Below are 55,737 nucleotides of genomic sequence, written 5' to 3' on the forward strand. Positions count from 1 at the left end.
ACCTGACGGCCGTCGTCGGTGCCGACGGCATCGCGGATCGGCTGGTGCCCCGGACGGCAGCCCCTCGGATCGTCATCGCCCGCATCGACAGCCGCGACCGCTCGACGTCGGACGCCCTCGGCGAGGAGCACCTGGTGACGATCGAGGCGCGGGCCGGCGAGGGCGGCCACCGCGTGGTCGAGGCGCTCGCGGCGCGGATCGGCGCGCTTCTGACCGCGACGCCGCTCGTGCTCGACGGCTTTGATCTCGTGCTGATCACGGTGCGGCGCTGCCGGGTCGGGCGCGATCCGCGCGCGAAGGGGCATGTCGCCGAGATGACGGTCCGTGCGCTGACCGAATAGCGCGGGCCGTCCCTTTACGATCGCATCCGGCGTCGCCGAATCGGCCGCGGATGCCACAACCTTGCGGAAGGAACATGGACAGATGGCGGCACAACGGGGCAAGGACCTTCTCCTGAAGATCCTCAACGGCGGCTCTTACCAGAGCGTGGCGGGGCTTCGCACGAAGCGGCTCGCCTTCAACGCCGGCACGGTGGACGTGACAAATGCGGAATCGGCCGGGCGCTGGCGCGAGCTTCTCGCCGGCGCCGGCGTGCAGCGCGCCTCGATCGCCGGCGCCGGCATTTTCCGCGACCAGGGCTCGGACGGGCTGGTGCGCAGCGCCTTCTTCAACGGCTCGATCCTCGACTGGCAGGTGGTGATCCCGGATTTCGGCACGGTCGCCGGCCTCTTCCAGGTGACGGCGCTCGAATATTCCGGCGCCCATGATGGCGAGATCCTGTTCGAGCTGGCGCTGGAATCGGCCGGGCCGCTCTCCTTCACGGTGCTCTGATGGGCGCGGCGGCGACGCGGCGGGCGAACCGCCGGCGCGGAGAGATCGAGGCGGTGATTTCCGGCGAGCGGCGCATCCTCTGCCTGACGCTCGGCAGCCTTGCGGAACTGGAGACGGCGTTCTCCGCGCAGACGCTCGACGATCTCGGCCGGCGCTTTGCGGCGGGCGGCCTCAGCGCACGCGACATGATCGCCATCCTCGGCGCGGGGCTGCGCGGCGGCGGCAACCTGATCGCCGACGAGGACGTGGCGGAGATCAGCGTCGAGGGCGGCATCGGCGAACTCGCCCGGCTGACCGGCGAACTGCTCGCCGTCACCTTCGGCGGGGCGGAGACGCCGGCGGACCCTTGAGAGCCGCAGCGGGCGCCGCCGCGCCGTTTCCCTGGGAGACGGCGATGACGGCCGGATTCCGCCTGCTGCGGCTCGGACCCTCGGATTTCTGGGCGATGACGCCGCGCGAGCTTGCCGCGGCCCTCGGCAGCGGCGACGCCGTCGGTGGTCCGTCGCGCGCCTCCCTTGCCGCCCTGATGGCGGCCTATCCCGACAGGAGAACGGATGATGGCGGACTTCGATGACGAGGGCCTTGCCGCCGCGCGCGACACGGCGGCCGCACTCGACGATGTTCTCTCCGGCCTCGAGGCGCGCTCGCGCGCCTTCGGCGCGGCGCTGACCGGGGCCTTCGCCTCCGCCGCGCGCGGCGGCAAGGGGCTCGACGACGTGCTGCGCGGCGTCGGGCTCCGGTTGACGGACATCGCGCTGTCGGCGGGATTGAAGCCCGTCGAGACGATGCTCGGCCAGGCGATCGGCGGCTTCTTCTCCGGAGGCGTCACGCCGTTTGCCAAGGGCGGCGTCGTGGCGGCGCCCACCTATTTTCCGCTGGCCGGCGGCACCGGGCTCGCCGGCGAGGCGGGACCCGAGGCGATCCTGCCGCTCCGGCGCGGCAGCGACGGCACGCTCGGCGTTTCGGGCGGGAGCGGCGGAGCCGTCCACGTGACCTTCAACGTCACCACGCCGGATGCGGGGAGCTTCCTGAAATCGGAAGGCCAGGTCGCCGCGATGCTCGCCCGCACGGCCGCGCGCGGGCGGCGGGCATTATGAATCCATCGCCGGGCCGGCGGCGGGAGAAAGGTGAGAGATGACGGGATTCCACGAGGTGCGCTTTCCCCTGCGGCTGGCGCTCGGCACGAGCGGCGGGCCGGTGCGGCGCGTCGACATCGTCGGGCTTTCGAACGGGCGGGAGAACCGCAACAGCCGCTGGCGCAACGCAAGGCGTCATTTCGACGCCGGCTCCGGCATCCGCTCGGTCGGCGACCTCTACGAGGTGCTGGTGTTCTTCGAGGCACGCAAGGGCGCCCTCTATGGGTTCCGCTTCCGCGATCCGGTCGACTTCCAGTCCTGCGGCCCGGAGGAAAGCCCGGGCGCGCTCGACCAGCCGGTCAAGGTCGCCGACGGCGAGACGGCGACGTTCCAGCTCGTCAAGACATATGGCGATGCCGGCGGATCGTCGCTGCGCACCATCGCCAAGCCTGTTGCGGGATCGGTGAAAATCTCGATCGACGGCGTGGAGGTCTCGCCCTCCACCTATGGCGTCGACACGACGACCGGGCAGATCACGTTCTCGCCGGTCCATGTGCCGCCGGCCGGCGCGGTGATCCGCGCCGGCTATGCCTTCGACGTGCCGGTGCGCTTCGACACCGACCGGATCGACGTCGATCTGTCCGACTTCCGCGCCGGGCGCATTCCCTCCATTCCGCTGACGGAGATCCTGCCATGAGGACGATCCCGACCGCGCTCGCCGCCCATCTCGACGGCGAGGCGACGACCGTCTGCCATTGCTGGCGGGTGATCTGCGCCGATGGCGTCGTCCTCGGCTTCACCGAGCATGACGGGGACCTTGTCTTTGCCGGCACGACCTACCGGGCGGCGAGCGGGTTTCTTGCGAGCGACAGCGAGCAGGGCACCGGGCTCGGCGCCGAGGCGGGCGAGGTCACCGGCGGCTTTTCCAGCGCGGCGATCCTCGAGGCCGACGTCGTGGCGGGACGCTATGACGGCGCGCGCGTCGAGACCTATCTGGTCAACTGGCAGGCGCCGGGCCAGCATGTCCGGCTGAGGGTCGAGGAGATCGGCGAGGTGGTGCGGGCGGGCGACCGGTTCCGTGCCGAACTGCGCCGGCAGACGCACCGGCTGGACCAGCTGCAGGGACGCGTCTATGGCCGCCGCTGCGACGCCGCCTTCGGCGATGCGCGCTGCCGCGTCGACGCCGAAGACGCCGCCTATCGCCGCGAGGGCGCGGTCGTCGCGGTCCTGAGCGAGACGCTGCTGCGGGTCTCTGGCCTGTCGGCGAGCCCGGACGGCTTCTTCCGGCTCGGCGAGATGCATGTCCTCACCGGCGAGAATGCAGGTGCCCGGATCTCCATCGAGAACCATGTGCGCGGCGAAGGCGGCGTCACCCTCTCGCTCTGGCTGCCGCCGCCGCTGCCGCTTGTCGCGGGCGACACGTTCGCGGTGACGGCGGGCTGCGACAAGAGTTTTGCCACCTGCGGCGAAAAGTTCGGCAACAGGCTGAACTTCCAGGGCTTCCCGCACATGCCGGGCATGGACTTCGCCTATGGCTATGCCGATGGCGACACCGTGCATGACGGGCGGCCGCTCCATGACCGATGAAGGGAGGACGGGCGCAGAAGCCGTGATCGCCTTTGCCCGCGGCTGGATCGGCACGCCCTACCGCCACCAGGCAAGCGCGAAGGGCATCGGCTGCGACTGCCTGGGCCTCGTGCGCGGCGTCTGGCGCGAGCGTTACGGACGCGAACCGGAAGCGCCGCCGCCCTACCAGCCGGACTGGGCCGAATGCGGCGGCGAGGACCGGCTGATGGCGGCGGCGCGTCGCCATTTCGGCGGGGAGATCGACCGCGCGGCGATGCGGCCGGGCGACGTTCTCCTCTTCCGCTGGCGGAGCGACCTGCCGGCCAAGCATGCCGGCATCCTGAGCGCGCCGGATCGCTTCATCCACGCCTACGAGCAGGCGGCGGTGATCGAATCGACGCTGGTGCCCTCGTGGCGGCGCCGGATCGCCGGCGTCTTCCGGTTTCCCTGAGGCGGAGGTTTTTTCGATGGCGACGATTCTCCTGCAGGCGGCCGGCGCCGCGCTCGGCGGCGTCTTCGGGCCGTTCGGCGCGGCGATCGGCCGGGCGGCCGGCGCGCTTGCCGGCTCCGCGATCGACCGCACGCTGATCAACGGCACGGCGACGATCTCCGGCCGCAGGCTTGCCGATGCGCGCATCAGCGGCGCGGAGGAGGGCGCGGCGATCCCGCGGGTCTACGGCACAATGCGCGTCGGCGGCACGCTGATCTGGGCGACCCGCTTCGAGGAGGAGGTGCTGACCGAGCGCAGCGGCGGCAAGGCCGGCGGCGCGCGGGTGGAGAGCTTCAGCTATTACGGAAACTTCGCTTTCGGCATCTGCGAGGGCCCGATCGCCGGCGTGCGGCGCGTCTGGGTCGACGGGCGCGAGCTCGACCTGACGACCGTCGAGATGCGGCTTTATCGTGGTACCGCCACGCAAGGCCCCGATCCCCTCATTGAGGCGAAGCAGGGGACCGGCGCGGCCCCCGCCTATCGCAACCTCGCCTATGCCGTCTTCGAGCGGCTGCCGCTCGACGGCTACGGCAACCGCGTGCCCCTCGTCCAGTTCGAGGTGATGCGGGTGACGGGACGATTGGAAAGGCAGATCCGCGCGGTGACGATGATCCCGGGATCGAGCGAATACGGCTACGACCCCGCCATCGTCAGCGACGTTCCCGAGCCCGGGACGCGGCGGCTGATCAACCGCAACGTCCTGCACGGCGTGTCCGACTGGAGCGCCTCGCTCGACGAATTGCAGGCGCTCTGCCCGAACCTCGAACGGGTGGCGCTGGTGGTGAGCTGGTTCGGCACGGACCTGCGCGCCGGGCACTGCCGCATTCGCCCGGGCGTCGAGACGGCCACGCGCACCGGCGCCAGCAAGGCCTGGTCCGTGTCCGGCATCGCCAGGGGCGCGGCGCATCGGGTAAGCGACAGCGACGGCGCGCCCGCCTATGGCGGCACGCCGTCCGACGACAGCGTCGTCGCGGCGATCGCGGACCTCAAGGCGCGCGGGCTCAAGGTCTATCTTTACCCCTTCGTCATGATGGACGTCGCCGCCGGAAACAGCCTGCCGAACCCCTATGGCGGCACCGGCCAGCCGGCCTATCCCTGGCGCGGCCGCATCTCCTGCCATCCGGCGCCGGGCGAGACGGGCACGGCGGACCGGACGGCGGCGGCGCGGCTGCAGGTCGAGGATTTCTGCGGCACGATCGGGCCGGGCGATTTCGTCGTCTCCGCAGCCTCGGTGCGCGCGACCGGCGCCGACGAGGGGTTCCGCCGCCTCGTCCTGCACTACGCCCATCTCGCGGCCGTCGCGGGCGGCGTCGACGGCTTCATCATCGGCTCGGAGATGCGCGGGCTGACGCGAGTGCGCGACGACGACGGACGCTTTCCCTTCGTCGAGGCGCTGATGGCGCTTGCAGACGACGTGCGCGGCATCGTCGGGCCGGGGACGGCGCTGACCTATGCCGCCGACTGGAGCGAATATGCGGGCTACCAGCCGGCCGGAGAGGAGGGGGTGCTGCTCTTCAACCTCGATCCGCTCTGGGCGCATGCGGCGATCGATGCGGTCGGCATCGACAACTACCTGCCGCTCGCCGACTGGCGCGACGCGGATCGCGGTACCGGCAATCCGGACGGCTTCCTCCATGCCGAGGACGGCGCCGCGATGGGGCGGCAGATCCTGGCCGGGGAATATTACGACTGGTATTATAAGACGTCGGCCGACCGGACCAACCGGATCCGCACGCCGATTACCGACGGGCTTGCCGGAAAGCCCTGGGTGTTTCGCGCCAAGGACATTCCCGGCTGGTGGGCGAATCCGCATTACGGGCGCGGGCCGGCGGGCGAGGACGAGAGCCCCAGCCCATGGATCCCCGGCTCGAAGCCGGTCTGGTTCACCGAGATCGGCTGCCCGGCGATCGACAAGGGGGCGAACCAGCCGAATGTCTTCACCGATCCGAAGTCGTCGGAGAGTTTCGTGCCGCATTTCTCGTCCGGCGCGCGCGCCGACGCGATGCAGCGTCGGTTCCTCGAGGCGGCACTCGGCTTCTGGCAGGGGGACGAGGCGCCGGCGGGATGCGTCGATCCCGACCATGTCTTCGTCTGGACCTGGGACGCGCGGCCGGCGCCCGCCTTTCCCGACGACACCGCGCTCTGGTCCGACGGCGCCAACTGGCGCACGGGGCACTGGCTCAACGGCCGGCTCGGCACCGGGACGGCGGCGGATGTGATCGCCGCGATCCTCGCCGATCACGGGTTTTCGCGCGGCGAGGTGACCCGGGTTGCCGGCGATCTCGGCGGCTATGTGCAGGCCGCCCTCGCCTCGGCGCGCGACATGCTGGAGCCGCTGATGGCGGCGCTGTCGATCGACGCCGTCGACCGGGCCGGGCGTCTGGCGCTGCGTTCGCCGCTGGCGCTGGCCGAGCCGCCGCTGGCGCTGGCGGTGCTCGCCGAGACCGAGGGCGAGGCGCTCGTCGAGGCGACGCGGACCCATGGCGGCGACGATGCGTCCGCAGCCGTCATCGACCATCTCGACGCGGCGCGCGACCATGAGCAGGCGACGACCCGCGCCGTGGCGCCCGCGCCGGACAATGCCCGGGTCCTGCGCCTCTCGCTTCCGGCCGTGTTGCACGAGGATGCGGCGGGCGGCGCCGTCGAGGACGCGCTGCGCCTCCACCAGCTGGCGCGGACGCACATTCGCTGCTCGCTGTCGCCGGACCGGATCGCGCTGGAGGCGGGCGACCTCGTCCGGCTGTCCGACGGGCCGGCGGGACCGTTCATCGTCACCCGGATCGAGGAGGGCGCGCGACGTGTCGTCGAGGCGCGCGCCTTCCAGCCGGCCTCGGGACGCGCGAAGCGGCCGGCCGCGCCTCCCGCCCGGCCGCGCCGGGGCGCGGCACGCGGCTACGCGCCGGTGGTCCATCTCCTGGACCTGCCGCATCTGAGCGGCGCAGTAACCGACTCCGCCCGCATCGCCGTCTTCGCCCGGCCCTGGCGCACGACGATCGTCTCGGCCTCGCCCTTGACAGAAGGCTATCGCCGCCGCGTCGTCCTGCGCCGGCCGGCGCGCATCGGCCGGCTTGTCGAGGCGCTCGGACCGGGCGCGAGCGGGCGCTTCGATCACGGGCAGGCGATCGAACTCGACCTTTACCAGGGTGCGGTGTCGTCGGCCGACCGCATGGCGGTGCTGAACGGCGACAATCGCCTGGCGATCCGCGCCGGAAACGGCGCCTTCGAGGTTGTCGGCTTTCTCGGCGCCGAGGAGGTCGCGGCCGGGCGCTTCCGCCTGACCGGCCTCCTGCGCGGGCTCTCAGGCACGGAGGACGCGATGCGGGCCGGGGCCGCCCCGGGCGCCGAGATCGTCGTTCTCGACAATGCGGTCCAGGCCCTCGGTATCGAGCCGGAAGAGGCGGGGCAGCCGCTCAACTGGATCGTCCAGGCCCATGGCGGTGCCGGTCCGCCGACCGGGCCATTCGCCTTTGCCGGCGGCCTGCGCGCGCTCACGCCGCTCTCGCCGGTGCACCTCAGGGCGCAGCGCACCGCCGGCGGCGACATCGCGCTTGGCTGGATCCGCCGGGCGCGCATCGACGCCGACCACTGGCTCGACGGCGATATCGCGCTCGACGAGCCGGTGGAGGCGTATCGTGTCGAGGTGCTGGACGGCACGGCGGTGAAGCGCAGCTTCGAGGTCCCGGCGTCGTCTGCCGTCTACACGATGGCACAGGAACTGGCGGATTTCGGCGATGCGCGGACGTCGCTGACGTTCCGGGTGCGCCAGCGCGGCGCCAAGGTGGCGCTCGGGCTGCCGGCGGTCGCCACCTGCCTCCTGTAACGGCAATGAAAGAGAAGGAGCGGAATCATGGAAGACAGCAAAGTCTGGTATGAGTCGCGCACGATCTGGGGCGGGCTGGTTGCAATTCTCGCATCCTGTGCCAATCTCGCGGGGCTGGAGATCGGCGCGGACGAAAAGGGCGCGCTGGTCGAGATGCTGGCCACCCTGGCTGCGGCCGCGGGCGGGCTGGTGGCGATCTACGGCCGCGTGCGGGCGCGAAGCCGGGTGGGGCGATGACACGCCGCCGAAGACGGGGGCTTTCCGCGCGACGCCGTGTGCGCCGGAAAGGAGCGCCGGCGCCGGCGGCAACATTCATATGCCATTCAGGCGGGATAGGGTAACCACGCAGCCATGATGCCAGCGGCATCGCTTCCCGTTTCAGACCAATCGAAAGTGCGTTCATGTCGTCACCTCTCGTCATCGCAGCATTGGCAGCGGGCCTTGGCGGTCTGGCCGTGCCCGCCGGCGACGGGGGGGCGACGGGGGCGCGCGTGATCCTCGCCGCCGGCGATTGCAGCGAGGCGGCGCGCGCGGTCGTCGACCAGACGGGCGGCGAGCTGCTCTCGGCGCAGCCCACCGGCGACGGCAAATGCGTCGTCACCGTGCTCGTCCCCGGCAACGGCGGACGCCCGAAAAAGGTCACGATGCGCGTGCCGATGTGAAGATGAAGGCCCGGTATCGCTGAACGTTCCGGGCCGCCGCAGGAAACAGGAAAGAGGCGCGGGCATGCGGATACTGGTGGTCGAGGACGACGCCACTCTCAACCGGCAACTGACCGATGCGCTGAAGGAGGCGGGCTACGTCGTCGATCAGGCGTTCGACGGCGAGGAGGGCCATTATCTCGGCGACACCGAGCCCTATGACGCGGTCATCCTCGACATCGGCCTGCCGGAGATGGACGGCATCACCGTGCTGGAGAAGTGGCGGGCCGCGGCCCGCTCGACGCCCGTGCTGATCCTGACGGCGCGCGACCGCTGGAGCGACAAGGTCGCCGGCATCGATGCCGGGGCCGACGACTACGTGACGAAGCCGTTCCACGTCGAGGAGGTGCTGGCGCGCATCCGGGCGCTGATCCGCCGGGCGGCGGGCCATGCGACCTCGGAACTCGTCTGCGGCAATGTCCGCCTCGACACCAAGGGGTCGAAGGCGAGCGTCAACGGCATCACCCTGAAGCTCACCTCGCACGAGTTCCGGCTTCTCTCCTATCTCATGCACCATATGGGGCAGGTCGTGTCGCGCACCGAGCTGGTCGAGCACATGTACGACCAGGATTTCGACCGCGACTCCAACACGATCGAGGTCTTCGTCGGCCGGCTGCGCAAGAAGATCGGCAACGACATGATCGAGACGGTGCGCGGCCTCGGCTACCGCATGCAGGCGCCGGGAGCCGCCCCTGCCGCCAAGGGCGGCCGGCCGTGACGGGATGGCGCTGAGGGGAGGCCGATCCGTGCGCATCCAGTCGCTGACCGCGCGCGTGCTGCTGGTGTCGTCGATCTGGGCGGTGACGGCCCTGGTCGCGACCGCGCTGGTGATCTCGACGCTCTACCGCCAGGGATCGGAGCGCGGCTTCCAGGACCTTCTGCGCGCGCAGCTCTACAACGTCATCAATTCCGTCTCGGTCAACGAGCAGCGGGTTCTCTCCGGCAGTCCGCAGCTCGGCGACCTGCGCTTCTCCCAGCCGCAGACCGGCTGGTACTGGATCGTCGAGCCGATCGGGGAATTCGACACGCCGGCGCTGATGTCGACCTCGCTCGGATCGGGCAAGCTGCCGATCGTCTCCGTCGAGGAGGTTCCGTTCGATTTGCGCTACGAGCGCTTCTACACCACGCAGGACAGTTTCGGGAATTCCGTCGAGGTGGCGGAGACCGAGGTGGTACTCGACATCGACGGCCGGACGGCGCGTTTCCGTGTCGCCGGCAACCGCGACGTGCTCGAGGGCGACATAGAGGATTTCAACCGCAATCTCTACCTTGCGCTCGGGATCTTCGGCCTCGGCGGGCTCGGCATGAACGCGCTGGCGATCCTGTTCGGCCTGAGGCCGCTCGACCAGGCGCGCCGGTCGATCGAGAAGATCCGCGCCGGGGAAAGCGAGCGCCTGGACGGCGAGTTTCCCCGCGAGATCCTGCCGCTCGCCACCGAGGTCAATGCGCTGATCGAGACCAACCGCCGCATCATCGAGCGCGCCCGCATGCAGGTCGGCAATCTCGCCCATTCGCTGAAGACGCCGATCGCCGTGCTGCTCAACGAGGCGCGCGTGCTGGAGCCGCCGCATGGCGAGGTCGTGAGGGCGCAGGCGGAGGCGATGCAGACGCAGGTGCAGTCCTACCTCAACCGTGCCCGCATCGCCGCCCAGCGCGATTCGGTTCTGGCGCGGACCGAGGCCGAGCCGGTGCTGGAACGGCTGGTCCGGGTGATGCGGCGGCTGAACGCCGACAAGGAGTTCCATATCGACGTGTCGCAGCCTGGCCTCACCGTGGCGATGGAGCAGCAGGACCTCGAGGAGACGATCGGCAATCTCCTGGAAAACGCCGCCCGGCACGCCAGGCATGCCGTCTGGCTGACGGCCTTCTTCGAGCCGGACGACGGGACGGGACGCCGCCTGAAGATCGTCATCGATGTCGAGGACGACGGGCGCGGGCTGACGCCGGAGGAGATCGGCGTGGCGCTGAAGCGCGGCAAGCGTCTGGACGAGAGCAAGCCGGGCGCCGGCCTCGGCCTCTCGATCGTGACGGAGATTGTCCGGGAGTACAAGGGCGGTTTCGCCCTGTCGCGCGGCCGGTTCGGCGGGCTGAAGGCGCAACTCGTTCTGCCGGCGGCGGCCTGAGCCGTTCCGTTGCGGCGCGGGCCATGATATCGCCGGATTTATCAGTCGGTTCTTGCATTCGCATGTTGCATCGCCTGCGATCGGATGACAAAAGGGGAAAATGAGTGCGAATTGCCACCGCAAGTGGAACGGCGCGATCCGCGCCGGTTCGATATCGGGAATGCCGGATGCCGTGGACGCGGGCGACTGAACGCAACGAGGCCCAGAACGGGCCGATCGCATGGATGCGCACGGGTGGCGCGATCGCAGCACTCGTGCTCCTGTCCGGCTGTGCCTCCACGGGCGGCGCACGGACGACGGCCACGCTTTCGACCGTCTCCACCGCGAGCGCGTCGCAATCCTACATCGCCGCGTTGCAGGGCGGGGTCGTCTCGCGCCTGCCGGGTGGAATGACACTCGGCAATGCCGACCGGCAGCGGGCGCTCGAGGCTGAATACAGGGCGCTGGAAGCGGCCCCCGGCGGCCAGCCCGTCACCTGGCAGAGCCAGAGCGTGTCCGGCTCCGTGGTCGCGGCGGCGCCCTATCAGGTCGGTTCGCAGAACTGCCGGCAATACAGCCACACCGTGACCTCCGCCGGCCAGCAGTCCGTCGCGCGCGGTGCGGCCTGCCGCAACCCGAACGGAAGCTGGACGCCGCTGACCTGAGCGGCCCGTCGGCCGCCATGGCCCTCCCGGGGCACTGTCGGGGCACGCGGCGAATTGCCTCAAATTTGCGTCAGGCCTGTTTTGGCGATTGGATTGGCCTCGTCGCCATAGTATCTGACGAGTATGGTATTCTGGATCCTCGTTTCCGTTCTGACGGCCGTGACGGCAGCCTTTCTGATCCTGCCGGCGCTGTTCGGCGGCGAACGGCACGTGCCGGCCGGCGACCACGATGTCGAGGTCTACCGCGACCAGCTCGACGAGATCTCGCGTGACGAGAAGAACGGGCTGATCGCCGGCGAGGAGGCGGGCTTTGCCCGCGCCGAAGTGGCGCGGCGGCTTCTCGCGGCCGCGCGAACTGCGGGAGCCTCGGCCACGGAGCGTGCGCCGATGGCGCGGCGCCTCGCGTTCCTCTTCGCTCTGCTCTGTCTTCCCGCCATGGCGCTGCCGTTCTACCTGCGCACCGGCAGCCCCGGCATGCCGGACCAGCCGCTGGCCGCCAGGCTCGCCGATCCCGGCAACGACATGAACATCCTGATCGCCCGGGCGGAGCGCCACCTCGAGACAAATCCGGGCGACGGCGCCGGCTGGGACCTTCTGGCGCCGATCTATGTCCGGCAGGGGCGCTTCGAGGACGCACGCAACGCCTTCACCCAGGCGATCGCGCTGCTCGGGCCGACGCCGGAGCGCTATGGCGGGCTTGCGGAAAGCATCATCGCCCTTTCGGGCGGCACGGTGACGCCGGAGGCGCAGGAGGTCCTGCGCCGTTCGCTCGCGATCAACAAGGACGATCCGCGGTCCGAATTCTACCTGGCGCTGGCGCTGGAGCAGGAGGGGAAGACGGCCGAGGCGCTCGACGCCTTCCGCAGCATGGCGGCAGGGGCACCGAAGGACGCGCCCTGGCTGCCGCTCGTCAACGAGCATATCGCCATGCTGGGCGGCGCGGGCGAGGCACCGCCCGGCGATCCCGACGCGGCAGCCGTCGCGGCCGCCGGCGCGATGGAGGCCGGCGACCGCGCGGAGATGATCCGCGGCATGGTCGACAGCCTTGCCGAGCGGATGAAGACCGAGCCTGAAAATTTCGAGGGCTGGATGCGGCTTGTCCGTTCCTACGCGGTGCTCGACGACAGGGCGCGGGCCGCCGACGCGCTGCGGCAGGGACTGAAGGCCTTCCCGGCCGACGGGGAGCAGGGCCGCCAGCTTGTCGCGCTCGGCCGCGAATTCGGCATCGATCCGGCGGCGGAAGGAGCCTCGCCATGACCCGCAAGCAGAAACGCCTCGCGCTGATCGGCGGCGGCGTCGGCTTCCTCCTGACGGCGGTGCTGCTGGTGATGTTCGCCTTCAGCCAGTCGGTCGCCTATTTCTACATGCCGGCGGACCTCGAGGCGAAGCCCGTGCCGCCGGAGACGCGGATAAGGCTCGGCGGCCTCGTCGCGGAAGGGTCGGTCAAGCGCGGCGAGGGCACGACCGTGACCTTCGCGGTGACCGATTCGGTCCATCAGGTTCCCGTGACCTATACCGGCATCCTGCCCGACCTTTTCCGCGAGGGTCAGGGCGTGGTGACGGAAGGCCGGATGTCGCCGGACGGCGGCGTCTTCGTCGCCGATACGGTGCTCGCCAAGCATGACGAGACCTACATGCCGAAGGAAGTGGCCGAACGGCTGAAGGAACAGGGCATCTGGAAAGGCGGGGAAGGCGGACAATGATCGTCGAATTCGGCCACTTTGCTCTCGTGCTCGCGCTGGCGACGGCGCTGATCCAGTGTCTTTTGCCGGCAATCGGCGCCAGGCTCGGCGACCGGCCGATGATGGCGGTCGGCGGCACGGCGGCGATCACCGGCTTCGGCCTGACGGCGGTCGCCTTCGCGGTACTGACCTCGGCCTATGTCGCCTCGGATTTCTCGGTTCAGAACGTCTGGGAGAATTCCCATTCGCTGAAGCCGATGATCTACAAGATCTCCGGCGTCTGGGGCAACCACGAGGGCTCGATGCTGCTCTGGGTGCTGATCCTCACCTTCTTCTCCGCGCTCGTCGCCGCTTTCGGGCGCAACCTGTCGCCGGACCTGAAGGCGAATGTGCTGAGCGTGCAGGGAGCGATCTCGTTCGCCTTCTTCCTCTTCATCCTGATGACGTCCAACCCCTTTGCCAGGCTGGTGCCGGCGCCGGCCGAGGGGCGGGATCTCAATCCCGTGCTGCAGGATATCGGCCTCGCCATCCATCCGCCTCTGCTCTATCTCGGCTATGTCGGATTTTCCGTCTGTTTCTCTTTCGCGATCGCGGCGCTGATCAGCGGGCGCATCGACGCGGCCTGGGCGCGATGGGTGCGGCCCTGGACGCTGGCCGCCTGGACCTTTCTGACGGCGGGCATTTCCATGGGCTCCTACTGGGCCTATTACGAGCTCGGCTGGGGCGGCTGGTGGTTCTGGGATCCGGTCGAGAACGCCTCCTTCATGCCCTGGCTCGCGGGCACGGCGCTGCTGCATTCGGCGCTGGTGATGGAAAAGCGCGAGGCGCTGAAGATCTGGACGGTGCTCCTGGCGATCCTCACCTTCTCGCTGTCGCTGCTCGGCACCTTCCTCGTGCGCTCCGGCGTGTTGACCTCGGTGCATGCGTTTGCGACCGACCCGACGCGCGGCGTCTTCATCCTCGGCATCCTGATCATCTTCATCGGCGGCGCGTTCTTTCTCTTCGCGCTGCGGGCCGGGCAACTGCGCGCCGGCGGCCTGTTCCAGCCGATCTCGCGCGAGGGCGCCCTGGTCTTCAACAACCTGATCCTGTCGACGGCGGCGGCAACCGTGCTGACCGGCACGCTCTATCCGCTGGTGCTCGATGCGCTGACGGGCGAGAAGATCTCCGTCGGCGCGCCCTTCTTCGACATGACCTTCGGCATCCTGATGCTGCCGCTGATCTTCGCCGTGCCTTTCGGGCCGCTGCTCGCCTGGAAGCGCGGCGACCTTCTCGCCGCGGGGCAGAGGCTGTTCCTCGCCGCCGGCATCGGGCTTGTCGCCGGCGCGCTGGTCTTCTATCGCGAACATGGCGGGCCGGTGCTGGCTCCCTTCGGCATCGCGCTCGGCGTCTACCTGATCCTCGGAGCCGTGACCGATCTCGTGCTGCGCGCCGGCCTCGGCAAGGTTGCAGGCCATGTGGCCTGGCGCAGGCTTGTCGGCCTGCCGCGCTCGGCCTTCGGCACCGCGCTCGCCCATGCCGGGCTCGGCGTCACCCTGATCGGCATCGTCACCGTCACCGCCTACGAGACCGAAGCGGTCGTCTCGATGAAACCCGGCATGACCGTCGAGGCCGGCGGCTACGGCGTCCGCTTCGAGGGGTTTCGCTCGGAGCAGGGGCCGAACTTCACCGCCGAAGTCGGAACCTTCTCGCTGAGCCGCGGCGGCGTTTCGGCGGGGACGCTTTCCTCGTCGAAGCGGATCTATACGGCGCGGCGCATGCCGACCACCGAGGCCGGCATCCGCTCCTTCGGACCGAGCCAGCTCTACGTCTCGCTTGGCGACCCGTCGCCGGACGGCGGCATCGTCGTCCGCATCTGGTGGAAGCCGTTCATCCTGCTGATCTGGGGCGGGACGCTGCTGATGATCGCGGGTGGCGTCGTCTCCTTGAGCGACCGGCGGCTGCGCGTCGGCGCGCCGGCCCGCGCCAGGGCGAGGGTGAGGCCGCTGCCGGGGGCCGCGGAATGAGGGCCGGCGGACGGAAGGCCGTCCTTGCCGCGCTGATGCTGGTTGTCGCCACCGCCCTGCCGGCGCTCGCCGTCAATCCGGACGAGATCCTCGACGATCCGGCGTTGGAGGCGCGCGCACGCGCGCTTTCCGCCGGTCTGCGCTGCATGGTCTGCCAGAACCAGTCGATCGACGACTCCAATGCGGAACTCGCCCGGGACCTGCGGCTCCTCGTGCGCGAGCGGATCAGCCGCGGCGACAGCGACGCGGAGGTGATCGACTACGTCGTCTCGCGCTACGGCGAATTCGTGCTGCTCAATCCGCGCCTGCAGACGAGCACGCTCTTGCTCTGGGGCGCGCCGGTCGTGCTGGTCCTCGTCGGTTCGCTCGCCCTTGTCGTCGGCGCGCGCCGCCGCCGCGGCCGGGTGACCGGGACGGCGCTGACCGGCGAGGAGCAGGCGGAACTCGACCGGCTTCTGAAGCCGTAACACCGCTGCGCCAACATTACCAAAGTTTCATCCGCAGGACAGGGCTCCGTAAGGTGCGCTGTACTATATCTTCATCATCGGTCGTTTCCTCCAGTCGCGACCCCGATGAGCAGAGAAGAGGCAAGCCCATGTTCAAGAATTCCTACCGTCCCTCGCTGAAGACCGTGCTGCAGACGACGACCATCGCCGGCCTCGCCGCGGTCATGATCACCACCGGCATTCCCGCCGCCGTCACCCAGTCCTTCGCCGAGGCCGTCAAGGTCGAGACCCCGCAGGTCCCGAGTTTCGCCAATGTCGTCGACGCCGTCTCGCCCGCCGTGGTGTCCGTCCGCGTCTCGTCGCGCACCAATCCGGTCTCCGACGAGACCAGCAGCTTCGGCTTCGATTTCGGCGGCCGCGGCTTCGACCAGCTTCCCGACGACCACCCGCTGAAGCGCTTCTTCCGCGAGTTCGGCGGTCCCGGCGACCGTGGCCCCGGCGATCGCGGTCCGGGCGACCGACGCGCCGAACGCGGCGGACCGGACCGCAAGGGTCCCGGCCGCCTGCATCCTGCGTCCCAGGGCTCCGGCTTCTTCATTTCCGAGGACGGCTATATCGTCACCAACAACCATGTCGTCTCCGACGGCCAGGCCTTCACCGTCATCCTGAACGACGGGACGGAATTCGACGCGCGGCTCGTCGGCAAGGACAGCCGCACCGACCTCGCCGTGCTGAAGGTCGACGCCAATCGCAAGTTCACCTATGTCGGCTTTGCCGACGACAACAAGGTGCGGGTCGGTGACTGGGTCGTCGCCGTCGGCAATCCCTTCGGCCTCGGCGGCACGGTGACCGCCGGCATCGTCTCCGCCCGTGGCCGCGACATCGGCTCCGGCCCCTATGACGACTACCTCCAGGTCGACGCGGCGGTGAACCGCGGCAATTCGGGCGGCCCGACCTTCAACCTCGGCGGCGAGGTCGTCGGCATCAACACGGCGATCTTCTCGCCCTCCGGCGGCAATGTCGGCATCGCCTTCGCGATCCCCGCTTCCGTCGCCAAGGACGTGGTCGCGGACCTGATGAAGGACGGCTCCGTCTCGCGTGGTTGGCTCGGCGTGCAGATCCAGCCGGTGACGAAGGACATCGCCGATTCACTCGGCCTCTCGGAGGCGAGCGGCGCGCTGGTGGTCGAGCCGCAGCCGGGTTCGCCGGGCGAGAAGGCCGGCATCCGCAAGGGCGACGTCGTCACCGCGCTCAACGCCGAGCCGATCAAGAGCCCGCGCGAGCTTGCCCGCAAGGTGGCGACGCTGCGCCCGGGGTCCGAGGCCGACGTGACGCTCTGGCGTGACGGCAAGTCGGAAAGCGTCAAGCTGACGATCGGCACGCTGCCGAACGACACCAAGGAGGCGGCCGTCCAGCCGGACGAGCAGGGCCAGCAGGACGACCAGCCGGCGAGCGACCGCACGCTCTCCTCGCTCGGTATCGAGGTCGCTCCCGCCGACGGCGGCGGCGTGACCGTCTCTTCCGTCGATCCGGACTCCGATGCGAGCGACCGGGGGCTGAAGGAGGGCGAGAAGATCGTCTCGGTCAACAACCAGGACGTCGCCTCCTCCGCCGACATCGTCCGGGTGCTGAACACGGCGAAGAAGGACGGCCGGACGAAGGCGCTCTTCCAGATCGAGTCGAGCGAAGGCAGCCGCTTCATCGCGCTGCCGATCGACAACGGCTGATCGGGCGGGGCCCACAGACCAGGGTCGGGACACCAGCCATGGCCGCCGCGAAGACCATCGCGGCGGCCATGGCCGTGACAGACCCGGAAATTGCGGTTATCTGGACGAAGGATCAGCCGACGATGGCCACGCATATGAAGATTCTGATCGTTGAGGACGACATCGAGGCCGCCGCCTACCTGACCAAGGCCTTTCGCGAGGCCGGCATCGTCACCGACCATGCCGGCGACGGCGAAAGCGGCCTGTTCATGGCGACGGAGAACAGCTACGACGTCATGGTCGTCGACCGCATGCTGCCGCGCCGGGACGGCCTGTCGCTGATCACCGAACTGCGGCACCGGGGCATCCACACGCCGGTGCTGATCCTCTCCGCACTCGGACAGGTGGACGATCGCGTCACAGGGCTTCGCGCCGGCGGCGACGACTACCTGCCCAAGCCCTATGCCTTCAACGAACTGCTCGCCCGCGTCGAGGTGCTCGGCCGTCGCAAGGGCGCGCCCGAGCAGGACATGGTCTACCGCGTCCACGATCTCGAACTCGACCGTCTCTCCCATACGGTGAAGCGGCAGGGCAAGGAGATCCCGCTGCAGCCGCGCGAATTCCGCCTGCTCGAATATCTGATGAAGAATGCCGGCCAGGTCGTGACCCGCACCATGCTGCTTGAAAACGTCTGGGACTATCACTTCGACCCGCAGACCAACGTCATCGACGTGCATGTCTCGCGGCTGCGCTCGAAGATCGAGAAGGATTTCGACCAGCCGCTGCTGCGCACGGTGCGCGGCGCCGGCTACATGATCAAGGACGACCGGGTCGCCGGCGCATGAGCCGGCTGAGGGCGCTCTACCGGACGACCGCCGTCCGGCTCTCGGCCCTTTACCTCGTTCTCTTCGCGCTCTGCGCCGCCGTCCTCGTGATCTACGTGACCGCCATGTCCGGGCGGCTGCTCAGCGAGCAGACCCGCGATGCCGTGACGCTCGAGGTGGCGCAGATCAACGACATCTACAATCGCGCCGGCGTTTCCGGCCTCCTGAGGACGCTGGAGCGGCGGGCGCGCCAGCCGGGCGCCAATCTCTACGTCATCGCCGGACCGACCGGCGAGATCCTTGCCGGCAATGTCGCGGGCGTCGAGCCCGGACTGCTTGCGAGCGAAGGATGGACGGAAGAACCCTTCTTCTACACGCGCTACGGCGAGGAAACGCGGGCCGACCGCGGACCGCATGTAGCGCTCGCCCAGGTCTTCTTCCTGCCGAACGGATTGCGCATCCTCGTCGGCCGCGACCTGCAGGAGCCCGAAAAGTTCCGCGTGCTTGTGCGCCAGGCGCTGATGCTGGCGCTCGGCATCATGGGTGGCGGCGCCCTCGTCATCTGGTTCGCCATCGGCCGCAGCACGCTGCGGCGTATCGACCGGATGTCGGATGCGAGCAAGCGCATCATGGCCGGCGACCTCTCGCAGCGCCTGCCGGCGAGCGGCTCCGGCGACGAGTTCGACCGGCTTTCGGCCTCGCTGAACGCGATGCTCGGCCGTATCGAAAAGCTGAACGAGGGTCTGCGCCACGTCTCCGACAACATCGCCCATGACCTGAAGACGCCGCTGACGCGGCTGCGCAACAAGGCCGAGGCGGCTCTCGCCCAGCGCGACGCCAATTACCGGGCGGCACTGGAAGAGATCATCGGCGAATCCGACCAGCTCATCCGCACCTTCAACGCGCTCCTGATGATTTCGCGCGTCGAGGCGGGCTCCTCGGCTGCCGAGATGACGGTGATCGACCTGTCGCAGATCGCCGCCGACACGGCCGAGCTCTACGAGGCGCTTGCCGAGGATCAGGGTTCGCGGCTGGAAACGGCGATCGCTCCCGGCATTCTTGTGCGGGGAAACCGCGAGCTGATCGGCCAGGCGCTGGCGAACCTGCTCGACAATGCCATCAAATACGCGGAAGGGGCTGAGACGCCGGTGATCCGCGTGGTGCTGGAGGCACGGGAGCGCGAGGCGCTGCTGTCGGTTTCCGACCACGGGCCCGGTGTTCCGGCCGGGCGCCGCGACGACGTGGTCCGGCGCTTCGTCCGGCTGGACGAAAGCCGCTCGAAGCCCGGAACCGGCCTCGGCCTCTCGCTCGTCCAGGCGGTGATGGAGTTGCATGGCGGCTCGCTCCGGCTCGCCGATACGGCCCCCGAGGGCGATGCCGGCCGCGGCTTGACGGCCAGCATGGTGTTCCGCCTGCCCGGCTGACGCGGGGCGTAATGCGCGCGGACGCATGTCTGTTTGCGTTCGCCGGCTGCTGTGGCAGAACGGGGGCCGGGAGGACTGCGCCATGACGATCGACACGAACCGGCTCGCCGATATCACGGCATCGCCGATCCGCGCCGCGACGAAGGGCGAGGAGAAGGCCGCCATCGCCGCGCTGAAGGACATGGCCCGCGCCGAGCCGCGCCTGGAAGGGCTTCTGCCGGCGGGGCCGCTGCGTGATTTTTTCGTTTCCGCCTTTGCGTTGTCGCCCTTCCTGCGCTCGGCCGCCGAGGCCGCGCCGTCGATGCTGGCGGAACTGGTGGCGCAGCCGCTGGAGGCCCATCTCACGGAGCGGGTCGATCGTGCCCGCAATGCCTGGCGGCCGGGCGCCGGGGAGGCTCCGCCGAGCGACGCGATGATCATGGCACGGCTGCGCGTCGCCAAGCGCGAGGTGGCTTTCGCGCTGGCGCTCGCCGATCTCGCCCGGCTCCTCGACGCGCGCCGGACGACGGCGCTGCTCTCCGCCTTTGCCGGCGCGGCCGTGTCGGCAACCACCGATCACCTTCTCTGCGACATGCAGCGCAGCGGAAAGATGCGGCTTGCGGACGCGGCTTCGCCCTCCGAAGGCTCCGGCGTCATCGTGCTCGGCATGGGCAAGCTCGGCGGGCAGGAGCTCAACTATTCCTCCGACATCGACATCGTCGTCTTCTATGAGCCCGACCCCGCCGTCTATCCCGATCCGGCTGCGGTGCCCGATCTCTTCGGACGCCTGCTGCGCCGGCTGATCCGCATCCTGCAGGAGCGCACCGGCGAGGGCTATGTCTTCCGCACCGACCTGAGGCTGAGGCCCGACCCGGGCGCGACGCCTTTGGCGATCCCCGTCGATGCCGCGCTCGTCTATTACGAGGGCCGCGGGCAGAACTGGGAGCGGGCGGCCTATATCAAGGCGCGGCCGGTTGCCGGCGACCTTGCGGCGGGCCGCCGTTTCCTCGCGGACCTGCGCCCCTTCGTCTTCCGCAAGTATCTCGACTATGCGGCGATCGCCGACATCCATTCGATCAAGCGGCAGATCCATGCGCACAAGGGCCACGGCGAGATCGCGGTCAAGGGCCACAACCTGAAGCTCGGGCGCGGCGGCATCCGCGAAATCGAGTTCTTCGCCCAGACGCAGCAGCTGATCGCCGGCGGCCGCATGCCGTCGCTCCGCCAGGCGGCGACAGAACCGACGCTGCGCGCGCTTGCCGAGGCGCGCTGGATCGACATGCAGACCTGCGAGGAACTCGTCACCGCCTACTGGTTCCTGCGCGATGTCGAGCACCGTATCCAGATGGTTCATGACGAGCAGTCGCACACGCTGCCGACGGGGGAGGCGGAGCTGAAGCGGATCGCCTTCATGGCAGGCTTCGACGACACGTCGGCCTTCTCCGCGCACCTCTCCGGCGTGCTGAGGACGGTGGAGCGGCGCTACCAGCAGCTTTTCGAACAGGAGGCCCGGCTTTCCGGCGAGAGCGGCAACCTGGTCTTCACCGGCAAGAAGGACGACCCGGACACGCTTGAGACGCTGGAAAAGATCGGCTTTTCCCGGCCGAAGGACATATCGGGCCTGATCCGCACCTGGCACAGCGGCCGTTACCGCGCCACGCAGTCGGTCGAGGCGCGCGAGCGGCTGACGGAGCTGACGCCGAAGCTTCTGGAGGCTTTCGGCGGCAGCGCCCGCGCCGACGAGGCGCTGATCCGCTTCGACAGCTTTCTGTCCGGCCTGCCCGCCGGCATCCAGCTCTTCTCGCTGCTGGGCAACAATCCGCCGCTCCTGTCGCTGATCGTCACCATCATGTCGGCGGCGCCGCGGCTTGCCGACATCATCGCCGCCAAGCCCCATGTCTTCGACGGCATGCTGGACCCGACCCTTCTGTCCGCAGTGCCGGACCGGACGACGGTGAAGACGCGCATCAACGGTTTCGTCGCCGGCGCCCGGCATTACGAGGAGGTCCTCGACCGGCTGCGGATCATCAATGCCGAGCAGCGTTTCCTCATCGGCATCCGGCTTCTGACGGGCGCGATCGACGGCGAGGGGGCGGGCCGCGCCTTCACCGATCTCGCCGCTCTCGTCATCGAGCGCGCGCTTGGGGCGGTGCTGGCCGAGATGGAGGCGGCGCATGGCCGCGTCGCCGGCGGTAGCGTCGCGATCGTCGGCATGGGCAAGCTCGGCAGCCGCGAACTGACCGCCGGCTCCGATGTCGATCTCCTCCTGCTCTACGATCATGACGAGGACGCCGGCGACTCGGACGGGCGCAAGCCGCTCGACCCGACGCGTTACTTTGCACGCGTCACGCAGCGCCTGATCGCCGCCCTCTCGGCGCCGACGGCGGAGGGCATCCTCTACGCGGTCGACATGCGCCTCAGGCCCTCCGGCAACAAGGGGCCGGTCGCAACGCGGATCGAGGCCTTCGCGCGCTACCAGCGCGAGGAGGCCTGGACCTGGGAGCACATGGCGTTGACGCGGGCCCGGGCGATCTGCGGCGACGAGCCGCTGACGGCGAGAGCGGACGCGATCGTCTCCGCCATTCTTCGCCTCCCGCGGGAGCGCGCGAAGCTCGCCGTCGACGTCGCCGAGATGCGCGACCTGATCGAGGCGGAGAAGCCGCCGCGCGACATCTTCGACCTGAAGCTCATTCCAGGCGGCCTCGTCGACATCGAGTTCCTCGTGCAGTTCCTGAGCCTGCTTGCGCCGGAGGCGGGCGGGGCGCAGCCATCGGCCGGCATGACGACGATGGAGGCGCTGAGGCTTCACGCCGGCGGCGTTCTTGCCGATGACGACCGCGAGACGGTCGAGGCGGCGTTGCGGCTGATGACGACCCTGTCGCAGACGATGCGGCTCTGCGTCGAGGGGGATTTCGAGGTGAAGTCGGCGCCCGCCGGCCTCGTCGATCTCCTCTGCCGTGCGGCCGGCCTGCCGGATGCGCGGATGCTGGAGGCGGAGATCCGGCGGCTCTCCAAGGCCGTCCGGCGCATCTTCCGCGCCGTGGTCCGCGCCTGATCAGGCGCTGTCGGGGATGCGCACGGAGATGATTGTGCCGACGGTCTCGACCGAATAGATTTTCATCGTGCCGCCATGCAGGCGCGCGAGCGACCTCGAGATGGCGAGACCGAGCCCGGAGCCGCCCTGGCTCTTGGCATACTGGCTCTGTACCTGCTCGAAGGGCAGGCCGATCTTCTGCAGCCGCGCCTTTGGAATGCCGATGCCGGTATCGGCGATGGTCAGGATCACGGAGCCGGCGATCTTGCGGGCGCGCAGGGCGATCCGCCCGCCCTCGCCGGTGAACTTGACGGCATTGGACAGAAGGTTCAGCAGCACCTGCTTCATCGCCCGCCGGTCGGCGACGAGCGTCAGGCCATGCGCGACCGCCTGGTCGACAGTGATGCGCTTTTCCACCGCCGGCATGCTGGTGTAGCGCAGGGCCTCCTCGATCAGCGGCGCCAGGTCGATCTCCTCGCGCACGATCTGCATGTGGCCCGCCTCGATCTTCGACATGTCGAGGATGTCGTTGATGACATGCAGGAGATGCTGGCCGCTCTCGAAGATGTCGTGCGAATATTCGTGATACTTCTCCGAGCCGAGCGGACCGAACATCTGGTTCTGCAGGATCTCGGAAAAGCCGAGGATGGCATTGAGCGGCGTGCGCAGCTCGTGCGACATGTTGGCGAGGAATTCGGACTTGGCCTTGTTCGCGGCTTCCGCCCGCTGCTTTTCCGCAAGATAATTGGCGTTGGCGATCGACAGTTCCGCCTTCTGCCGCTCCAGCGTGACGCGGGAGGCGGAGAGATCGCCGACCGTTGCCATCAGCCTCCGCTCCGATTCGCGCAGGCGCACCTGGTGGCGCTTCAGCAGCGTGATGTCGGTGCCGACGGAAACGAGGCCGCCGTCGCGCGTGCGGCGGTCGTTGATCTGCAGCCAGCGCCCGTCGGCAAGCTGGATTTCCGTCGTCTGCGAATGGCTGGCATGGTCGGGATCGGCGAGCCGGCGCTCGACGAGCGGGCGGGCGGCGGCGGCCTGCACCAGATGCCGCTCGGTGCCCGAGGCGAGCAGGTCGTCCGGCAACTGGTAGGCCTTCTGGTAATGCGTGTTGCACATGACGAGACGGTCATTCTTGTCCCAGAGCACGAAGGCCTCGGAGGTGCATTCGATCGCGTCGGCGAGGCGCTGGTCGGCTTCCGCATAGCGCTGCGCCAGGCGGTGCTGCTCGGTGACGTCCATGGCGATGCCGATCAGGTGCGGCCGCCCCGATGCGGTGTGGATGACGTCGGCGCGGGCCCTCAGCCAGACGTAATGGCCGTCGGCATGGCGCATGCGGAAGAGATGGTCGACCTGCCGGGTCTCGCCCGAGGCGATCATCCGGGCGACGTCGTAGATGCCCTTGTCGTCCGGATGCATCAGCCGGGCGGCATCGCCGAAAGAAAGAACGCTGTCCTTGTTCGCCATGCCGAGCATTTCGTACATCGAGCGCGACCAGAACAGCCGCCGGTTGGCGAGGTCGAAATCCCACAGGCCGCAGCGGCCGCGCGACAGGGCGGTCTCGACGCGCAGGTTCGATTCGGCGAACACCTGGTCGGCGTCGCGCGCCCGGTTCGCCTGCATGTAATAGGCGTAGAGGATGACGAGCAGGATCGCCGATATGCCGGCAAAGAGCGTGACATTGAGCGAGATCTCGTCGCGCATCAGGCTCTCCATCATCGCCGTCGGCGCGGCAACGAGCATGATGCCGTTCGTCCCCTGGACCTTGGAGAGCGCGACGGTGTGTTCCTCGCCGTCGACGAAGGCGCGGGTGACGATCCGGCGCTCGCCGAAATAGGGAAAGGCCGCGATGTCGGGCGCGACCGAGGCGAGCGGCCGTCCGACGAGGCCCGAGGCGGCCGCGGACCCTGCGAAGATCCGGCCGTCCTTGCCGATCGCGAGCACGAGGCTGTCATGGTCGAGCATGTCGGGGCCGATCGCCTCGCGCAGCCGCGCCTCGACCTTGTCGCGCTGGTGGCCGGAGAAAATTTCCTCGGCCTCCGTGCCGAACATCCCGGCCGCGAGGCTGGCGCCGAGCAGCGCCGCCTGGCGCATGTCGGCGTCCATGCGGCTCTGCTCCACGAGGATGCCGCTCATACGCGACACCGCGACGATGATGAGAAAGGCGATGATCAGGACCGGGATGGAGCGCTTGAGCATCGGCTCTGCGGCGCTGAGCCTCGGCCGTGCCGGTTCGTTGAAGAGCTTCGCTCCGCGTCCGGTCTCAAGGCGCCGGGGAATGCCGGGAAATTTACGCCAGGCACGCCCATCGGCTGCGCCGGCCTGCTGCGCGTCCGCCAACTTTCTCAATGTATCGCCCTCGTCGATTCGGCGCGCCGCTCGCGCGAACCACGGACAATGAATCAAAGGCGATTCGCCTTGTCCAGCGAAAATCCGGCCGGGACGTTTACCAAATCTTAAGGGCGCGTTTTGCTAGTCGCGCCCGCGACGGACGCGAAATTCCTGATAAAATGAATTATTATCATGGGCATAGGTCAATGTCAGGCGCTTTTCGGCAGGAGGCTCTCCCGCCGAGGACGCCTCCTGCAATGTCCGTTTCAACCCTTGAGGATGCGCTCGACGATGTCGCTCACGTCCGGCGAGAGCCGCGGTGCCTGGGCGATCTGGCGAAGTGCTGCGCGGGCGTGGGAGGCCCTCGTCTCCTCGAGCGCGCGCCAGGAGCGCAGCGATGTCAGGATCCGGGCGGCGAGCTGCGGATTGCGCCCGTCGATGTCGAGGATCTGGGCCGCGAGGAAACGGTAGCCCTCACCGTCGGCCCGGTTGAACCCTGTCGGGTTTGAGAAGGCAAAGGTACCGATCAGCGCGCGCACCCGGTTCGGATTGTTCGCGTTGAACAGCCCGTCGCCCATCAGGCCGCGCACGCGCTCGAGCGCGCCGGCACCCGGCGTCGAGGCCTGCACGCTTAGCCATTTGTCGATGACGAGCGCGTCCGTCTCGAAGCGCCGCCGGAAAGCGTCAAGCGCCGCTCCCGTTTCCGCGGCCTCCGGAAAGCGATGGCACAGCAGCGTCAGGGCCTGCAGCCGGTCGGTCATGTTGTCGGCGGCGGCGAAGGCGTCGGCGACGGGTGCCGGATCCTCTTCGGCAGCGACGCGGTAGCCGAGTGCGGCATTGCGCAGCGCCCGCCTGCCGGCGCTTTGCGCGTCCGGGGTGAACGGCCCGTCCGCCCGCATCTCGTCGACGAGGCGGGCGAAGACGGCATGGCCGGCCCGCGCGACCGCGGCGACGACCTGCCGGCGTGCCTCGTGGATCGCGTCCGGATCGGTGTCGCGGCCGATCTCGCGGGCGATGTCCGCCTCGCTCGGCAGCGCCAGTGTCTGGGCCCGGAAGGCGGGCTCGAGCCCGGCATCGCCCGCGGCGGCGACAAGCGCCTCGATCAGCGTCGCGTCGCATTCGACCGGCCGGCCCGCGGCAACGGCGGCGGTGCCCGCGACGAGATTGGGCATGGCGATGGCGTTGACCGCCTGCCAGCGGGCGAAGAGATCGCTTTCGTGCAGCGCCACATGGGCGAGGTCGGCCGGCGGCTGTTCGAAATGCAGGTTGATCGGCGCGGAAAATCCGCGGTTGAGCGAGACGACCGGTCGCGAGGCGATGCCGGTGAAGGTGACGGTCTGGCTGCGTTCGGTGAGATGCAGCACGTCTCCCGTTGCCTCGATGCCGTCGATGCGCTGAGCCTTCGCCTCGCTGCCGTCTTCGAGCAGCAGCCCGACCCGAAGCGGAATGTGCATCGGTTCCTTGGTCGGCTGGCCGGGCGTCGGCGGCACCATCTGTTCGAGCGACAGGGTGAAGGCCTGCCGGGCCGCATCATAGGTGCCGGACGCCGTGACGAGCGGCGTGCCGGCCTGCGTGTACCAGAGCGAGAACTGCGAGAGGTCCCGTCCGCTCACCTCGGCGAAGCAGGCGACGAAATCCTCGATCGTCACCGCCTGGCCATCATGCCGCTCGAAATAGAGGTCCATGCCGCGCTTGAAGAGATCGGGCCCAAGCAGCGTCGCGATCATCCGCGTGACCTCGCTGCCCTTCTCGTAGACGGTCGTCGTGTAGAAGTTGTTGATCTCGCGATAGGTATCCGGCCGCACCGGATGGGCAAGCGGCCCGGCATCCTCGGGGAACTGCTCGGCCTTCAGATGCCTTACCTCGGCGATGCGCTTCACCGCGCGCGAGCGCTGGTCGGCGGAGAATTCGTGGTCGCGATAGACCGTCAGCCCCTCCTTCAGGCAGAGCTGGAACCAGTCGCGGCAGGTGATGCGGTTGCCCGTCCAGTTGTGGAAATATTCGTGGGCGATGATCGCCTCGATGTTGGCATAGTCCTGGTCGGTGGCGGTTTCCGGGTCGGCGAGAACATACTTGTCGTTGAAGACGTTGAGGCCCTTGTTCTCCATCGCCCCCATGTTGAAGTCGGAGACGGCGACGATCATGAAGATGTCGAGGTCGTATTCCCGGCCGAAGACCTCCTCGTCCCAGCGCATCGACCGCTTCAGCGCATCCATCGCATAGGCCGCGCGCGGCTCCTTGCCGTGCTCGACATAGATCTTCAGCGCGACCTCGCGGCCCGAGGCGGTGGTGAAGCTGTCCTCGACGACGCCGAGGTCCCCGGCGACGAGGGCGAAGAGGTAGCTCGGCTTCGGATGCGGATCGAACCAGGCGGCGAAATGGCGGCCGTCGCCCATGCCCGCGCCGCCGAGATAGTTGCCGTTCGACAGAAGCAGCGGCGTCGTCGCCTTGTCGGCGATGATGTTGACCGTGTAGACGGCGAGCACGTCCGGCCGGTCGGGGAAATAGGTGATGCGGCGGAAGCCCTCGGCCTCGCATTGCGTGCAGTAGACGCCGTTGGTGCGGTAGAGGCCCATCAGCTTCGTGTTCGATTCGGGCGCAATCTGCGTCACGATCGTCACCTCGAAGGGCGCGCTCTCCGGCAGGTTGCGCAAAGTCAGCGATTGCGGCGTGACGTCATGGTCGTTCGCCGGAATGTCCACCTGGTCGAGCATCAGGCCGGTCATCGTCAGTTCGTCCCCGTCGAGGACCAGCGGCCGTGCCGGATCGACGCCGTCGCGTCGGTGAAAGATCAGCCTCGCCTCGACCTTGGTATCCTTGGGATCGAGTTCGAAGGTGAGATCGACACGCTCGAGCACGAAATCCGCCGGGGCGTAGTCTTCGAGATGAAAGATCTGGCCGGTTTCTGTCCGCATGGTCTCACCCGCTTGTGCTGTTGCCGCCGCAGCGCGGCCGCCGGCCGCCTGCGATCGGAAAAATTGTGAAGGAATCGCGAAAACGGCCGCGCCCGACCCTCATGGCCGATCCGCCGATGGTGTCTTCCCGTTGAGGATGGTTGAAACGCGCCGGTTCTCGCGGGGCCGTCCGGGCAGGATCGGTCGCGAAAGCGTGGCGGCGAGGGCTGGATGGCTCTTCGCCACGGTGCCAGAACGATGCGTCAATGGAATTCTGCCGGTGTTTCGACGGTCACGCGGCATGGTGCAAGAAATTTACAAAATTAATCCTAACAATTGAGTGAATTGCCGGATTTCGCCGTCGACCGCAGCCTGTCCCGCCGGCGTCCCCCTGTTTCGGTTCGGACCGCCGCGACCAAACAGGGACGACAGGGCGTGCAGGCGACGGGAGAGGCTCAGGCCTCCGGCTCCGCGTTCGGTCCCGGGATCTGCTCCACCGTCGGGGCGGTCGGCACCGGACCCGCCTGGAAGTCGGTCTTTGCCACCAGCCCGTCCGACTGTTCGCGGCGGGAAATGCGCCAGCCGGCATAGGCGCCGTAGAGCGCGAAGGCGACGGCGAGGACCGCGAAGAGCGCGGCCGGGCCGAACGCATCCATCACCGGGCCGACGACGAGCGGGCCGGTGATCGTGCCGATGCCGTAGGTCACCATCATGCCGGACGAGACCTCGACATACTGTTGCGGCTCCGCCAGGTCGTTGGCATGGGCGACGTTGATGCCGTAGATCGGGTAGAGGACGGTGCCGACGAGGCCCGCGATGAGAGACAGCATGGCGGCGGAGCTTCCGGCCGCAGCGACCATCGCCAGGCACGCGACCATGCCGAACGCGCCGCAGCCGACCATGACGAGGCGGCGGTCGATGCGGTCGGAAAGGCGGCCGATCGGCAGTTGCGCCAGCGCGCTGCCGGCAACGAGCGCGCCGAGCAGCGTCGCGCCCTCGGCCGTGGTGAGCCCGATCTTCTGCGTGAAGACCGCGCCGAGGTTCAGCCATGCCCCGGCGATGATGCCGGCCACGAAGGCGCCGAACACGGCGGCCGGCGACCGGCGGTAGAGCGTCAGCAGGTTGAAGCGGACGCGGGGCGGCGGCTGCGGCGAGGGCGAGGAGGACAGCGCCGTCGGCAGGAGCCCGACCGAGAAGATCACGCCGCACAGAATGAAGAGCGAGGTGTTGGACGGATCGCCGAGCGGCACGAGATACTGCCCGCCGATGGAGCCGATCATCGTCGTCACCAGATAGCAGGAAAACAGCATGCCGCGATTGTCGTTGGTGACCCGCTCGTTCAGCCAGCTCTCGATGACAAGGTAGCTGCCGGCCATAGCAAAGCCCGCCATGGCGCGAAAGACGATCCAGGCGCGCCAGTCGACCACCAGCCCGCACAGCAGGATGGCGATCGCCAGCAGGGTGATCGTCGAGGAGAAGACGCGGATGTGGCCGACGCGGGACACGAAGGTCGGCGTGACGACGCAGGACAGCGTGAAGCCGATCGTGTAGCCGGTGGCGATGATGGCGATGGTGACGGTCGACCAGCCTTCCGCCACCGCCCGCACGGGCAGGACATAGCCCGACAGGCCGAAACCGACCATGATCAGCAGCGTCGAGACCAGAAGGCTCAGGACGGATGTGAGGCTGGCCAGCATGGGCACTCCGGCGCATCGGCCGCCCGCGCTGAAGGCACGAGGCCGGCCGTTCTTGAAAGGGCGGGAACGAAGGTTGCACCTGCCGCCCCGTCGGCATCGCGGTCTTCGGGAAATGAAGGCGGAACGTGCGGGCCGGTCATTCGCCGTTCCGTCACGGACGTGTCAAGCCTCACGCCTCGACATGCCGCAACGGTCCTGCGGCGTCAGTCTCGCCTGATCGGCGTGATTCTCCTGCCACGGATTGCGACAGGCGATGGCGCAATCCGTGGCATGTCAAAACAAAGCCGGCGGCCCGCGATGGAAGCGGGCCGCCGGCGGTGTGTCCGCGCCGAGCGCGAAGGCGATCAGCGCTGGACGAATTCCGAAAACAGGGGAAGGGGGCGCGTCGTGCGCATCGAGCCCATGGCCGTCATCTGCTCGTTCGCGGCAGAGCCGAAGGCCATCAGCGGCTGGCGACGCGCGGGGCCGCAATGGCGGAGCGTCTCGAAGTTGCTGTGGACGGGGCGAAAGCGGGCAGTCATGATGCAATTCCTTGGTTTCTTCCCTCCCGTGCTTCTATATTGCGCCGGGGCGCCGATCGTGCAATCCACCGCGCCGCGCTGCTGACATGCGCAATGCGCATGGCTTTCTTCATAAAGTCTTCATCTCTCGTTCAGATCTCGGAAAGCATGCCCGCCCTGAAGGCGAGCAGGTCCTGCCAGGCCAGCCGCTTGCTGGCCGGCGCCGACAGGAGTTCCTGCGGATGCAGCGTCGCCATCGCCGGAATGTCCCGCCCGCCGATCGCCACCGCGCGCCAGCGGCCGCGCGCGTCATGGATGGTTTCACTGCCGCCGAAGAAGAAGCGCGCGGTGAAATTGCCGAGCAGCAGCAGGCGGCGCGGCGCGACGAGCGCGATCTGACGCTCGATGAAGGGGCGGCAGATGTCGGATTCGCGCGCGGTCGGCATGCGGTTGCCCGGAGGGCGCCATGGAACCGCGGTCGAAAGGGCGAGGTCCTGCCGCTGCAGGCCGATCGCGCCGAGCATCCGGTCGAGCATCTCGCCGTGAAGGCCGGAGAAGGGCGCGCCCTCGCGTTCGTCGTCGCTATAGGGCATCGGGCCGACGACCATCACCCGCGCCGCCGGATCGCCGCTGAGGAACAGCGTCGAGCGCGCGCTCATGCGCAGGTTGCAGCCGGCAAAGGCCTCGAGTGCCTGCCGAAGCGCATCGAGTGTCTCGGCGCCCGAGGCGGCGGCAAGCGCATCGGCGATCGCCTGTTCGTCCGGAATGGCAACAGTGGGCCGCGCGGGCGCCGCGCGTTCCGCGGGCCTTGCCGGCGCCGCCTTCACCGCCGGGCGCGCGGGGGCGGGGGACGGATCGGCGGGAGGGGAGGCGGTGTCCAAGCGTTCGCTGCGCGCCCGGAATTCTGCGAAGCGGTCAAGCGGCTGGTTCTCGACAGGCCATTCCACGCCGGCATCCGCATAAAACTGCAGGAGCGCGGCAAGCTCGCGGGGGGAAAGAGCATCGGCGGGGATCATGGTCCTCTCTTACAGGAGGCGTCCCCGCCGGGAAAGCACCGATGGAGGATGCGTGCCTTGCGCAAAGACCGGACTGCCTGTCGCGTTCCGGCTCGACAAGGCCGGCACGATTTGACAAGACGGTTGCCACAGGAATGAGGCCGGCGCGCCGCGGGGATGCGCGCGGGGCGCCAGAGCGACCGGAGAAATGGCACATGAGCGAGGCGATGGAACTTCCCGAACGCGAGGCGATGGACTTCGACGTCGTGATCGTCGGCGCCGGCCCTGCGGGCCTGTCTGCGGCGATCCGGCTGAAGCAGGTCGATCCGGACCTGTCGGTCGTCGTTCTGGAAAAGGGGGCGGAGGTCGGCGCGCACATTCTTTCCGGGGCCGTCGTCGATCCGCTCGGCATCGACCGGCTGCTGCCCGGATGGCGCTCCGACGAGAGCCATCCCTTCAAGACCGCGGTGACCGACGACCATTTCCTGCTGCTCGGCCCGGCCGGCGCGCTCCGCCTGTCGAACTTCGCCATGCCGCCGCTGATGAGCAATCACGGCAACTACATCGTCTCGCTCGGCAATGTCTGTCGCTGGCTGGCCACCAAGGCGGAGGAACTCGGCGTCGAGATCTATCCGGGCTTCGCCGCGACGGAGGTCCTCTACAATGCGCAGGGTGCGGTCGTCGGCGTCGCGACCGGCGACATGGGCATCGAGAAGAACGGCGAGCCCGGACCGAGCTACACGCGCGGCATGGAACTTCGCGGAAAATACACGTTGATCGGCGAGGGCGTGCGCGGGTCGCTCGCCAAACAGCTCATCGCCAGGTTCGATCTTGCCCGCGACCGCGAACCGCAGAAATTCGGCATCGGGCTCAAGGAGCTCTGGCAGGTAAAGCCGGAGCACCATCGGCCCGGACTGGTGCAGCATTCCTTCGGCTGGCCGCTCGGCATGAAGACGGGCGGCGGATCCTTCCTCTATCATCTCGAGGACAATCTGGTCGCCGTCGGCTTCGTCGTGCATTTGAACTACAAGAACCCCTACCTCGCGCCGTTCGAGGAGTTCCAGCGCTTCAAGACGCATCCCGCCATCAGGGGCACTTTCGAGGGCGGAAAGCGGCTCTCCTACGGCGCGCGCGCCATTACGGAGGGCGGCTGGCAGTCGGTGCCGAAGCTGTCCTTCCCCGGCGGCGCGTTGATCGGCTGCTCGGCCGGCTTCGTCAACGTGCCGCGCATCAAGGGCAGCCACAATGCGGTCCTGTCCGGCATTCTCGCCGCCGAGAAGCTCGCCGCCGCGATCACCGCCGGGCGCGCCCATGACGAACCCATCGAGATCGAGCTCGGCTGGCGCGACAGCGCCATCGGCTCCGATCTGAAGAAGGTCCGGAACGTCAAGCCGCTCTGGTCGAAATTCGGCACGGCGCTCGGCGTGGCGCTGGGCGGGCTCGACATGTGGACCAATCAGCTCTTCGGCTTTTCCTTCTTCGGCACCTTGAAGCACGGCAAGACGGATGCGCAGTCGCTCGAGCCGGCGGCGCAGCACAGGAGGATCGACTACCCGAAACCGGACGGTGTGCTCACCTTCGACCGGCTCTCCTCGGTCTTCCTGTCGAACACCAACCACGAGGAGGACCAGCCGGTGCACCTCAAGGTCAAGGACAGGGATCTGCAAAAGCGCTCGGAACACGACATCTATGCCGGTCCGTCGACGCGCTACTGTCCCGCCGGCGTCTACGAATGGGTCGAGAAGGACGGCGCCGACGTCTATGTCATCAATGCCCAGAACTGCGTCCACTGCAAGACCTGCGACATCAAGGATCCGAACCAGAACATCACCTGGGTCCCGCCCCAGGGCGGCGAGGGGCCGGTCTATCCGGGCATGTGAGATCTGTGCTTTAAGCGGGGTGCGGGTCCGTCCGCGATGGGGGGCATCGTTGAACGCGTCTCAAGGCATCGGAAGCATGGTGGCGTATTTCGCGCATTCCGACATTTGCGTCCCAAGGGGCATATCGAAGACGACGACCGAGTGCGGTGCGGCGAGGAAAGGTCATCATGGTTGCCGATACTGTTATTGTCTCCCTTACCACAATCGATTCCAGAATCGGACATGTTGGAAAGGTATTGAAAAGCATTTATGAGCAGTCATTTTCACCAAGGAAAATTTTTCTAAATATATCTGAAGATTCTTTCATGTTGGATAAGGGGATAGATAAAAATTCTCTTCCCGATGATCTGATCGACATGCAGAATCATGGCATGATCGAGATAAATTTTACCAGGAACATTGGGCCTTATCGAAAAATATTCGATGCGCAGAGACTGTATGGGGGATCCTTCAGATATATCGTGACCGCCGATGATGACGTTGTTTATCCGCGCGACTGGCTGAAAGGGCTGGTCGAGGCTGCGGCCGGCGGAGGACACGCAATCACGGCGTACCGGTGCCGCGCCATGATCACCGCGAATGGTGGCCTCGCCCCCTACAACAAATGGCCGATGATCCGGGACGAGAATACAGGTTTCGGTGATGTTCCGCTTGCGCAAAGACCACTCTTCACGTTTGCGACCGGACGAGGCGGGATCCTTTACTCCACCGATATTTTCTCGGATCTCGACCTGCTCGAGACGCTGCGGCAGCAGGCGCCCGCACAGGATGACGTCGTGCTGAAATTCATCAGCATGTCGCAGGGCGTGCCCGTGCACCGCGTTCCGATGGCCGAGGCTGGCACACGGGGCCGCGAGTTTCCCACTCTCCTGATTGAAGGAGAGGAGTCCGCCGGTCTCTTCAATCAGATCAATATTTCCGGGGGGAATGACGCCGCGATCGGCCGGGTTGTCGAAAAGTTGCGCGAGCTGACGGGGTTCGACTACAGGGACCTTCTTTAGGCGGCGCGAGGCGCGGACGGCCCGGTGCGTTACCCGAGAAGGAAGGATTTCATCTTCTTCCGGAACGCCTCTGTGTTGACCCTCGGTGCGATGTCACGCAAGGACGCCGCCAGGGTCTGCGGAGTGACGTCGCCGGTTCGGTAGGATTGCACGAACAGCTTCGCCACATAGGCATTCGCCACCACGCTCTGGAGTTCACGCACCTGCATCGCCACGTCCGTATCCGCGCTCACGGAGCGGCGAAGCGTATCCATGACAGCATGAAAATCGTCTTCCTTGCCGGCGCCGTGATAGTGATCGAAGACCGCTAGGAGGACCTGCGCCAGGCTGACATTCAACCCGTAGGTCAGGCGGAACGGGGTCTGGTTCCGGACCGCCGAGACGACCCTGCCTGCCTCCCTCTTGAAGGCGTTCACGTCGTTCGAATGGATGTGAACATGCGTCATCGCCATCGCCAGGGAGATCTGCATCTGGATCGGGTCCTGCCGGATTGACGCTCCGAACGGAACCAGCGCCTCCATCGACCGGATATCGTGAAGCTTTTCTCTCACATAGGTGAGCAGCGACGTGTCCGACAGTTCCACGGCCTTGTAGGCGAGGATGACGAAGCAGTTTATGGCATAGCAGGCCATATCGGGATTGACGGCTTGCAGTTCGCCCAATCTCTCGAGATTGTTCCGGGCCACGATTGCCGTGGTGAACGAATCAATATTTCTCCTGCTCTGATACGTGAAAAAAGACTCGAATTCGGATTCATCGAAGACGGTCATGTATTCGAGGGAAACATTTCTTGAATAAAATGGAACGGCCTCCGATGTGTTGAGCGTCAGTCGAATATGTCGAACCGTCTTCCATTCGGTTATGGGGATGGATATTGAATACAGGTTGCCGTATGTCGCCAGGTGTTTGCGGGTCGGTGTGTAGCAGTTGTTGATGACCCTCTGCACTTCGCCCTGAGGATTGGCAACTTCCTCGAATTCGGCGTCCATGACGGAACCGTCGACACGCTCGATGCTGACACCCAGACATTCAGATGGAAAAGCGTGGCGGCCGAAGATGACAACGAAGGCGTCCCGCGCCCTGGCCACGCCGGCAGCGATGAATTTCACGTCGGTCATTGTCCCACTCGCATTTCAATCACGACGCATGGCGGGTCGTCGCAAGCACCCTGCAATGCAATCCTTACGGGTTTTGACGGCCTCAGTGCTCGACAACAAGGCCGGATCGGACATGCCTTCGAGCGCACCCGAAAAGGCAAGGCCAAATTCCGCGCCATACCTTCACTTTCCCACGGCGCCGTCAAGCTGTGCTCCGTGCTGCATCGAAGGAGCGTCTTACTCAACCGCCGTGATGCCCATCTGCAAAGACCGGCAGGGCGCACCGTCAGACCACCGCCGTCGCCGCCCTGATATCCGCGATGCTGTGGCCGATGAAGGACTGGATCTGCAGGGCGATCTGGTTCGGGGCCATGTCGGCGACGAAGCGGCGCAGGCCGGAGAGGTTGCGGTCGTAGCTGTCCTCGAACCAGAGCGAATGGCAGAGCGCCTGCGGCATGGCGACGTGGCCTTCGCCGCCGAGGACCTCGTCGACGAAGCGGCCGTAGATGATGCATTCCGAGAAGGCGCGCGTGCCGATCATCGCCTTGACCCAGTGCCGCCCGTGGCGCGCCTCGATATGGTCGAGGAGCCGGCGGCAGGTGTCCGTCCGCCACGGGATCAGCGAACTGATATAGTCGGTGGCCGGCAGGCGGGCGGGCGGCAGACCGAGCAGCCTTTCGCTGTGCTTCAGCCATTTCAGATGATCCGAACGGATATCCTCGTCGATCGCGCCGGGCCGGCGATAGAAGGCCAGCCTTTCCCCCTGCCAGAGCGTCGCGGGATCGAAGTCGCGGATGAGCACGACATCCGAATCGACGGTCAGCATCGCCGTCTCGCCGATCTGCCGGGCGAGCGCCATCCGGCGCAGCTGCTGCACGTGCCAGCCGCGCAGCGGCGGTGAGAAGGGGCTCAGCCACACCTGGCGGCGCATCAGTGCCGTCGGATCCGGCAAGGCGACGAGCCAGGACGGCAGCAGGTCACGTTCGTCGATGATCCGGCGACGGGCGCCCTCGAGCGCGCGAAACAATGCCAAGTCGCGACCAGACACAAGAATATAATGGATGAAATCACCCATTACGTGTCGATCTATGCTTTCGCACAGAAGTCTGCAGCGCTCGAAATCGTTGACATAGGAGGCGGTGACGATCGCCGTCTTGTGCATAATTTGATCTCCGAAAAATTTAACAAATTTTTAACCGTTCTGTTTTCTCATTAATAAATATGGTGAACGGAATTATTTTGCCACAGGAATGAATTTAACCTTTCATTAAGGTTAACGGGAAGCCATCGCGTCTCTGTCGAAACGCCGCCGGCTTCATTCGGCGCGCGATCGTAAATCGCGACAGGCGGTCTTTAACCGTCCGTTAACCATAAATTCCTAGCGTGGGCGCCATGATTTGATCACGTTGGGGACACATTCATGTCGATATCGCGCCGGGGCCTGCTCGTCGGCTTTTCCGCTCTTCTCGCCGGCTGCTCGACGAACGCGCCGAATCATGTCGCCAATTACGGCCCTCGGCCGGACGAGAGGTTTCCGCTGAAGGCGGTGCCGCTCGAAAAGATCAAGCCCGAACTGCGTCGCCAGGAGGTCGCCTACGACACCAGCGAGGCGCCGGGCACGATCGTCGTAGATACGCCCGAGCGCCGGCTCTACTATGTGCTCGGAAACGGCAGGGCGCTGCGCTATGGCGTCGGCGTCGGCCGCAACGGCTATGCGCTGGCCGGCACGGCCTATATCGGCCGCAAGGCGGAATGGCCGAGCTGGACGCCGACGGACAACATGATCCGCCGCGATCCGCAGAAGAACCTGAAATATGCCGGCGGCCTGCCCGGCGGGCCGAACAATCCCCTCGGCGCGCGGGCGATCTATCTCTATCGCGGCGGCAACGACACGATGTTCCGCATCCACGGCACCAACCAGCCCCAGTCGATCGGCCTTGCCATGTCATCGGGATGCGTGCGCATGATGAACCACGACGTCATCGACCTTTACGAGCGGGTCGAGCCGGGCGGCAGGGTGGTCGTGCTGCAGGCCTGAACGGTCAGCGCCGCGTCTTCCAGGCGACGACCATCAGCGCGCCAATCACCGTGATGTGCTCCATCACGACATAGAATTCGAGCGTGCGCATCGGCTCCTCCATCGCCCAGAAACCATGGGCGATCGGGATCGTCAGCGCGGTGAACACGCCGAGCGCGCCGGCGCCGAGCCATGTGTGCCGGTCCGCGATGATCAGGGCAGAGCCGCCGATCTGCACGACGATCGTGGCGATGGCGAAGAGCGCCGCCGGCTGCAGGCCGAAATGGGCCATCTCGCCGAGCGCGCCGTTGAAATCGATGAGCTTGGCAAGGCCGCTGGCCCAGAACATGTAGGTGAGGACGACGCGCGCCAGGAGGCCGAACCAGCGCGCGTTGACGATCGTCTCGATGATGGCCGGCATGCAATCCCCCGATTCGCCCGCGTGAAGACGGTGGACTGTCCCACGCGGGCAAGGCGCGTTCAATGGCCACGCGGCGGCGGAAGGGCCACGGGTTCACCAAGGGGCTTCGGCCTGCCACGCTTGGCCTTCCGGGCGGCCGGGGTCAACGAAAGCCCGCGTCGTCTGCCGCTCCGGCGGCTCGCCGCCGGAAGCATGCCGTGAACCGGCCGATGGGCCTCAGAAGCCTTCGAGGACGACCTTGCCCTTCATCCGCCCGGTCTCGACCAGCGCATGCGCCGTCTTCAGGTTGGCGGCGTTGATGGTGCCGACGGTCTCGGTCAGCGTCGTGCGCAGCTTTCCGGCATCGACCAGGCGCGACACCTCGTTCAGCAACCTGTGCTGCTCCTCCATGTCCGGCGTCTTGAACACCGGCCGCGTGAACATCAGTTCCCAGTGCACGGAGACCGCCTTGCTCTTGAACGGCATGATGTCGAGCACCTTCGGGTCGTCGATCAGAGCGAAACGGCCCTGCGGCGCGATCAGCCTTACGATCGCATCGAGGTGGCTCGCGGTGTTGGTGGTCGAGAAGACGAAGCCGGGCGCGCCGAGCGCCAGCGCGGCGATCTCGGCGTCGAGCGGCTTGGCGTGGTCGATCACCTGATGGGCGCCGAGCTCTTGCGCCCAGGCTTTCGTCTCCGGCCGCGAGGCGGTGGCGATCACGGTCAGGCTCGTCAGGGTCCGGGCGAGCTGGACGGCGATCGAGCCGACGCCGCCGGCGCCGCCGACGATCAGTACGGCATTGTGCGCGCCCGGAACCGGCGTCTCGACATGCAGCCGGTCGAACAGCGCTTCCCAGGCGGTGATCGCCGTCAGCGGCAGGGCGGCGCTCGCGGCAAAGCCGAGCGAGGCGGGCTTGCGCCCGACGATGCGCTCGTCGACGAGCTGGAATTCGGCGTTGCTGCCCTGCCGGTCGATCGATCCGGCATAGAAGACTTCGTCGCCGGGCTTGAACAGCCGGACGTCCGGCCCGGTGGCGACGACGACGCCGGCCGCGTCGAAGCCCAGCACGCGCACCTCCCCTTCCGGCGGCGTCGCGCGGGCGCGCACCTTCACGTCGACGGGGTTCACCGAGACGGCCCGAACCTCGACCAGAAGGTCGCGCCCTGTCGGCGTGGGCGTCGGCAGGTCGACATCGATCAGCGAGGTTTCGGCCTCGATCGGCTGGGGAGAGCGAAATCCGACGGCGCGCATGGCAAAATCCTTTGTCTCAGAGGTCATGGAACGGTCAGGCGCCTTCAGGCGTCCTCTCGCCCTAGATGCGGCTTATTGCTATGATGCGCAAGAATGCACAAATTTGGCCTATAGTGTCGAAAAGGATACCGTGATGTCGCGTCCGCGCTCGAAGCTGACCCAGAGTTTTCCCGGCTGCGCCGTCGAGGCGACGCTGAGCCTGATGGACGGCAAGTGGAAGGGCGTCATCCTCTACCACCTTTTCCAGGGCGGCACGCTGAGGTTCAGCGACCTGAGGCGGCGTCTGCCGAATGTGACGCAGCGCATGCTGACCAAGCAGCTGCGCGAGCTCGAGGGGTGCGGCGTCATCGCGCGCACGGTGTTTCCTGTCGTGCCGCCGCGCGTCGACTACGCGCTGACGCCGCTCGGCCTCAGCCTGCAGCCGGTGGTCGCGGCGCTGAAGTCCTGGGGCGACGCGCATTCGGTCTGCGAGGACGGGGCGCTGCGCTTCGTCACCGTGCGGGCGCCGAAGCCGGAGGAGCAGCCGCTGCGCCGTTCTGCCTAGGCTTCCGCGCGCTTTCTAAAGCACCATCTGGAAACCCGCCGACGGCTCCCTATCTCCGTCATCGACACCTGTCGCTGCGACAGGCCGCCGGCATGGGCCGGCGGCTCTACCGGAGTCGATCGAGACCCCATGAAGATCAAAGCCATTTTCAATCGCGACGGCGGCACGTTTCGCACGACCGACATGGCCGCCTACGAGGCGCGGGTCGAGCAGGTCTTCCGCGATGCCGGCCATGACATCGACGCCGAGGTCGTTTCGGGCGACGAGATGCAGGCGGCGCTGGAGCGCGCCGCAGGCCGCGATGACCTCGATGCGATGATCGCCGGCGGCGGGGACGGCACCATCTCTGCCGCCGCCGGCCTCGCCTGGAAGAGCGGCATGCCGCTCGGCATCGTGCCCGCCGGCACGATGAACCTCTTCGCCCGCTCGCTGAAGCTGCCGCTCGACATCGTCGAGGTGCTCGACGTGCTCGCCCACGGGCGGATCATCGACGCCGACATCGGCAGCGCCGACGGCCGGGCCTTCGTCCACCAGTTCTCGACCGGGCTGCACGCGCGCATGGTGCGCTATCGCAACTCGCTGAGCTATGCCTCGCGGATCGGCAAGATCTCCGCCAGCGTGCGGGCCGCCATCGCCGTCATCCTCAACCCGCCGCAATTCGACGTGGACATCGATGTCGACGGCGTGCGCGAGCGCCGGCGCATCTCGGCGATCTCCGTCTCCAACAATCCCTTCGGCCGCGACACGCTGATGTATGCCGACGACGTCACCAGCGGGCGCCTCGGCTTCTACACCGCCCCGCCGCTGACCCCCTTCGGCGTCGCCAGGCTCTCGGTCGATATCCTGCGCGGCAAGTTCCGCGACAGCCCCGTCATCACCGAGATGAGCGGCAGCACCGTGGCGCTTCATTTTCCGAAGGTCTATGGCCGGATCAACTGCGTCATCGACGGCGAACTTCTGCCGCTCGACCGGCGGGTGACGCTGCGCATCCATCCGGGGGAACTGAAGCTGCTGGTCGGCGCGCAGGCTCCGCCCCCGACACCGGTCGAGGATGCTCAGGCGACGTCCGGCGCCTGAGCGCGGTCGAGCAGGGCGACGAATTGCCGTCCGTTCTCCCCGAAGGCCACGGGCAGGTGCTTCCGGTAGGCGGCGACCACGCGGGCAAGCCGCGCGTCGCGGGCCGCGATCATCGCCTCATGCGCCGCGCGGATGTCCGGCTTCTCCAGCATCTCCGCCATGCGTGCCTCGAGGTCCGGCACGCTCTGGCGCAGCATCCCGGAAATGTCCGGCCCGTCCGCCTCGAACTGAAGCAGGAAATCGCTGAGGAACTGTTCGGGAAGGCCGAGGAAGACGTCCTGTCTGCTCTTCTCCTGGCTTCCCCGGTTGCGCGAGAATTTCCACAGGAATTCCTCGGCCGACTTGGTGAAGTAGTGGAAGAGTACGGCGGTGGAATCGTCCGGCCGGTCGGAATGCGCCGGCGCGATGGCGGCCGGGATGTCCGTGTTCGAGGACGTGTGCATCTCGCCATTGGCTTCGCGGAAGGTCAGCGCCGCCCGCTCGGCGGTAAAGGGAAAATGCGGCTGCGAACCCGTTGCGTTGCGCACGCGGCTCATCGACTTGATGTGGCGGTCGACGGCGCCGATCCGCCGGGTGCAGCGGCGCGTCAGCGGCGCGGCCGACCAGCGCGTCTGTCCGGTCGAGCTGACGAAGGCCCAGTTGAAGGCGATGACGTCCGCCTGCTGCCGCTCGTGCCATTCGACGAGGTCGCCGAAGGTGGCGAAGCGTTGCGTGTCGAAGGCGAGGAATTCGTCGAGGTCGACCGTCAGCGCCCAGTCATAGTCGAGGATCTCGGGAAGCATCGCGAAGGCATGGCCATAGGCCTTGCGCTGGCCGCTGACCTGGACCCCGGTGCGGTTGGCGATCTTGACGAGGTAGCCATGGGCCGCCAGCGCATCAAGCAGGCCGTCCGACCCGTCGGCATTGTCGTTGGTGTAGAAAAAGATCTGCTCGAAGCCGAGCGCGCGATAATGGGCGACCCATTCGAGGATGTAGGCGCCCTCGTTTCGGGCCGTCGCCACGACGCACAGCCGCTTGCGCGGCACGACCTGCCGTCGGGCATGGGTGGAGGCCGCATGGGCGAAGGAGAGATATTGCTGCCGGACCGTCTTCACCAGGAAATCGAGATCCTCGTTGATCTCGCGGCACGCCGGACGCGGCGCGTCCCTGTCGCGGAGCCAGTCCGCCAGGCCAGGAAGCACCGTCATGGCCCAGCGGTCGCCGGGAAGAGCCTCGGCAATCTGCGCGATAAGCGCCGGTTCCTCGACCAGCCGCCGTCCGAAGGCGTCGAGTTCGGAGAGGCGGAGCAGCGGCAGGAGCGCCGTCAGCATGCCCTGGCGCACCGGGATGGAGGTCGCCTGGACGAGATCGACGAGATCGGCCGCGTCGAGATGGCCCTTGCGAAGCCGTTCGCCGAGCCAGGCAAGCCCGGCGGCGACGGCGTCGAGATGCGGTTCCTGACGCCGGTCGGCGATGCGGGCGAAGGTCTCCCAGCCGCCGACCGCGAGGCGATCGAAAACGAAGCCGCTCGTCTCCTCGCCGGAGACCGGAACGGCGGTCAGGTAGCGCCGCGAGCCGGGAAGCAGCAGAGACAGGGTCCGGCCCTCGCCGGCAACGGGGATGACGATCTGGAGGCTCGCTTCCGGCAGGTCGGCAAGCTTCAGCCGCGCGTCCATGTTCGTCAGCATGGCATAGGGGCAATCGTCGCGCTCCACCAGCAGCAGCGTCGCGTTTGCCGGCTTGCGGGCGGCGGAATGGTAGATGTGGCGGTCGCTGCGCGAGACGAAGGCCGAGGAGCCGTGCACCGTCTTTAGCCGTGACACGCGGATCCCGTCCGTTTCCGCAGCCGGCAGCACCCGTGGCGGACGGCGGGTCCTGCGAAACAGCGAGGTGAGGTAAGAGATCAACGCGACATCCCATCCAGATCCGCATCCGCAACGCAGAGCGCCTGGCGGAGCTGGCCTGTCTTAGGTCGCCGGTCGGCGCGAGTCTATTCTCGGGCGCCCGGTTAACGGTTCACTCTTACTGGAACGCCGTCTCGTAGAAGCTGCGCAGCTTGCGCGAATGCAGCTTCTCAGGCGGCATCGCCGCGAGTTTCTGCAATGCGAGGATGCCGATCTTCAGGTGCTGGCTCACCTGCGTCTTGTAAAAGGCCGTCGCCATGCCCGGCAGCTTGAGTTCACCGTGAAGCGGCTTGTCGGAGACGCAGAGCAGCGTGCCGTAGGGCACGCGGAAGCGGAAGCCGTTGGCGGCGATCGTCGCCGATTCCATGTCGAGCGCGATCGCGCGCGACTGCGACAGGCGCTTGACCGGCCCGCGCTGGTCGCGCAGTTCCCAGTTGCGGTTGTCGATGGTGGCGACGGTGCCGGTGCGCATGATCCGTTTCAGGTCGTAGCCCTCGTAGCCGGTGATCTCGGCGACGGCATCCTGCAGCGCCACCTGCACCTCGGCAAGCGCCGGGATCGGGATCCAGACCGGCAGGTCGTCGTCGAGCACGTGGTCCTCGCGCACATAGGCATGGGCGAGCACATAATCGCCGAGGCGCTGGCTGTTGCGCAGGCCCGCGCAATGGCCGAGCATCAGCCAGGCATGCGGACGCAGTACGGCGATATGGTCGGTGATCGTCTTGGCATTGGAGGGGCCGACGCCGATATTGACGATGGTGAGCCCGCCATGGCCCTTGCGCTTCATGTGGTAGGCCGGCATCTGCGGCAGGCGGGCGATGGTCAGGTCGGACTCCGGCCGGTCGCTGCCCGGCAGCGTGACGATGTTGCCGGGCTCGACGAAGGCGGTATAGCCGTTGCCGCCGGCCGCCATCTCGGCGCGCGCCCAGGCGCAGAACTCGTCGATGTAGAACTGGTAGTTGGTGAAGAGGACGAAATTCTGGAAGTGGCTGGCGCTGGTCGCCGTGTAGTGGCTGAGGCGCGCCAGCGAATAGTCGATGCGCTGCGCGGTGAAGGGCGCGAGCGGCGAGGGCTCGCCGGGGCCGGGCTCGTAGGCGCCGTTGGCGATCTCGTCGTCGGTTGTCGTCAGGTCGGGAGCGTCAAAGAGGTCGCGCAGCGGAATGTCGCTGTTTTCGGCCGCGGACGCCTCGACATGGGTGCCCTCGCCGAAGGCGAAATGCAGCGGGATCGGCGTCGCCGATTCGGAGATCGTCACCGTCAGCCCGTGATTGCGCATCAGCAGGCCGAGCTGTTCCTTCAGGTAGTGGCGAAAGAGGGTCGGCCGCGTGATCGTCGTCGTATAGACGCCGGGCGAGCTGACATGGCCGTAGGACAGGCGGGAATCGATGTGGCCGAAGCTGCCGGTCTCGATGCTGACCTGCGGATAGCAGGCGCGGTAGCGGCTCAGCGCTTGGCCGCCGCGTCCGAGCGTTTCGAAGGCATGGCAGAGGAAGGCCGTGTTGCGCGCGTAGAGCGCCTCCAGGCAGTCGACCGCCTTGATCGGGTCGTCGAACTGCACCGGCTCGAAGGCGTCGGGCATGGAGATGGGGAGGGGGGCGGCGGCGTGGATTCGATGGCTCATGCCGCCATTATAGGGGGACGCCTTTTACAAGCAAACGACAAGATCGGCACAAGGTCAGCGCGGCGCCGCGAGAATGACGGCGCAGCCGGCAAGCGCGAGGCCGGCACCGGCAAGGTCGAAGCGATCGGGGCGCACGCCCTCGATCAGCCACAGCCAGGCGAGCGAAGCGGCGACATAGACGCCGCCATAGGCGGCATAGGCGCGCCCCGCGGCCGGCGTGTCGATCAGCGTCAGCAGCCAGGCGAAGAGCCCGAGGGCGGCAAGGCCCGGCACCAGCCAGTAGACCGGCTTGTCCAGTTTCAGCCAGGCCCAGAAGGCGAAGCAGCCGGCGATTTCGGCAAGGGCGGCGAGGATATAGACGGGAAGGGCGGTCACGGGCGGCGGCAGTTCCTGATGTTGCGATGCAACATGATAGGAAAGCCTGCCCGCCGCCGCAATGCGCCGTCCGGCGTGTCAGCTCATGGCCTGGCGCTGGAGGGTCACGAACAGGACGAGGCCCGCGCCGGTCTTCGAGATGCCGAGGTCGGCAACCTTGGAATAGGCGATGAGGCCGGCAGGGGCTGCCAGCATTGCGCCAACCGCCAGCACGCGGGCGAAAAGTCCGGCAGACTGGAGAAGGGTGGCGATCATCGTCGGGGGTCTCCTTCGTGTCGAGGGATCAGAGCTTTGTCCTGCCGCCGCAGAACTGCGCGGTCTTCACCGTGCAGTCGGCGAGGGCGCCGATGCGGGCCTCGCTGCGCCGCTGCGTGTCGGCGCTGACGGCGGCCGCGAGCGCGAGGGCGAAGAGGACCATCATCAGCGAGATGATCGTGAGGCGCCGTGCGAGAATGTCCATGGTCTTCATCCGTCAGTTGGTGCGGGTTCAAGGAATGATGGCGTTTTCGCATGTGCTCACTGAACTGGTGCTGAGGTCGCGGTTCATCTCCCGTTCATCTTCGATGCAGGGCCTCGCATCGGCAGGCATCGTTCCGTCCTTCGGGATCGTCCGGCATGGTTAGAAAAGGATTGCGCCCGACGGTCGTGTTCTTCCGATCGAAAGGAGCGGGACCGGCCTTTTGCAGGGCTTTCGATGCTTAACGAAAATCCTTTTTTACCAACTGTTTGCGGTTTCTTCGTCCGCCATTAATCATGCATTTTAAGCGGCCATTGAAGGCCCCGGTGCATACTCGAAGCCACAAGACGAGCGGAGACGAAACACTTCGCCGACAGGCCTCCGGCACGACGAACGACCGCAAAGACGGCGCGTCGGCGGGAGGTGGAAAAACAGGGACAGAGTAGAACAAGCGACAACGGACAGGGACAAGACCATGGCACGCTTTGACATTCCGAACGGCTCCGAAACCTCGACGGGCGCGGAGAACCGCGCCGAGACCCTCTGCGAGATGGGGCTCATGTATGCGACCGGCCGCGGTTGCGACGTCGATCTCGTCGCCGCGCACAAATGGCTGAACATCGCCGCGATCAAGGGCTCGGACCGCGCCGCGGCGCTGCGCGCCGAACTCGCGGCGACGATGAGCAAGACCGATCTCGCGAGCGCACTTCGCGCCGCCCGCGAATGGATGACGATGCACTAATCGACAGCCCGTCCCGCAGGAATGCGCGGCGGTTCTGCGAAGAGGCCTGCCCAGACGAGGTGTCGAGAGCGCATGAGCGGAGCCGAAAGGTCGCGACGCGCTTTCGACGCCCGTCCCTGACGCGCGCGACGTCAATCCCCGAGCGCGCGCAGAACGTCCGGCAGCGCATCCGCGAAACGGTCCATCTCCTCCGACGGCCCGGTGCTGACGCGGATGCAGCGGTTGAGCGGCGCGACCCCCGGCATGCGGATGAACACGCCGTGGTCGGCCATAAGCCGGTCGACGATCGCCCGCGCATAGGTCTGGTCGCGGCCGCAGTCGATGGCGACGAAGTTCGTCGCCGATGCGAGCGGCCGGAGGCCGTTCAACGTCGCGACCTCGGCGATCCGGGCCCGCGACGCCGCGATCTTCGCGACCACCTCGTGCAGATAGGCCTGGTCGGCGAGAGCCGCGATCGCGGCGGCGACGCCGACGCGGTTCATGCCGAAGTGATTGCGGATGCGGTCGAAGGCGGCGGCGGTCCCGGGCGTGGCGATCCCATAGGCAATGCGGGCGCCGGCAAGGCCGTAGGCCTTCGAGAAGGTGCGGAAGCGCACGACGTTCGGCATGTCGCCGAACGCGCCGATCGGCGGGATCGCGTCCGCCGGCGCCGTCTCGCCATAGGCCTCGTCGAGGATCAGAAGCGTCGTCTCAGGCAGGGCGCGGGCGAAAGCTGCGATCGCCTCCGCCGGGTGCCAGCTTCCCATCGGATTGTCGGGATTGGCGAGGTAGACGAGCGGCGCGTCCTCCCGCTTCACGGCGTCGAGCAGCCCGGACAGATCCTCGCGGTTGTCGGCGTCGTAGGGAACGGTCACGAGCCGGCCGCCGAAGCCTGCGACATGGTAGTTGAAGGTCGGGTAGCCGCCGAACGAGGTGACCACGGGCGTGCCCGGCTCCACCACCATGCGGACGATCTCGCCGAGCAGCCCGTCGATGCCTTCCCCGACCGCGATCGTCCTTGCGCCGACGCCGAGATGGGCGGCGATCGCCTGCTTCAGCCCGTCGTTTTCCGGGTCGCTGTATTTCCACGTCGTCTCGGCCGCCGCCCGCATCGCCGCGAGCACGGAAGGGGCCGGACCGAAGCCGCTTTCATTGGCGCCGATGCGCGCCAGAACGGGGCGGCCGCGCTGGCGCTCGATCGCCTCGGGACCGACGAAGGGGATGGTTGCGGGAAGGGAGCGCAGGAGCGGCGTGAAGCGGCTGAATTCGGTCATGGGGACAGGGGCCGGAAAGGGTTGATCGCGATTCGCGCGACAATAGACCATCTCCGGCCGCCGCATGCATCCGTTTTGCGATGACGCGTCGCCCGCGGGCGTTCGCCGCGCCGTGCCGGCCGCGCGTCAGGGCCGGGCGGTCTGCATGAGCTGGTCCTTCTTCGGCGGATCCTTGATGTTGCCGCCGGTGAAGAATTCGTAGCGGACGATCTTGTGCAGGAAGGCGTCGTCGAGCTTGCGGATGAACTGGGCGTGGATGCGGTTGCCGACCCGGCTGACCTCGGCGCAGCCGAGGCGGCGTCCGCTGCCGAGGATGTTGAGGTAGTAATGTTTCGGCAGTCCGAAGGTGCTGCTCACCTCGAAGCTCGCTCCGCCGCGGGAGATGTCGATCATCTGCACGGTGCGGATGGTGACGCCGCCGAGTGCCGGCCGGATCGCCATCAGGGTCGCCTGCTGGGCGATCTGGTAGCGTTCGAACTTCGACTCGTAGAGTTCGGAGCGGACGAATGAATACATCGTTTGCTCTTGCATGTGACCTCCTTCTCGGCGCGTCCGTTCGTCTTCTTCCGCCTTTTGTCTCCTTCCACTCTCCTTGAGGGAGATTGCGATCGGTTGAACGAATTCGCTCAAATGCCACCGATCCACCCTTCTTGCGGATGCAGTCCCCGCCGATCTACACGGCCGACGTGCCGAAAAGACGCACGGCGAGAAAGCCGCAGCCCGCCGCGAGCGCGGTGACGAAGGTTCCCCAGGCCATGTCGACGACGGTGACGGTGACCGGCCAGCCCTTGAGCGTGGCGAGATTGGTGATGTCGTAGGTGCCGTAGGCGGCAAGGCCGAGGATGGCGCCGAAACCGATCGCCGTCATGATCGACCCGCCCCTGACGCCGGGCAGGACGGCGAGGACGACGATCGCGACGGCGAAGAACAGGTAGAAGATCGCGGCGATGGTGAAGTTCGGCGACGGCAGCATCAGCGCACCGAGCTGGTCGCGGTAGAAGGTCCGCGCGACGAGGCCGAGCCAGACGGCATCCACCGCGAGCAGGGACAGGAAGGTGCCGGCATAGGCAATCAGCAATGTCTTCATGATCGGATACCTCGGTTTCTTCGAGGCAGTACGTAGGCCCGCCGCGGCCGGATCGCACCCCGCCGCACAAAAACGTACCGGATGAGGATGTGGGCAAGGTCCGGGGCAGACGGCTTCATTCTCCCCGCCGCGGCGCTGACCGGAGCGCCCGGCGCCGAAACGGCGGTCCTCGGGCTGCAACCGTTACAGCCTGCCGCTCTTGAAGTTCAGCCGGATCAGCCGGCGCAGCGTGTCCTGTTGCAGCGGCACATTGAAGCGCACGCCGAGCTGGCTGCCCTTGCGATAGACCGTGGAGCAGCCGATCTCGAGGTCGAGACCGTCGATTTCGAGGAAAAACTGCCGGGGGAGGGGCAGGGCGGGGCTTGCATCGACCAGCGCGCCGCCCATAGAGATCTGCCGCAGGAGGCCGTTGTAGCGGCGCTTCACCTTCAGATGGTCGCCGATGATCATCAGGCGACAGGGGCGCTCGATGTTGAAATGCTCGTAATGCCCGGTCGCGGCCTGCGGGCCGGCGTCGGCGATGTGGATCTGGTGCGTCATCTCTCGGCCCGCTCGCGTCCTGCTCCCTGGGGCCATCGTCCCACGGACGTCTTTCGATCGGCTGACCGCGATCTTTCGCATTTTACCGATGCGTCATAAAATGAGCCACCCGCCGGGAAAATCGGTCGGCGCCGTCATTGAAACGGCGGGCGCCATACGTGATAGTCGCGACACCGCCGCATCGGGCGGGGTGTCTCTTCTGTCCGGCGGCGGCCGGACCGGCGGCAAGCGGAGGGAGTGCGGATGATCGGGATGTCGTTTCTGCGTGCGGTGCCGCTCGCGATCTTGGCGGTCGTCCTGACCCTGTCCGGACCCGATGCCGCTCAGGCCGCGCGGCGCGTGGCGCTGCTGATCGGCAACGCGGCCTACGAGGCGACCTCGCGGCTCAACAATCCCGCCAACGATGTCGAGCTGATGAAGCAGTCCTTCGAAAACGCCGGCTTCGATACGGTGACGACGGTCCACGACCTTTCGCGGCAGGACATGGTCAAGACGCTGCGCGACTTCGAGGATGTCGCGAGCGGCGCGGAGGTGGCGATCATCTATTATTCCGGCCACGGCATGGAGATGGGCGGCCAGAATTTCCTGCTTCCCGTCGACGTCGCGCTGAAATCGGACAAGGACGTCGAGGACGAGGCGATCCCGCTTGGCCGCGTCGAGCGCTCGCTCGCCGGGGCCACCCGGCTGAAGCTGGTCATCCTCGACGCCTGCCGCAACAATCCCTTCGAGCAGAGCATGACGCGCTCGATCTCGACGCGGGCGGTCTCGCGCGGCCTCGCCCGCGTCGAGCCGGAGGCGGCGGACCTGCTCGTCGCCTTCGCGTCGAAGGCCGGAACGGTCGCGCTCGACGGCGAGGGCAGGAACAGCCCTTTCGCCACGGCGCTTTCGAAATATCTGACGGAGCCCGGCGTCGATGTCCGCATCGCGCTCGGCAAGGTGCGCGACGAGGTCGTGTCGCTGACCAACCGCGAGCAGGAGCCCTTCGTCTACGGCTCGCTCGGCGGCGCGCAGATCTTCCTCAACATCGAGGAGGTCAACATCAGCGTGACGACCGGCGAGAACGCTTCGCCGAACACCCAGTCCGAGGCGGCCGCCGACTGGCAGAACATCCGCGACCTCGCCGACACGGACCTGATCGAGGCGTTCCTGTCCAAGCACGGGAAGGATCCGGTCTACAAAATGCTGGCGGAAAAGAAGCTGAAGCTGCTCACCGAGGCGGCGACGACCCAGTCCGCGCCGGACGAGATCGCCTGGGATGCGCTGAGGCAATCGACCGACGCGGCGGCGCTGACCCGTTTCGTCGAGCGCTATCCCGACAGCCGCCACCGCGGCGAGGCGGAGACGCAGATCGCCGCGCTGGAGCCGAAACGGGGCGCGTCCGGCGAGGCGATCAGCACCCAGGCGTCGCGGGACTGCTATCTACTTGCCGGGGAGCCGCAATCGATGCCGGGTTTTGCCGGCGTCAACTTCCTCAAGATCGATGCCGCCCGCGCCCTGACCGCCTGCGCGCAGGCGGTCAACGAAAATCCCGACGACATGATGCTCGTCAACCTGCTCGGCCGCGCCCAGGACGCGGCCCGCAACCATGCCGAGGCGCGGCTGACCTACCGGAAGGCCGCCGATGGCGGCAATCTCTACGCGTTGACCAATCTCGGCTGGTATGCCGTCTACGGAACGGACGGGCCGGTCGATGTCGAGGCGGGGCGCGCCATGTTCGAGCAGGCGGCGCAGGCCGGCAACGCCTTCGGGCAGGCCTCGCTCGGCTGGCTTTACCGCGAGGGCTATGGCGGTATCCCGCAGGACCATGCGGAGGCGGCGCGCTGGTACCGGGCGGCCGCCGAGCAGGGCAATGCCAATGCGATGGCGACGATGGGCTGGTTTTTCCGCGAGGGACTGGGGGTAGCCAAGGACCAGGTGCAGTCGCTTGCGTGGTATCGCAAGGCGGCGGAGGCGGGCGACACCAACGCGATGTCGTCGCTCGGCTGGGCCTACCAGCACGGGCTCGGCACGCCGCAGAGTTACGAGGAGGCGAAGATCTGGTACGAGAAAGGCGCCAATGCCGGCGATGCCTATTCGATGGCCCTGCTCGGCTGGTTCTACGATGCTGGCAACGGCGTGCCGCAGGATTATTCAGAGGCGCGCAAATGGTACGAGCAGGCAGCCAATGCCGGCAGCGCCTATGCCATGGGCAATCTGAGCCGGCTCTACGATTACGGCCTCGGCGTGCCGGTGGACGCGAGGGAAGCGGCGCGCTGGGCGGCGGCGAGCATCGAGGGCGGCGATCCGGCGAAGCTGCAGGAGTTGAAAACCCAGCCCGACAATTTCACCCCGGATTTCCGCCGGGCGATGCAAAGCCTCCTGAAGGAGCGCGGCCTTTATGACGGTCCCGTCGACGGCGACTTCGGCGCCTCGACTCAGAAGGCCTTCGACGCGCTGGCGAACCCGATCTACACCAGCCTGCAGTTGCGGTAGCCTCTTTGAAAAGTCGCGCCGGCCGGCGCGTCGTCAACCAGCAGCGACTGGCCGAGCGCGGCGGCCCGGACATCGGCGATCCCGCCTGAATTTTCGACCCCGCGATACAAAAGGCTTGATCGGTATTGTGATTGACCGTATCAGAGCCGCGACGGAGAGGTGGCCGAGTGGTCGAAGGCGCTCCCCTGCTAAGGGAGTATACCTCAAAAGGGTATCGTGGGTTCGAATCCCATCTTCTCCGCCATTTTTTCGCTTCTGTCATTCTCGCTTCGCGCAACGACTTCGCAAACGCGGCGTTCCTACAGGTCACGTCGCTCACTTCTTGCGATGAGTTCAACTGTGGTGGAGCGCTCCGCCGTCGTCGCCGGAAGAAGGCGTGGTCTCGTGCCGGCGAGGGTCCGGAGGCAGGTCATTTATCTTCCCCCGTCCCGTCAAATGTCTTCGCCTTGCCGGAGCGAATTTCAGTCGCCTGCGCCTCGTCCCCTCGACTTCCACCCGGGCCGCGATAGTTCCTGCATGACAGCAACAGGAACACGGATCCATGCGGACATCAACGCTCGCCACGCTCGCCCTTCTCGCCGCTGCTCTTGCCGGATGCGGCAGCGTCGAGAACAAGCGGTATGCGGTGGAAAACAATCCCGGGCCGCCTGCGGTCGGCGTGCCGCTCAACTGATCGCTTCCCCGCGGCCCGTTCGCTTCCGTCGTGACGCCGGGGCGTTCTGAAGGCTTGACTTGCGCCGCCATCGTGCCACGCTCTGCTCTGGGAGGAACGACACATGCTGACAGAGGACGACAAGGACATCATTCGCCAGGCGGTGCGCAGGGCGCTCGGCCAGGACTTTTCCGGACCGGGCCGTTTTTCGCTCCGCAACCTGATCGGCGCGATCGTGCGCGAGGGCTATGGCGCGACCGAGGCGACGTTGAAAAGCCCCGAGGGCATGGCGCTGATCGCCGAGACGATCGAGGCGGAGGCCGCCGATCGCCCGCAGCGCATCCTCGCGGTGGAACCGGCCGGGCCGCGTCCCTACGACCGCCAGTGGCAGGTCGCCACAAGCGGCGCGCCCGCCTGATCCGGCGCGGGGCCGCGTCGCCTTGCGGCGCGTGTTCCATCCTCGCCCTTTTCCTTGACCTTCCTTCGCCCGGCGATATTGTCGGGCGATGAACCGCTTCATCCGCCTGCTTCTCTGTCCCCCGCCCGTGCCTCGATCATAAGTGCAGGGCGCATGGGCATGTCGTTCCATCATTCCTATTCCTTCGATCCCGCCCACGGCATGGATGCGGACCGTCTGCTGGCCGTGCCGCTGCCCGAGGCGCCGGAGGATTTCACCGCCTTCTGGCAAAAACGCTGTCAGCGCGCGCGCCAGACCGATCCGCGTCCGCAATTGCGCGCCAGTCCGATGGCCCATCCGGACTGGGACGTGATGGAGATCTCCTATCGCTCGACGGGCGAATTTCCGATCCATGGCTGGCTGCTCCTGCCGCGTTCCGGGCCGGTGAGGCGGGGGCTCGTCGTCGCCCATGGCTACGGCGGACGCGACGCCCCGGATTTCGACGTGCCCGTGACGGGAACGGCCCTGATCTTCCCGTGCTGCCGCGGCCTGTCGCGCAGCGCCCGGCCGCCGATCTCGACCAATCCGGCCTGGCATGTGCTGCACGACATCGACAAGCGCGACGACTACGTGATCGGCGGCTGCGTCGAGGACATCTGGCTTGCCGCCTCCGCGCTCGTCATGCTCTATCCCTGGTTGTCCGGCCGCATCGGCTATTCCGGCATCAGCTTCGGCGGCGGCATCGGAGCGCTCGCGGTCGCCTTCGACGACCGGTTCGACCGCGCCCATTTCGAGGTGCCGACCTTCGGCAACCAGCCGCTCTGGCTCTCCCTGCCGAGCATCGGCAGCGCCGCGTCCGTCCAGGCCTACAACCGGCGCCATGGCAATGCGCTGTCGACGATGCGCTATTACGATTCGGCAAGCGCCGCCGCCTATATCCGCGTCCCGACGCTGGTGGCCGCGGCCCTCTTCGATCCGGCGGTCGCACCGCCCTGCCAGTTTTCGGTCTACAACGCCCTCTCCGGGCGTAAGGAAATCTTCATACTGGATGCCGGGCATTTCGATTATCCTGGCAAGGGGGGGCAGGCCGGGCTCCTGCGGGCGCGGCTGGAGGACTTTTTCGGGGCATCATGAAGCGTGAGTATCGCCGCTGGCACAGTCCTTCGCTCGGCAGGGACATGGAACTGCTGATCTTCGGCCATGCCGGCGCGAAGGTGCTCGTCTTCCCGACACGCGACGGACGGTTCTGGGAATATGAGGAGCGCGGCATGCTGGCGAGCCTTGCCGGAAAGATCGAGGCCGGCCTGATCCAGCTCGTCTGCGTCGACGGACTGGCGGAGGAGACCTTCTACGCGGCGTCGCGGCCACCGGTCGAGCGCATCCGCCGCTATCAGGCCTTCGAGGCCTATATCCTCAACGAGGTGATGCCGATGATGGCCGAGCGCAATCCGCACGACTGCACGATTGCCCATGGCTGCAGTCTCGGCGCCTTCCAGGCCCTCAATCTCGCCTTCCGCCACCCGCACCGGTTCCGCAAGCTGGTGGCCTTTTCCGGCCGCTACGACCTGACGCTGAAGGTCGAATTCTTCGACGACCTGCTCGCCGGCCACTATGACGACGACGTCTATTTCAACACGCCGACCCATTTCCTGCCGGGCCTCGACGGCGGCTTCTACCTCGACCATCTGCGCCGCATGGAGATCGTCCTCGTCATCGGATCCGAGGATCCCTTCCTCGACAACAATCTGCATCTCGGCCGGCTCCTGCGCGAAAAGGCGATCCCCTATTCGCTGCACATCTGGGAGGGCAGGGCGCACAAGAGCCGCTACTGGCGGCAGATGGCGCCGCTTTACGTCTGACGGGGATCGGCAAGGCGCCGGGTGTCACGGTCCATGCTGCGTCGCAACGGTCGTTGCGCGTCGGTCTCGCCGGCGAGGCCCTTGTCCCGCCACTTCTAGACATAACCGACGCGCAGGCTCCCCGAACTCGATGTAACCGTTGTCAGCGGCGGCGCTGTCTTCGGTATCGGCCGGGATGGCGATGGAGCCGATCTGCGTGCCGCGCTTGGTGTCGCTCCTGGTGCCGAGGGTCAGGTCGGCGCGCGAACGGGCATCCTGTGCGGACGCGGCGGTGGCTTTCGCCGACGTTCAGCAGCGTACGGCCGTGGCCGCCGACCTTGAGGCAGGTTTCGATACCGGCGATGGAGAACCGGCCCGCGCCGCCGGCGAAAGATGCGAAGGCTGCGGCGGAGCCGGGACGAAGGCTCTCGATGTTCATTTCAGACGTCCAGTCCGACATCGCCGCGGCGGTCGACATCGCCATCATGAATTTTGCCTGCACTGCAGAATCCCTCTCAGATGGCAGGAACAGCCGTGTGCCCCCTGCCGCCAGACGCGGGAATCGCTTCGACCCGAGAGGCGTGCCGGCCCTGCCGATTCGGGATTAAGCGGGCGCACGTCTGGAAAATCGCGACGGCGAAGCCGGTGCTCCGGCCTGTCCGAAGCCGGCGCAAGGGGCGTGAAACCGGGCGGAAAAGCCACGATCCGACCACATTAGGCTGTTCGAAGACGATGCTAAGTGTGTGAGTTGAAAGAATTTTATTAACCGGTTGTTAACGAATTGCCTCCCCTTCGCCATTTTTGTGTCGTTTCAGCAACAGGGGGTGGAGAAGGCGGGTGGCGCGAGGGCGGACTCGCAAGTTGGTGATTGCGTGAACCGGCCGGTCTTGTATTTTCAACTCCGGAAGCAAGGGCGGTTGATCGTCCGACTTCTTCAGAACTTGGGTATGGGGCAGGGAACGCTGTCCTTCAGCAAAATAACCCAGACCCGTTTGAAACTTTTGACTGGAGGTCAGAAATGAACATCAAGAGCCTTCTTCTCGGCTCCGCTGCAGCCCTCGCAGCTTTCTCCGGCGCCCAGGCTGCCGACGCCATCGTCGCCGCCGAGCCGGAGCCCATGGAATACGTTCGCGTCTGCGACGCCTTCGGCACGGGCTACTTCTACATCCCCGGCACCGAAACCTGCCTCAAGGTCGGCGGCTACGTCCGTACGCAGCTGAACTACGATGAGCGCGGTCTCATCGGCAACAGCGACCTGCAGGCCTACACCCGCGGTTACCTGACGTTCGACGCCAAGAGCGACACCGAATACGGCACGCTGACCGGCTTCATCGCCCTCCAGGCCGACACGGCCCGCGATGCTTTCGTTGACGAAGCTTACATCGAACTCGGCGGCCTGCGCGTCGGTTACTTCTACAACTGGTGGGATAAGGGCATTGTCGGCGAGACCGACGAGCTCGGCTCCAACCTGTTCAACGCTGCTCGCTACGTCTACGACGGCGGCGCATTCCAGGCCGGCGTTGCTGTTGAAGAACTCGACGGCGAATTCGGCACGGGCGGCGCGAAGGACAACGTCGGCGTATCGGGTATCGTAACCGGCACCTTCGGCGCCGTATCGATCGACGGTCTCGCTTCGTACAGCTTCGACGCTGAAGAAGCTGCCTTCCGCGCCCTGCTCTCCGCTGGCGTCGGCCCGGGCACCTTCCAGCTCGCTGCCATCTACGCAACCGGCGCTTCGGACTACTACTCGACCGCCGAGTGGACCGTTGCTGCCGCTTACGAAGCCAAGTTCGACAAGTTCACGATCACCCCGGCCGCCCAGTACTTCGGCGACGTCGCCTTCGTAAACAACGTCGACGCCTGGAAGGTTGGTCTGACCGTTGGTTACCAGATCACGGAAGGCCTGTCGGCTCTCGCGACCGTCAACTACACGGACATCGACCGTGCAGACGACTTCACGACCGGCTTCCTCCGCCTGCAGCGCGACTTCTAATATCGTCTGACCTCCGGTCAGTCGAAAGAGGCCCGGCGTATCAACGCCGGGCCTTTTGCTGTTCAAGACGTCGCATCCGGATGCCCGTCAGCGGCGACGAAGCCTCTACGGCGCCAAAAACGCGACAAGGACGGTTTCATTCCGGGCTTGGTCCGCAGGCGACTGTCGCCGCTGCCTTGCCGCCGGGGAGGAGACGCCGGGCGTTGACTTTGCAACCGTGTTCACCGGCACAGTCAGCTCCGGAAGCGGACGCCGGCCTCCGCGCGCGTCCTGCCGCGGCCAAGACAAGCGCACAGGCGATTCTTCGATGAAGGGGTTTCTCCGACACGCCGCCTCAGCGCGGCGGGCGGTGGGCAGGCGTAGCCCTTTTCCAGCGATGTTCCCTCAGCGTCGC

At 67.1% G+C, this 55,737-nt stretch carries 54 protein-coding genes and 1 tRNA gene (2 of these 55 running past the window's edge); 35 read left to right on the forward strand and 20 right to left on the reverse strand.

The window, feature by feature from the left end:
• The 22 genes from ACEVQ6_RS07895 to ACEVQ6_RS08000 all read left to right on the forward strand — a co-directional run.
• Positions 1–341, forward strand: the 3' portion of a protein-coding gene (locus ACEVQ6_RS07895; RefSeq protein ID WP_374888391.1) for a DUF3168 domain-containing protein. Its footprint begins 58 nt before the window's first position; only the last 341 of its 399 coding nucleotides appear in the window; its start codon lies beyond the left edge, outside the window; its stop codon occupies positions 339–341.
• A gap of 82 nt (positions 342–423) precedes the next feature.
• Positions 424–831 (forward strand): phage major tail protein, TP901-1 family, encoded by a 408-nt coding sequence (locus tag ACEVQ6_RS07900; protein ID WP_374888392.1) that lies wholly within the window; start codon positions 424–426, stop codon positions 829–831.
• Positions 831–1,181, forward strand: a complete 351-nt coding sequence (locus tag ACEVQ6_RS07905) for a gene transfer agent family protein (RefSeq protein ID WP_374888393.1) — start codon at positions 831–833, stop codon at positions 1,179–1,181. The genes ACEVQ6_RS07900 and ACEVQ6_RS07905 overlap by 1 nt, the downstream gene beginning before the upstream one ends.
• Positions 1,178–1,405: a rcc01693 family protein gene (locus ACEVQ6_RS07910; protein WP_374888394.1), complete on the forward strand. Its 228-nt coding sequence runs from the start codon at positions 1,178–1,180 to the stop codon at positions 1,403–1,405. The genes ACEVQ6_RS07905 and ACEVQ6_RS07910 overlap by 4 nt, the downstream gene beginning before the upstream one ends.
• On the forward strand, positions 1,389–1,928 hold the full coding sequence (locus tag ACEVQ6_RS07915) for a phage tail tape measure protein (RefSeq protein ID WP_374888395.1): 540 nt from the start codon (positions 1,389–1,391) through the stop codon (positions 1,926–1,928). The genes ACEVQ6_RS07910 and ACEVQ6_RS07915 overlap by 17 nt, the downstream gene beginning before the upstream one ends.
• A gap of 37 nt (positions 1,929–1,965) precedes the next feature.
• Positions 1,966–2,604: a phage distal tail protein, Rcc01695 family gene (locus tag ACEVQ6_RS07920; protein WP_374888396.1), complete on the forward strand. Its 639-nt coding sequence runs from the start codon at positions 1,966–1,968 to the stop codon at positions 2,602–2,604.
• Entirely contained in the window at positions 2,601–3,494 is an 894-nt protein-coding gene (locus tag ACEVQ6_RS07925; protein WP_374888397.1) for a DUF2163 domain-containing protein, read from the forward strand. The genes ACEVQ6_RS07920 and ACEVQ6_RS07925 overlap by 4 nt, the downstream gene beginning before the upstream one ends.
• Positions 3,484–3,924 (forward strand): NlpC/P60 family protein, encoded by a 441-nt coding sequence (locus ACEVQ6_RS07930; RefSeq protein WP_374888398.1) that lies wholly within the window; start codon positions 3,484–3,486, stop codon positions 3,922–3,924. The genes ACEVQ6_RS07925 and ACEVQ6_RS07930 overlap by 11 nt, the downstream gene beginning before the upstream one ends.
• A gap of 16 nt (positions 3,925–3,940) precedes the next feature.
• Complete coding sequence (locus tag ACEVQ6_RS07935; RefSeq protein WP_374888399.1) at positions 3,941–7,783, forward strand: baseplate multidomain protein megatron; 3,843 nt, start codon at positions 3,941–3,943, stop codon at positions 7,781–7,783.
• Positions 7,784–7,810: 27 nt separating this feature from the next.
• Positions 7,811–8,020, forward strand: a complete 210-nt coding sequence (locus ACEVQ6_RS07940) for a hypothetical protein (protein ID WP_374888400.1) — start codon at positions 7,811–7,813, stop codon at positions 8,018–8,020.
• A gap of 164 nt (positions 8,021–8,184) precedes the next feature.
• Entirely contained in the window at positions 8,185–8,445 is a 261-nt protein-coding gene (locus ACEVQ6_RS07945) for a hypothetical protein (RefSeq protein ID WP_374888401.1), read from the forward strand.
• A gap of 64 nt (positions 8,446–8,509) precedes the next feature.
• A complete protein-coding gene (locus ACEVQ6_RS07950; RefSeq protein ID WP_374888402.1) occupies positions 8,510–9,202 on the forward strand; it encodes a response regulator transcription factor in 693 nt (230 codons plus the stop codon).
• Positions 9,203–9,230: 28 nt separating this feature from the next.
• Complete coding sequence (locus tag ACEVQ6_RS07955; RefSeq protein WP_374888403.1) at positions 9,231–10,607, forward strand: ATP-binding protein; 1,377 nt, start codon at positions 9,231–9,233, stop codon at positions 10,605–10,607.
• A 224-nt stretch (positions 10,608–10,831) separates the two neighbouring features.
• Entirely contained in the window at positions 10,832–11,251 is a 420-nt protein-coding gene (locus tag ACEVQ6_RS07960; protein ID WP_374888582.1) for a hypothetical protein, read from the forward strand.
• A 123-nt stretch (positions 11,252–11,374) separates the two neighbouring features.
• Positions 11,375–12,508, forward strand: a complete 1,134-nt coding sequence (ccmI, locus tag ACEVQ6_RS07965) for a c-type cytochrome biogenesis protein CcmI (RefSeq protein ID WP_374888404.1) — start codon at positions 11,375–11,377, stop codon at positions 12,506–12,508.
• Entirely contained in the window at positions 12,505–12,954 is a 450-nt protein-coding gene (gene ccmE, locus ACEVQ6_RS07970) for a cytochrome c maturation protein CcmE (RefSeq protein WP_374888405.1), read from the forward strand. Before ccmI ends, ccmE begins: the two co-directional genes overlap by 4 nt.
• Positions 12,951–14,939, forward strand: a complete 1,989-nt coding sequence (locus ACEVQ6_RS07975) for a heme lyase CcmF/NrfE family subunit (RefSeq protein WP_374888406.1) — start codon at positions 12,951–12,953, stop codon at positions 14,937–14,939. The genes ccmE and ACEVQ6_RS07975 overlap by 4 nt, the downstream gene beginning before the upstream one ends.
• A complete protein-coding gene (locus tag ACEVQ6_RS07980; protein WP_374888407.1) occupies positions 14,936–15,406 on the forward strand; it encodes a cytochrome c-type biogenesis protein in 471 nt (156 codons plus the stop codon). Before ACEVQ6_RS07975 ends, ACEVQ6_RS07980 begins: the two co-directional genes overlap by 4 nt.
• Positions 15,407–15,534: 128 nt before the next feature.
• Complete coding sequence (locus ACEVQ6_RS07985; protein WP_374888408.1) at positions 15,535–17,112, forward strand: Do family serine endopeptidase; 1,578 nt, start codon at positions 15,535–15,537, stop codon at positions 17,110–17,112.
• 122 nt (positions 17,113–17,234) lie between these two features.
• Positions 17,235–17,936: a response regulator transcription factor gene (locus tag ACEVQ6_RS07990; protein WP_374888409.1), complete on the forward strand. Its 702-nt coding sequence runs from the start codon at positions 17,235–17,237 to the stop codon at positions 17,934–17,936.
• The gene (locus ACEVQ6_RS07995; protein ID WP_374888410.1) at positions 17,933–19,339 is read left to right on the forward strand and encodes a sensor histidine kinase; all 1,407 of its coding nucleotides are present in this window, start codon (positions 17,933–17,935) and stop codon (positions 19,337–19,339) included. The genes ACEVQ6_RS07990 and ACEVQ6_RS07995 overlap by 4 nt, the downstream gene beginning before the upstream one ends.
• An 82-nt stretch (positions 19,340–19,421) precedes the next feature.
• Positions 19,422–22,373: a bifunctional [glutamine synthetase] adenylyltransferase/[glutamine synthetase]-adenylyl-L-tyrosine phosphorylase gene (locus ACEVQ6_RS08000; RefSeq protein ID WP_374888411.1), complete on the forward strand. Its 2,952-nt coding sequence runs from the start codon at positions 19,422–19,424 to the stop codon at positions 22,371–22,373.
• On the opposite strand, the gene ACEVQ6_RS08005 is transcribed toward ACEVQ6_RS08000, so the two are convergent.
• The 5 genes from ACEVQ6_RS08005 to ACEVQ6_RS08025 form a co-directional block, all read right to left on the reverse strand.
• The gene (locus ACEVQ6_RS08005) at positions 22,374–24,698 is read right to left on the reverse strand and encodes a PAS domain-containing sensor histidine kinase (RefSeq protein ID WP_374888412.1); all 2,325 of its coding nucleotides are present in this window, start codon (positions 24,696–24,698) and stop codon (positions 22,374–22,376) included.
• A gap of 248 nt (positions 24,699–24,946) precedes the next feature.
• Positions 24,947–27,595 (reverse strand): aminopeptidase N, encoded by a 2,649-nt coding sequence (gene pepN / locus ACEVQ6_RS08010; RefSeq protein WP_374888413.1) that lies wholly within the window; start codon positions 27,593–27,595, stop codon positions 24,947–24,949.
• Between the two features lie 434 nt (positions 27,596–28,029).
• Positions 28,030–29,271 carry an MFS transporter gene (locus ACEVQ6_RS08015; RefSeq protein ID WP_374888414.1) on the reverse strand — a complete coding sequence of 414 codons (1,242 nt, stop codon included), beginning with the start codon at positions 29,269–29,271 and terminating at the stop codon, positions 28,030–28,032.
• A gap of 344 nt (positions 29,272–29,615) precedes the next feature.
• On the reverse strand, positions 29,616–29,792 hold the full coding sequence (locus ACEVQ6_RS08020; RefSeq protein ID WP_374888415.1) for a hypothetical protein: 177 nt from the start codon (positions 29,790–29,792) through the stop codon (positions 29,616–29,618).
• A gap of 131 nt (positions 29,793–29,923) precedes the next feature.
• Positions 29,924–30,787 (reverse strand): uracil-DNA glycosylase, encoded by an 864-nt coding sequence (locus ACEVQ6_RS08025; RefSeq protein WP_374888416.1) that lies wholly within the window; start codon positions 30,785–30,787, stop codon positions 29,924–29,926.
• A 194-nt stretch (positions 30,788–30,981) separates the two neighbouring features.
• Between ACEVQ6_RS08025 and ACEVQ6_RS08030 the strand changes: the two genes are divergently transcribed.
• Positions 30,982–32,646: an electron transfer flavoprotein-ubiquinone oxidoreductase gene (locus ACEVQ6_RS08030; protein ID WP_374888417.1), complete on the forward strand. Its 1,665-nt coding sequence runs from the start codon at positions 30,982–30,984 to the stop codon at positions 32,644–32,646.
• 167 nt (positions 32,647–32,813) lie between these two features.
• The gene (locus ACEVQ6_RS08035; RefSeq protein ID WP_374888418.1) at positions 32,814–33,647 is read left to right on the forward strand and encodes a hypothetical protein; all 834 of its coding nucleotides are present in this window, start codon (positions 32,814–32,816) and stop codon (positions 33,645–33,647) included.
• Positions 33,648–33,676: 29 nt separating this feature from the next.
• Here the strand turns inward: ACEVQ6_RS08035 and ACEVQ6_RS08040 are convergent, their stop codons facing one another.
• Complete coding sequence (locus ACEVQ6_RS08040; RefSeq protein ID WP_374888419.1) at positions 33,677–34,765, reverse strand: hypothetical protein; 1,089 nt, start codon at positions 34,763–34,765, stop codon at positions 33,677–33,679.
• A gap of 265 nt (positions 34,766–35,030) precedes the next feature.
• Positions 35,031–35,906, reverse strand: a complete 876-nt coding sequence (locus tag ACEVQ6_RS08045) for a DUF6492 family protein (RefSeq protein WP_374888420.1) — start codon at positions 35,904–35,906, stop codon at positions 35,031–35,033.
• 258 nt (positions 35,907–36,164) lie between these two features.
• Between ACEVQ6_RS08045 and ACEVQ6_RS08050 the strand changes: the two genes are divergently transcribed.
• Positions 36,165–36,782: a L,D-transpeptidase gene (locus ACEVQ6_RS08050; RefSeq protein ID WP_374888421.1), complete on the forward strand. Its 618-nt coding sequence runs from the start codon at positions 36,165–36,167 to the stop codon at positions 36,780–36,782.
• 4 nt (positions 36,783–36,786) lie between these two features.
• Here ACEVQ6_RS08050 and ACEVQ6_RS08055 read toward each other — a convergent pair whose 3' ends face one another.
• The gene (locus ACEVQ6_RS08055) at positions 36,787–37,182 is read right to left on the reverse strand and encodes a DoxX family protein (RefSeq protein ID WP_374888422.1); all 396 of its coding nucleotides are present in this window, start codon (positions 37,180–37,182) and stop codon (positions 36,787–36,789) included.
• Positions 37,183–37,398: 216 nt separating this feature from the next.
• Positions 37,399–38,412: a zinc-binding alcohol dehydrogenase family protein gene (locus ACEVQ6_RS08060; RefSeq protein ID WP_374888423.1), complete on the reverse strand. Its 1,014-nt coding sequence runs from the start codon at positions 38,410–38,412 to the stop codon at positions 37,399–37,401.
• Between the two features lie 133 nt (positions 38,413–38,545).
• Here ACEVQ6_RS08060 and ACEVQ6_RS08065 point away from each other — a divergent pair, with 133 nt between their 5' ends.
• Both ACEVQ6_RS08065 and ACEVQ6_RS08070 read left to right on the forward strand, forming a co-directional pair.
• Positions 38,546–38,956 (forward strand): winged helix-turn-helix transcriptional regulator, encoded by a 411-nt coding sequence (locus ACEVQ6_RS08065; RefSeq protein ID WP_374888424.1) that lies wholly within the window; start codon positions 38,546–38,548, stop codon positions 38,954–38,956.
• A 129-nt stretch (positions 38,957–39,085) separates the two neighbouring features.
• Positions 39,086–40,033, forward strand: a complete 948-nt coding sequence (locus ACEVQ6_RS08070; RefSeq protein WP_374888425.1) for a diacylglycerol/lipid kinase family protein — start codon at positions 39,086–39,088, stop codon at positions 40,031–40,033.
• On the opposite strand, the gene ACEVQ6_RS08075 is transcribed toward ACEVQ6_RS08070, so the two are convergent.
• From ACEVQ6_RS08075 to ACEVQ6_RS08095, 5 genes are all read right to left on the reverse strand, one after another.
• Entirely contained in the window at positions 40,012–41,919 is a 1,908-nt protein-coding gene (locus ACEVQ6_RS08075; RefSeq protein ID WP_374888426.1) for a glycosyltransferase family 2 protein, read from the reverse strand. The two genes, ACEVQ6_RS08070 and ACEVQ6_RS08075, sit on opposite strands and share 22 nt — an antisense overlap.
• Positions 41,920–42,034: 115 nt before the next feature.
• On the reverse strand, positions 42,035–43,537 hold the full coding sequence (locus ACEVQ6_RS08080; RefSeq protein ID WP_374888427.1) for an AMP nucleosidase: 1,503 nt from the start codon (positions 43,535–43,537) through the stop codon (positions 42,035–42,037).
• A gap of 54 nt (positions 43,538–43,591) precedes the next feature.
• Complete coding sequence (locus ACEVQ6_RS08085; protein ID WP_374888428.1) at positions 43,592–43,912, reverse strand: YnfA family protein; 321 nt, start codon at positions 43,910–43,912, stop codon at positions 43,592–43,594.
• A 78-nt stretch (positions 43,913–43,990) separates the two neighbouring features.
• Positions 43,991–44,167: a hypothetical protein gene (locus ACEVQ6_RS08090; protein ID WP_374888594.1), complete on the reverse strand. Its 177-nt coding sequence runs from the start codon at positions 44,165–44,167 to the stop codon at positions 43,991–43,993.
• 28 nt (positions 44,168–44,195) lie between these two features.
• Positions 44,196–44,372 carry a hypothetical protein gene (locus ACEVQ6_RS08095; protein WP_374888429.1) on the reverse strand — a complete coding sequence of 59 codons (177 nt, stop codon included), beginning with the start codon at positions 44,370–44,372 and terminating at the stop codon, positions 44,196–44,198.
• Between the two features lie 472 nt (positions 44,373–44,844).
• Between ACEVQ6_RS08095 and ACEVQ6_RS08100 the strand changes: the two genes are divergently transcribed.
• Positions 44,845–45,111 carry an SEL1-like repeat protein gene (locus ACEVQ6_RS08100; RefSeq protein ID WP_374888430.1) on the forward strand — a complete coding sequence of 89 codons (267 nt, stop codon included), beginning with the start codon at positions 44,845–44,847 and terminating at the stop codon, positions 45,109–45,111.
• Between the two features lie 131 nt (positions 45,112–45,242).
• Here the strand turns inward: ACEVQ6_RS08100 and ACEVQ6_RS08105 are convergent, their stop codons facing one another.
• The 4 genes from ACEVQ6_RS08105 to ACEVQ6_RS08120 all read right to left on the reverse strand — a co-directional run bounded on the left by ACEVQ6_RS08105 (position 45,243) and on the right by ACEVQ6_RS08120 (position 47,991).
• Positions 45,243–46,364: a pyridoxal phosphate-dependent aminotransferase gene (locus ACEVQ6_RS08105; RefSeq protein ID WP_374888431.1), complete on the reverse strand. Its 1,122-nt coding sequence runs from the start codon at positions 46,362–46,364 to the stop codon at positions 45,243–45,245.
• Between the two features lie 126 nt (positions 46,365–46,490).
• The gene (locus ACEVQ6_RS08110) at positions 46,491–46,880 is read right to left on the reverse strand and encodes a PilZ domain-containing protein (protein WP_374888432.1); all 390 of its coding nucleotides are present in this window, start codon (positions 46,878–46,880) and stop codon (positions 46,491–46,493) included.
• 157 nt (positions 46,881–47,037) lie between these two features.
• Positions 47,038–47,451, reverse strand: coding sequence for a DUF2177 family protein (locus ACEVQ6_RS08115; protein WP_374888433.1), 414 nt, complete (start codon positions 47,449–47,451; stop codon positions 47,038–47,040).
• A 183-nt stretch (positions 47,452–47,634) separates the two neighbouring features.
• The gene (locus tag ACEVQ6_RS08120) at positions 47,635–47,991 is read right to left on the reverse strand and encodes a PilZ domain-containing protein (RefSeq protein WP_374888434.1); all 357 of its coding nucleotides are present in this window, start codon (positions 47,989–47,991) and stop codon (positions 47,635–47,637) included.
• Positions 47,992–48,243: 252 nt separating this feature from the next.
• On the opposite strand from ACEVQ6_RS08120, the gene ACEVQ6_RS08125 reads away from it, so the two are divergent.
• The 6 genes from ACEVQ6_RS08125 to ACEVQ6_RS08150 all read left to right on the forward strand — a co-directional run bounded on the left by ACEVQ6_RS08125 (position 48,244) and on the right by ACEVQ6_RS08150 (position 53,371).
• On the forward strand, positions 48,244–50,463 hold the full coding sequence (locus ACEVQ6_RS08125) for a caspase family protein (protein ID WP_374888435.1): 2,220 nt from the start codon (positions 48,244–48,246) through the stop codon (positions 50,461–50,463).
• 153 nt (positions 50,464–50,616) lie between these two features.
• Positions 50,617–50,707, forward strand: a tRNA-Ser gene (locus ACEVQ6_RS08130).
• Between the two features lie 297 nt (positions 50,708–51,004).
• Positions 51,005–51,136: a hypothetical protein gene (locus ACEVQ6_RS08135; RefSeq protein WP_374888436.1), complete on the forward strand. Its 132-nt coding sequence runs from the start codon at positions 51,005–51,007 to the stop codon at positions 51,134–51,136.
• Between the two features lie 103 nt (positions 51,137–51,239).
• Entirely contained in the window at positions 51,240–51,533 is a 294-nt protein-coding gene (locus ACEVQ6_RS08140; RefSeq protein WP_374888437.1) for a hypothetical protein, read from the forward strand.
• A gap of 153 nt (positions 51,534–51,686) precedes the next feature.
• On the forward strand, positions 51,687–52,646 hold the full coding sequence (locus tag ACEVQ6_RS08145) for an acetylxylan esterase (protein WP_374888438.1): 960 nt from the start codon (positions 51,687–51,689) through the stop codon (positions 52,644–52,646).
• Positions 52,643–53,371, forward strand: coding sequence for an esterase family protein (locus ACEVQ6_RS08150; RefSeq protein ID WP_374888439.1), 729 nt, complete (start codon positions 52,643–52,645; stop codon positions 53,369–53,371). Before ACEVQ6_RS08145 ends, ACEVQ6_RS08150 begins: the two co-directional genes overlap by 4 nt.
• 142 nt (positions 53,372–53,513) lie before the next feature.
• Here ACEVQ6_RS08150 and ACEVQ6_RS08155 read toward each other — a convergent pair whose 3' ends face one another.
• Positions 53,514–53,852 (reverse strand): hypothetical protein, encoded by a 339-nt coding sequence (locus tag ACEVQ6_RS08155; RefSeq protein WP_374888440.1) that lies wholly within the window; start codon positions 53,850–53,852, stop codon positions 53,514–53,516.
• A 516-nt stretch (positions 53,853–54,368) separates the two neighbouring features.
• On the opposite strand from ACEVQ6_RS08155, the gene ACEVQ6_RS08160 reads away from it, so the two are divergent.
• Positions 54,369–55,343: a porin gene (locus ACEVQ6_RS08160; protein ID WP_374888441.1), complete on the forward strand. Its 975-nt coding sequence runs from the start codon at positions 54,369–54,371 to the stop codon at positions 55,341–55,343.
• A gap of 384 nt (positions 55,344–55,727) precedes the next feature.
• Here ACEVQ6_RS08160 and ACEVQ6_RS08165 read toward each other — a convergent pair whose 3' ends face one another.
• Positions 55,728–55,737 carry the end of an alpha/beta fold hydrolase gene (locus ACEVQ6_RS08165; protein ID WP_374888442.1) on the reverse strand. The gene runs 887 nt beyond the window's last position, so only the last 10 of its 897 coding nucleotides appear in the window; its start codon lies off the right edge, out of view; the stop codon is at positions 55,728–55,730.

It is taken from the genome of Ensifer soli, assembly GCF_041928815.1.
Classification (GTDB): domain Bacteria; phylum Pseudomonadota; class Alphaproteobacteria; order Rhizobiales; family Rhizobiaceae; genus JBHFEI01.

Bases quoted from the DNA above. Each gene is read 5' to 3' on its own strand.
- ACEVQ6_RS08055 (WP_374888422.1), bottom strand. From the start codon at position 37,182: ATGCCGGCCATCATCGAGACGATCGTCAACGCGCGCTGGTTCGGCCTC.
- pepN (WP_374888413.1), bottom strand. From the start codon at position 27,595: ATGCGGACAGAAACCGGCCAGATCTTTCATCTCGAAGACTACGCCCCG.
- ACEVQ6_RS08050 (WP_374888421.1), top strand. From the start codon at position 36,165: ATGTCGATATCGCGCCGGGGCCTGCTCGTCGGCTTTTCCGCTCTTCTC.
- ACEVQ6_RS08065 (WP_374888424.1), top strand. From the start codon at position 38,546: ATGTCGCGTCCGCGCTCGAAGCTGACCCAGAGTTTTCCCGGCTGCGCC.
- ACEVQ6_RS08135 (WP_374888436.1), top strand. From the start codon at position 51,005: ATGCGGACATCAACGCTCGCCACGCTCGCCCTTCTCGCCGCTGCTCTT.
- ACEVQ6_RS07925 (WP_374888397.1), top strand. From the start codon at position 2,601: ATGAGGACGATCCCGACCGCGCTCGCCGCCCATCTCGACGGCGAGGCG.
- ACEVQ6_RS07945 (WP_374888401.1), top strand. From the start codon at position 8,185: ATGTCGTCACCTCTCGTCATCGCAGCATTGGCAGCGGGCCTTGGCGGT.
- ACEVQ6_RS07915 (WP_374888395.1), top strand. From the start codon at position 1,389: ATGGCGGACTTCGATGACGAGGGCCTTGCCGCCGCGCGCGACACGGCG.
- ACEVQ6_RS08145 (WP_374888438.1), top strand. From the start codon at position 51,687: ATGGGCATGTCGTTCCATCATTCCTATTCCTTCGATCCCGCCCACGGC.
- ACEVQ6_RS07995 (WP_374888410.1), top strand. From the start codon at position 17,933: ATGAGCCGGCTGAGGGCGCTCTACCGGACGACCGCCGTCCGGCTCTCG.
- ACEVQ6_RS07900 (WP_374888392.1), top strand. From the start codon at position 424: ATGGCGGCACAACGGGGCAAGGACCTTCTCCTGAAGATCCTCAACGGC.
- ACEVQ6_RS07985 (WP_374888408.1), top strand. From the start codon at position 15,535: ATGTTCAAGAATTCCTACCGTCCCTCGCTGAAGACCGTGCTGCAGACG.
- ACEVQ6_RS08000 (WP_374888411.1), top strand. From the start codon at position 19,422: ATGACGATCGACACGAACCGGCTCGCCGATATCACGGCATCGCCGATC.
- ACEVQ6_RS08140 (WP_374888437.1), top strand. From the start codon at position 51,240: ATGCTGACAGAGGACGACAAGGACATCATTCGCCAGGCGGTGCGCAGG.
- ACEVQ6_RS07930 (WP_374888398.1), top strand. From the start codon at position 3,484: ATGACCGATGAAGGGAGGACGGGCGCAGAAGCCGTGATCGCCTTTGCC.
- ACEVQ6_RS08060 (WP_374888423.1), bottom strand. From the start codon at position 38,412: ATGCGCGCCGTCGGATTTCGCTCTCCCCAGCCGATCGAGGCCGAAACC.
- ACEVQ6_RS07905 (WP_374888393.1), top strand. From the start codon at position 831: ATGGGCGCGGCGGCGACGCGGCGGGCGAACCGCCGGCGCGGAGAGATC.
- ACEVQ6_RS08040 (WP_374888419.1), bottom strand. From the start codon at position 34,765: ATGACCGACGTGAAATTCATCGCTGCCGGCGTGGCCAGGGCGCGGGAC.
- ACEVQ6_RS08045 (WP_374888420.1), bottom strand. From the start codon at position 35,906: ATGCACAAGACGGCGATCGTCACCGCCTCCTATGTCAACGATTTCGAG.
- ACEVQ6_RS07975 (WP_374888406.1), top strand. From the start codon at position 12,951: ATGATCGTCGAATTCGGCCACTTTGCTCTCGTGCTCGCGCTGGCGACG.
- ACEVQ6_RS08125 (WP_374888435.1), top strand. From the start codon at position 48,244: ATGTCGTTTCTGCGTGCGGTGCCGCTCGCGATCTTGGCGGTCGTCCTG.
- ACEVQ6_RS08090 (WP_374888594.1), bottom strand. From the start codon at position 44,167: ATGATCGCCACCCTTCTCCAGTCTGCCGGACTTTTCGCCCGCGTGCTG.
- ACEVQ6_RS08095 (WP_374888429.1), bottom strand. From the start codon at position 44,372: ATGGACATTCTCGCACGGCGCCTCACGATCATCTCGCTGATGATGGTC.
- ACEVQ6_RS08150 (WP_374888439.1), top strand. From the start codon at position 52,643: ATGAAGCGTGAGTATCGCCGCTGGCACAGTCCTTCGCTCGGCAGGGAC.
- ACEVQ6_RS08030 (WP_374888417.1), top strand. From the start codon at position 30,982: ATGAGCGAGGCGATGGAACTTCCCGAACGCGAGGCGATGGACTTCGAC.
- ACEVQ6_RS07960 (WP_374888582.1), top strand. From the start codon at position 10,832: ATGCGCACGGGTGGCGCGATCGCAGCACTCGTGCTCCTGTCCGGCTGT.
- ccmE (WP_374888405.1), top strand. From the start codon at position 12,505: ATGACCCGCAAGCAGAAACGCCTCGCGCTGATCGGCGGCGGCGTCGGC.
- ACEVQ6_RS08115 (WP_374888433.1), bottom strand. From the start codon at position 47,451: ATGAAGACATTGCTGATTGCCTATGCCGGCACCTTCCTGTCCCTGCTC.
- ACEVQ6_RS08035 (WP_374888418.1), top strand. From the start codon at position 32,814: ATGGTTGCCGATACTGTTATTGTCTCCCTTACCACAATCGATTCCAGA.
- ACEVQ6_RS08080 (WP_374888427.1), bottom strand. From the start codon at position 43,537: ATGAGCCATCGAATCCACGCCGCCGCCCCCCTCCCCATCTCCATGCCC.
- ACEVQ6_RS08020 (WP_374888415.1), bottom strand. From the start codon at position 29,792: ATGACTGCCCGCTTTCGCCCCGTCCACAGCAACTTCGAGACGCTCCGC.
- ACEVQ6_RS07935 (WP_374888399.1), top strand. From the start codon at position 3,941: ATGGCGACGATTCTCCTGCAGGCGGCCGGCGCCGCGCTCGGCGGCGTC.
- ccmI (WP_374888404.1), top strand. From the start codon at position 11,375: ATGGTATTCTGGATCCTCGTTTCCGTTCTGACGGCCGTGACGGCAGCC.
- ACEVQ6_RS08070 (WP_374888425.1), top strand. From the start codon at position 39,086: ATGAAGATCAAAGCCATTTTCAATCGCGACGGCGGCACGTTTCGCACG.
- ACEVQ6_RS08015 (WP_374888414.1), bottom strand. From the start codon at position 29,271: ATGCTGGCCAGCCTCACATCCGTCCTGAGCCTTCTGGTCTCGACGCTG.
- ACEVQ6_RS08160 (WP_374888441.1), top strand. From the start codon at position 54,369: ATGAACATCAAGAGCCTTCTTCTCGGCTCCGCTGCAGCCCTCGCAGCT.
- ACEVQ6_RS07980 (WP_374888407.1), top strand. From the start codon at position 14,936: ATGAGGGCCGGCGGACGGAAGGCCGTCCTTGCCGCGCTGATGCTGGTT.
- ACEVQ6_RS08100 (WP_374888430.1), top strand. From the start codon at position 44,845: ATGGCACGCTTTGACATTCCGAACGGCTCCGAAACCTCGACGGGCGCG.
- ACEVQ6_RS07990 (WP_374888409.1), top strand. From the start codon at position 17,235: ATGGCCACGCATATGAAGATTCTGATCGTTGAGGACGACATCGAGGCC.
- ACEVQ6_RS07940 (WP_374888400.1), top strand. From the start codon at position 7,811: ATGGAAGACAGCAAAGTCTGGTATGAGTCGCGCACGATCTGGGGCGGG.
- ACEVQ6_RS07950 (WP_374888402.1), top strand. From the start codon at position 8,510: ATGCGGATACTGGTGGTCGAGGACGACGCCACTCTCAACCGGCAACTG.
- ACEVQ6_RS08105 (WP_374888431.1), bottom strand. From the start codon at position 46,364: ATGACCGAATTCAGCCGCTTCACGCCGCTCCTGCGCTCCCTTCCCGCA.
- ACEVQ6_RS07920 (WP_374888396.1), top strand. From the start codon at position 1,966: ATGACGGGATTCCACGAGGTGCGCTTTCCCCTGCGGCTGGCGCTCGGC.
- ACEVQ6_RS08025 (WP_374888416.1), bottom strand. From the start codon at position 30,787: ATGATCCCCGCCGATGCTCTTTCCCCCCGCGAGCTTGCCGCGCTCCTG.
- ACEVQ6_RS08110 (WP_374888432.1), bottom strand. From the start codon at position 46,880: ATGTATTCATTCGTCCGCTCCGAACTCTACGAGTCGAAGTTCGAACGC.
- ACEVQ6_RS08120 (WP_374888434.1), bottom strand. From the start codon at position 47,991: ATGACGCACCAGATCCACATCGCCGACGCCGGCCCGCAGGCCGCGACC.